Raw genomic sequence first — 57,671 nt, 5'->3', positions numbered from 1 at the left:
ATCGTTTAGCTGACATCGATCAAGCATTAAGTGTGGTCTATGACTTTGAAATCAAACAAGGCGAAACACGATTGGATACCTTCGACGAAAAAGTGACACTGACTTTTTCTGTTGATAGCGACAAAGTAAATGATAAAGATCAGGTGCAACTGTTCTATTGGAATCCAGAACTAGAAGAATGGGAAGCAATCGGCGGAGAATGGCAAGATGGAAACGTGACAGCACAAACCGATCACTTCAGCACCTATACCGTTTTTGAAAAGGAAGCGATGGAACAACAGCCTGTAACGGACAACGGACAAAAACTACCGGAAACTGCCACTACGATCTATCAGTACTTATTAGCAGGGTTATTACTCTTTTTAAGTGGCGTCTTCTTTCTCTTCATGAGAAGAAGAAAAGCGTAATCGTTGTAAGTGTTCCACTTCAAGGTTCAAGTACCACCACTGATCATGGTCTCACTTTATCTAGAGATTGGTTTGAAAATATCATATTAATTAGAGAAACCAAATCTTAAATGATTTGGTTTCTCTTTTATTAAGGTGAAATAGGTGGGTTGAATAATACGAAGTCCGCATATGCTGTCCTATCTTATATCAGACACCTTTCGTATGCTCTTTTTGTTCAACACCGTTTTCGTGGCTTTTCCAGGTTTTAAAGCGGACGAGGAACCTGTCCCCTTGTCCCCCTATGAAACAGCAGAACCGTCCCCGTGTTTCACTTTCACTTTTGATATCATTCTTCCGTCTACTTCTTCGATTTTGAAGACTAAGCCTTCGTACTCGATGGAGTCTTTGTCGCCAACTGCGGGAATACGTCCGATTTGTCCTAGGATAAATCCATTCAGTGTTTCATACTCGTCGATTGGAAGTGATACGTTAAAATAATCGACAACGTCATCCAAGTCTATACTTCCGTTAACATAGTAGGTGTTGTCATCGATTTTTGTGATATCTGTAATGATTTCATCATCTTCATCAAAGATCTCACCAACAATTTCCTCGAGTAAGTCTTCGAGGGTAACAATCCCCGCTGTTCCGCCAAATTCGTCGATGATGATGGCGATGTGAATTTTGTTTGTCTGAAAGTCTTTAAATAATTGATCCAATGTTTTAAACATCGGTGCGATATAAGGTTTTCTGCAGAAATTCATCACATTAAAATCATCAGGATTATGCGATTCATTTAGATATTGGATAAGGTCTTTGGCATGAAGTATTCCGACCACATTATCAATATTGTCTTCATATACGGGTATTCTTGAAAATTTTTCTTCATCAACCACAGCTACAACTTCTTCTAAGGTTGATTCGGTAGAAAGGGCAATAATCTCGGTTCGATGTGTCATCACTTCGCTTACCTTGACTGCCCAGCGCTTAATCGTACCTTGGATGATTTTATTCTCATCTTCTTCAAAAACGCCTTCTTTTGTCCCTACATCTGCCAACATCGCTAATTCTTCTCTACTTGTAGTTGTTTGCTCATCATCAGAGTTTTTCGATATTATTTTCGTAATGAATTCCGATACGATCACCAATGGATACGTCAAATAAATTAAGTATTGAATTATCTGCCCCGATATTAAAGCCATACTTTTCCAATATCTTGCACCAAGTGTTTTCGGGATGATTTCTGAAACGACAAGGATAAGGATCGTTAGAACAGCAGAGACTACCCCAAAATAGGCCTCGCCAAAAACTTTTGTTGCTTGTGCCCCGACACCGGAAGCACCAACTGTATGGGCGATGGTATTAAGTGTTAGAATCGCGGACAGGGGTCGATCGACATTTTCTTTCATATTAAGGAAAAGCTTGGCACGTTTATTGCCATCCTCTGCTTTCACATTCAAAAACGAAGGGGTTGTGGAAAGAAAGACCGCTTCGAGAATCGAACATAGAAAGGATATACCTAGTGCCAAGAACAAGTAAAAAAACAGAAGTATCATAAGATGGTTTAACCTCTTTCGAATTAGTAGTGATCTACTAGAATTTTTAATCGCAATACTAAATAAGTATATCAGAGTAAAATACTTATTACAGAATTGCTTCTTAATCTTTACATCAACTTATAGTGTAAAGTACCCTGCCATGTTAAAATAAAACTTTTTCAGATCGGGCGAGCAAAACGACAGATAGGCATTATTGTCGATGTTGCTCTGAAATTTTAGTAGAATAAGATATAACAAATTTGAAAGCGTTTTACATAAAATGAGCAAGGAGGAGCAATGATGCTTACAAGAAAAATTGGCAGAATGAAATACGAGGGATCTGTTGTTATGTTTGGGGCAGCAAGTTTAGGTAACGTCACACAGGAGGAAGCGAATCAGTCGATTAGACATGCTTTGGCAAATGGTGTGAATCACTTTGATGTTGCTGCAGATTATGGAGACGCAGAAGTTCGGCTTGGTCCGATTATTAGTGAAATTAGAAATGATATCTTTTTAGCAACGAAAACCGGCCAGCGTAGAAAAGATAAAGCAAAAGCAGAAATTTACCGCTCATTGGAACGTATGCAGGTGGATTCAGTTGATTTGTTGCAACTACATGCGGTTGGAACGATCGAAGAATTAGATAAATGTACGGCAAAAGGTGGCGTGCTTGAAGCAGCAATTGAAGCGAAAGAGGAAGGCGTGATAGGTGAAATTGGGATTACTGGGCATGGTCATCAAGCACCAGCGACTCATTTAGAGGCATTACGAAGGTACCCTTTCGCAACGGTTTTGTTACCACTTAATTATTATATGTATTCGATACCGGAATATCGTGCTGATTTTGACGCTTTAATGGAAGAAGCGAAAAAACAAGAAGTGGCTGTAAGAGTGATTAAAGCAATTGCAAAAAAACCATGGGATGAAGATCAACAACGAGATTATGCCACATGGTATGAACCGTTTGATCAGCAGAAAGTGATTGATGCTTGTGTACATTTTGTGCTATCTTTTCCTGGACTTTCAGGATTTGCGAGTGCAGGTGATATCCATCTGTTTCCGAAAATTGTTGATGCAGTCGAACGTTTTGGTACTATGAATGATGAGGAAGCGGAACGAGTACTTCAATCCATAAGTGGATATACAACGATCTTTGGCGCGAAAACGTCGATTGATTAATCGAATCTATAAAATTTAAGTGAGCGAACAACATGAAGGGATTTATTACAAATGGGCGTTTTTCTTCTTTTATTAAGCACATTAATGTGGAGCTTTGTCGGAATTCTTGTCAAAACGGCATCCTTTTCATTAGATAGTTACACGATTACCTTTTTGCGCTTTGGTTTAGGTGTATTATTTTTGATTTTGTTTTTAGTCGTTAATAAACGCAAGGTTCACATTTCGTGGAGATCGAAATGGATTTGGTTCGGGGCACTCGGTAAGGTGATCAATTACTTATTCGAGAATTATGGTGTCTCGGTTGGGTATGCCTATGAACAAATTTTAGTAACACCTTTTATGACGATTTTTATGTTATTATTCTCTATTTTTTATTTCAAGGAACGAGCAACAGCGCGTTCTTGGGCGGCGATTGCCTTATGTTTATCTGGTGTTTTAGTCATCACATGGAATGGGTTATCTTTTGATGAATTGTTAGAATTCGATTTAATGCTGACGCTTATCTTTGCAATTTCTGCCTTCGGTGCAAGCTTCCACTTTGCCAGCCAGAAAGTATTAGGCAAAAACATGTCATCAATTGATATGAATGTCTCGATTTTCTTATGGTGTAGTTTTTTAGCCATTATTCCTGTCCCTACGCAGTTAGAATGGTCTGGTGATTTCAGTATGATGACTGTTATTGCCTTACTTATGCTAGGCTTGATCACCGGTATTAGCTTTATTATCTATGCAAATGCCTTGAAACATGTCTCGTTCTTATTAGCGGCAATCTTAACGAACACCAGTGTGTTATTTTCGTTATTATGGGCATGGCTATTTTTTGGAGAACCAATCACTACCTATGTGATTGCAGGAGCATGTTTATTTCTGATGGGGATGAGTTTGTTGAGCTTGCCACGAGCCAAGCCGTGAAACATGTGAAACATGAAACATGGGGACGGTTCTCCTGTTTCATTGGACTCTAGGGAAAAACATAAAATACAGTGATTGGAGAAATGGAAGAGTTCATAGCTTAGCTAAATAGCATAATGTATTCAATTAAATAGGAGGTTATTAAGATGTACGAGCACTTAGTTGTTTTTAAGTTTAACGAGGAATTATCACAGAAAAAAGAACAAGAACTTATCAATCAGTTGAAATCCTTAAAGGATGTTGTACCTGGTATTATTGATTTAACTACAGGGCGTAATGTGACGGAAGAAGTAGATCGTGCAAATGGCTATTCTATAGGTTTAAGAGTTACTTTTGAATCAAAAGAAGCCCTGCAGGCATATGGTCCTCATCCTGCACATCAAAAGTTTGTTCAACAATTAGATGGTATTATTGAAGATGTGATTGTCGTTGATTATATGATCTGATCTCTAGCAAATATAAAAGAAGCAGGGGGACGGTAGCTGTTAAAAATGAAACAGCAGAACCGTCCCCATGTTTCACCCATGTTTCACTCCGTTAGCAACAGCTGCTTGTGTTTGGTGATTCCTTAGGTGTTGAGTCGCATCCGCATCCGTCGTCACCGGCTGCTTTTGCGTTTGCGTCATCGACACAGCATGCGTCTGTGTCAGATGGTGCGGGACCTCCACAACAACCTTCTGCATCGTTTGTCTGTAATGTTTTTTCCAATTCTTTACTCATATTGATTCCCTCCATTCGTCTTTGTAGGATGTTACACCCTAGAAGACGATGGATTTTAAAAAGGACGCAAGATGAAGCTAATGACATTCACATGATTTCTCTGACCCACAATTATCCTTACTATGATCAACTTTTTGATAATCGATAATATTGCCGTAACAGTCAGCTTCAATGTGACAACAAGCTGTGAGTAACTCTTTTAATTTCTGCCGACCACGTTGGACTCTCGATTTCGCTCCGGAAAAGGACATATTAAGCTGTGTGCTTAATTGTTTTTGGGTCATCCCTTCTAATTCGGTTAATTTAATGGCTTCTCTGTAGATGTCAGGTAATTGCTCGATCATCGACTTGAAACAGGAGGTTAATTCATGGGATAAGTCTTGCTCTTCCTCTTTATCGTATATTTGTAAATTTTCAGGGAGTTCAACGGTAGGCTTTTGCTTTCGATAGTAGTCAATAATCGTATGGCGGGTAATTTGGTAAATCCATGGGCGTACTTTTTGTGAATCCTTCAGTCCTGAAATATGTGCGTCTATTTTAATAAAGACATTTTGTACAATGTCATCAACGTCAGCTGGGTTGTTCACGCGTTTAGCGATAAAACCTTTTAATGGGTTGTAAAATTCCTCCCAAATATGCTCAATATTCATAAGAAGATTCCTCCATAACAGTTTTGTTATATATGACGTATCTCTTCAGATAAGGACGCAACTGGATTATCTATTGCGTCTTTTTTATTATAACACCGTCCTCTAAGACGAACACAGAATAAACGCTAGGAGGAAAATAATATGTCACGTTCATTTCCAATTGCCATTATAGGTGGTGGTCCAGTCGGCATGGCGGCTGCCGCACACTTAGTTAAGAGGAATAAAAGTTTCATTTTAATTGAAAAAGGAAAGGAGGTTGGACCCAGTCTTCTGCAATGGAAGCATGTACGTCTTTTTTCACCATGGGAATATACCATTGACCGAGTTGCGGAGGAGTTGCTTGTGTCACATGGCTGGACGTCACCGCCTAAGGAAGAACTGCCCACGGGAGGAGAAATGGTTAGGGATTACTTACAACCACTTGCGCAATTGCCAGAAATAAAGCCTCATATCATCACGGGTGGTCGTGTGGTTGCTCTGCAACGTTATGGTATTGATAAGATGAAAACAAAAGGAAGAGAAACCTTTCCATTCGAAGTGATTTATGAAAAAGATGGGGAGACTCATCAGGTATTTGCTTCAGGTGTCATAGATGCAACGGGCACATGGGAGACACCTAATCCTGCAGGTGCAAGTGGAAATATCGCGATAGGTGAAAATAATAACAAAGCGCATATCTATTATGGAATTCCAGAAGCGACAGGTGTACATCGGTCACGATATGCCGGGAAAGTCGTAGCTGTCGTCGGAAGTGGCCATTCTGCTATTAATTCATTACTAGAGCTGGATCGTTTAAAAGAGGAAGTACCGGAAACGAAAATTTTATGGGTGTTGCGTAAAAAAACAGCTAACGAAGCGTACGGTGGAGGAGAAGATGACGCGCTTCCCGCCCGAGGTGCCCTGGGTACTAAGGCGCGATTACTGGTTAAAGAAGGTCGCGTAGAAGTCCATTCCCCTTTTCGTATCGATAGAGTTAAATCAGAAGGTGACAAGCTTCAGATAAAAGGACTGACCGGCCATCAAACAGCCCAGATTGAAGGCGTAGATGAAATTATTGTTAATACCGGGGCTAGACCTGATTTCTCTTATCATCGCGAACTACGTTATCAGGCGGATCATGCTCTGGAGAGTGTACCAGCTCTGGCGGAACTGATTGATCCGAATGTCCACAGTTGTGGGACTGTTAGAGCTCACGGTGAAGCGGAGCTGAGACAGCCTGAAAAGAATTTTTATATCGTGGGGTCTAAGAGCTATGGGCGCGCACCTACCTTTTTGATGGCAACAGGATATGAGCAGGTCAGAAGTATTGCAGCGGCTTTTGCAGGTGATTGGGAAGCTTCCCTTAAAGTAGAGTTACAACTGCCAGAAACAGGAGTGTGTGGTGTCCCTGAGAGCTAGAAATGAGGAGCATCCCGTGTCAAAGACACACATTAAGCTGATTGCTTTCATAACTGCAGTGAGTTTATTGGGGGATTCCATGCTCTATGTAGTCCTCCCGATCTTCCCGGAGCTATTTGGATTGAATTCGCTTTGGGAGGTTGGTGTTTTGCTTGCAGTCAATCGATTTGTACGGATTCCCATTCATCCTTTTGTCAAAATGTTCTATCAGTATTTTACCATTCGGCAAGGCTTGTTCATTGGATTGATCTTATCGATCATTACCACACTTTCATATGGTATTTTGGAGACTTTCCTTTGGCTATTAATCTCAAGAATTGTTTGGGGAATTGCCTGGTCCTTTCTCAAGCAAGGTGGACAGTTATCTGTTGTTTATGCGGTTGGAGCATCCAATCAGCAATTAGCCTCAGGTCAATTGACTGGCATCTATAATGGTATATCAAGAACTGGCAGTTTGGCAGGTATGCTGCTCGGCGGGATTGGAGCAAGCTTGTTTGGACCTGAAACACTATTTTTTGTTTTTGCTTGCCTGGCAACCGTATTGATACCTTTTTTAGTACGTGACATGCGTAACCAACAAGATATAGCTTCTGAAAAGCCAGACAACCAAAAAGCTCCTGTTGACCAGAAGACCATAAGAAATCGTACCTTTTTATTTTTACTCACCATGGGGTTGTTATTATCTATGATATATCAAGGAGTGTTAACCTCAACATTAGGCTATTGGATCGTTTTTCAAGAAGATTTAACCACTATCTTCTTAGGTGGTTTGGGTGCAGCTGCGTGGACTGGGATATTGCAAGGTTTCAGATGGGGATTAGAACCGGTGATAGCACCCTGGATTGGGCGTAAGGCAGATAAAATAGGGTCTAAGTTGATCCTTCTAATACCAACGCTTGTAGTGGCGTCTGGTTTGTTTTTAATACTCCCTGCATTTATTCCGACGGTAGCTTGGCTGTTTGCTGTCATTATTCTATTAGTCACAGCTACTATCGTATCAACTTTGTTGGACGCTTTCGTTACAGATTACACCGTACATTTCAAAAAAAATGCAATCATCTCTCATTATTTAACAGCGTCAGATCTTGGAGCAGCATTAGGACCAGCTTTGGGCTTTCTATTGATTGAAATGGCTGGCGAATATTCTGTCGTAATTGGCGGGGCTGTGATTCTCATGTTTACGGCAGTACTGGCCAGCTGGGAACACTGGCATACGCTTAAAAACAAATGAAATGGAGCGTTATAAAGGATCAATTTTTTGATCCTTTTTTTGTTGCAAACGAAATAAAAGTAGAGTATAGTAAACATAATTGTTTTGTTGTATTTGCAACAAAATTCAGGGGAGGCCGTTATGAGTGAAATACTGCGCGAGATTGGAATGATAGCGAGGGCATTAGATTCGATCAGTAATATAGAGTTTAAAGAATATGAGCTTGCGAAGGGGCAATATTTGTACCTCGTGCGAATTTGCGAAAACCCTGGCATCATACAGGAAAAAGTAGCTGAAATGATAAAAGTAGACCGAACAACAGCAGCTCGATCAATAAAAAAGCTCGAAATCAATGGCTTTATTGAAAAGAAAGAAGATCAGCATAACAAAAAAATAAAGAAGCTTTTTCCCACAGAAAAAGGGGAAAAGGTCTATCCTTTTATAAAGAGAGAAAATGATTATTCCAATACTGTTGCATTAGAAGGATTATCCGAACAAGAAATAGAAACCGTATCAAATCTCCTTCAAAGAGTAAGAAAAAATATAGAAAAAGACTGGGAATATGTAAAAAAAGGGAACAAGAGAAATTATTGATGGTAAGGAGCGACTGGTAGAAATGACGATAAAAATAAGAAAGTGCACTCTTGAAGAGGCTATCCCACTTCAGAAAATTAGCTGTGATGTATTTAGTGAAACATTTAAGCATCAGAATTCACCTGAAAACATGGAAGCTTATTTAGATAGTGCGTTCAACTTAAAACAGTTAGAAAAAGAACTGTCCACGATTTTTTCTAATTCTTTTTTGTTTCGTATGATAATGAAATCGCTGGATATTTAAAGGTCAATACCGATGGTGCTCAGTCGGAAGATATGGGGGAAGAAGCCCTTGAAATTGAAAGAATTTATATCAGAAACAACTACCAAAAACACGGACTTGGCTCATTGCTGCTAAATAAAGCTATAGAAATTGCAATGGAATGTAATAAGAAGAAAATCTGGCTGGGGGTATGGGAAAAAAATAAGAATGCCATTGCTTTTTATAAGAAAAAGGGATTTGTCCAAACTGGAAAACACTCTTTTCATTTGGGGGATGAGGAACAAACGGATTTTATCATGACCAAAGCACTTATATAATTTTTAAAAAGAGGTGGACGATGATGTATATACCTAGACATTTTAGAATGGATGATAAGGAACTTATCTATGATTTTATTGACAAATACGGATTTGCAACTTTGTTCTCTCAGCATCAAGGGGAGCCCAATGCTACGCATCTTCCTGTGATGTTAAATAAATCAGAAAATGCTTTATACGGTCATTTTGCACGACCTAACGAACATTGGAAGGATGCTCTTAACCAACAAGTCCTGGTGGTATTTCAAGGTCCACATTGTTATATATCACCTACCTGGTACGAAACAGACAAAGCAGTACCTACCTGGAATTATGCGTCTATCCACGTATATGGAACGCTTGAGATTGTTGAAGATCGAAAGGTAATATTCGATTCTTTAAATGAACTGGTAAATAAATATGAACGCTCTGATTCTCCATACAATTTAGATGATATTCCATCTGGTTTTATCGATGGAATGATGAAAGGAATTGTAGCCTTTAGAATAGAAATTTCAAAAATTGAAGCAAAAGCGAAATTAAGCCAAAACCATACTGTTCAAAGACAAGAGTTAATTATTAAGAACCTGGAAACCTCTCCAATTCAGGATAATCTACAAGTGGCATCTCTGATGAGAAAGAATTTACAAGACTAATGGAATTACTAGCGAAACGACCTTGTTATAAATGATATCAGTTTACCTTTTTCTTAAAAATAGAAATTAAAAAAAGCAATGGAATGTAACCGAAGATAAAGGTTAGCCCGCTGTAACTAACCATTTTTTCCAACAGATAAGAATATTTTATTTCAAATAATAGACTGTTAAAAAGATAAAATACCGCAAGAAAACCAATCAATACGTATGTTGGTTTTACTTTAGGAATCGTCGATTTAATGGATCTGATAGCCGACCAGAGATAGATACAAAGCACAGGCATAACCACTAATAACCAGGTGAAAATAAAAATAAACTCAAAGCGCTCTAAAAAAGGTAGCTTAATTATTTTTATCATAGTCAGAGTGGGCCATGGTAAATGTTCTAGCTTACCTTGTGAAAAAAACAAGAAAGTGACAATCGTAATTGACACATATAGAAACGTGGAGTAAATTATTGCCAAGTGTCCCCACTTAGTTGCCTTTTTCCTATCTTTAATAAAAGGAAAATAAATAAGAGCCGTCTCGAAACCAAAAAAAAGTGGTGCGGCTTCTTTCATAGAGATATAAAAGTCGTTCATTCCAAATTGCATCAAAGGTAAAAGATAGGTCGTCTCAGCAAAATTAACTAAATAAACCAATGTTAACAACAAGAAGCTTGGTATTATTACACCCCAAAAAGCAATTGCCGTAATACTACGAAATCCTCCAGAAACAATATAAAAAACAAGAACAATTAAAAGCAGGGAGAACTCCCAGCTACGGATACCATCAAAGACCCATAACTGGAGAATGTCGATATAGGTATGAAAAACGTAGAGACTAAGCATCGCAAAATAGATCGCAATGACAACATTTAAAAAGCCACCGAAAAACTTCCCAAACACATCCGTATGGAAGGAAAGGAGGTCTCCTGCACTTGATTTTTTTAAGATAGCTAACAGCATTAAAAAAATAACATGCATGATGATTCCTATTGCAAAGATAGAAAGCCATGCATTATGGCCGGCTCCCTTAATGATATCCGATTGAAATGATAAAACCATGACCCCTGTCTGTGTGGAATGTATCAAAAAAAATAGTAAGTAAGGCGATACCATTTTATTAACTTTTACGTTGGAGTTCATAGTAATCCATCCTAATGAGTTAGCCTTCAAGGCCAGAATGTATGATCTTTAAATTGACATCGACACTTATGGGTAAGGAGGCATAATCCTTATAGAACGTTTCTTCCTCCCACGACCTGTCCTGTGATCGTACGATATTCCCAATTCCAACAGGATCCACTTCATTTTCTTGAAGGATAGCAAATAAGTCCGCCAGCCCTTTTTCTAAATCTTTTTCAACTATTTTCTCCATTTCTGAGGTATCCTTCGTTTTTTCAAGATCAAATCGATCAGGAATTTGAGTGAGGGTTACGCTTAATTGTAAATGAAGCTTTAATTGTTTCTCTTTCTGATTCCAATCCCAATTGCTTTTAGTTTTGAAGGACCGAAAAGTAATGATTTCTTTTTGCTCATCTTCACGATGTTGTATTCTATAGGTTGCCTGTGAGCTTTCACTTTTCACATATGAAAATAAAGTGGTTTGATCCGGATTTAGATGAAGTTTTAATTGATCCTCTTTAAACACTCCAATCCCATCCACCTTTACCCGGTTTTGATCATCTAAAGTTAACATCGGAACGTAAGCATCTGTTCCTTCCCCGTAAAAGTGATTTAAAAAATAGTGTAGATTTGTATAAGGCAGATACTGTCTTTCCATATTGTGTTGCAACCTTTCCGCAAGAGTCAGCGATTTTTCCTGTTTGAAGGCATTCAACGTTTCCTTGGCAGAATGTGTAGATGCGGCAATTTGAAGCTGTGTCCCGATTTGAGGGTTAATAATAAATCGGTCTATCATATGTTGAATACCTGATTCCGCATAGTTTTTACCAAAGAGCACCACCCTGATTTTAGCAAGTTCAATAGGGGTACTTGTGTGTGTTGACATCCTAGGAGCAAATAATCCCCCTGTGGGTACTTGCTCTTCTATCGATTTAATTTGGCCTCCTTCTTTACTCGAAGTATAGTCAGGGATTAACGCCGTTCCTATAAGTTCACCGTTTTCTGCTTGATCGAAGCCAAAGACATGGACAATACCAAGTTTGTCGATGATTCTTGTTCTGGAACATCCAAAAAGAACAACCATACAAACCAGTAGTAAGCACAAAACTTGTTGCTTCTTCCACTTTTTCATCTTTTACTCAGTCCTTCTCTATAGAAGAATTATTCATGATTCAACCCATCCTTTGGGTCTTTATCAGAAACAGGAGAAAATTTCTTTAAACTTAAAGGTCGTAAATACCAAGGGCGTTTATCGTGTTTTGATGTGTTAAGCGTGACAAAGGATTTCATAACACCACCTTTTCGATAGGGATAAAGCGGAAGTAATAGTGGGACCCCTAATGATTTAAGGCGGGTGAGATGAGCAATCAAAAAAAGCACACCTACATATATACCGAAGCCTCCCCATATAGCTGCAAGCAGGATAAAAGGGTACCGCAACAGTCGTACCGCATTCGACATTTTATATATCGGTGTTGTAAAGGATGACAGTGCTGCAAGTGCTACAATAATTAATAAAATACTACTGGTGAGCGCTGCTTCCACTGTTGCCTGGCCAATCACGATTCCACCAACAATCCCAAGGGTTTGTCCAATTTTTGCTGGTAGTCTGGCCCCAGCTTCTCTCAATAAGTCAATCGTAATTTCCAAAAATAAAACTTCTATTACAGGTGGAAACGGAACATTTGCCCTTGAAATGATAATAGGTCCTAATAAATCCTTTGGTATCACTTCAAAGTGAAAGGTTAAGATCGCAACATAAAAGGAAGTAGCAAATATGGAAAATATCATTCCAAAGATGCGAATTAATTTAAAGAAAGACGCCACGATGGATGGCAGATAAAAATCCTCGGGGTTTGAGAAAAATTCCATCAGGTTTACCGGTCCAATAACAGCATAAGAGGATTTATCACTAATGATAACTACTTGTCCGTTAACAAGTGACCCCACTGCCCTATCGACTCGTTCTGTTGATATAAATAAAGGAAAAGGTGTTGACGTATCATCCGATATCAGTTGCTCTAATTGTGTATTGTCAAATGAGACATCGATATCAAGCTTTTCCAACCTCTGCTTTGCAGTGTTTACGTACTCAGGATTAGTAACGCCATCTAAATAGGCAATGGTTACTTTTGTTCTTGCCCTTGTGTCAATAACAAGCTCCTCAAAAATCAGATCAGAGGTATTTAGGTGATTTCTGATTAAATGAAGATTTGTAGTAAGATCCTCAATAAAACCTACTTTTGGACCAATCACACTAAACTCATTTTGTGTATCGTTTGTTTCCCGTTGTCCCAATCGAGGGTAATTAATATCCAGGAGTGCGAATTCATTATTTTTTTCTCTAAAATAAATGACAACTGCCCCATCGTGTAACCCCTTATCCACGACAGCAAGGTCATTTGTGATGTTAATTCCTTCAATAGGAATAACTTTTTTTAATTCCGAAAGTTGTATAATCGCAGTAGTTTCTTTCTTAAGATAGGGTAAAATAGACTCTTTAAGGATGCTTGCATCGATCAGTGTTTTATAAAAACTTATTTGTAATGAATTATCTTCAAATGGCGAAATTGTGGTGAAATCACTGGACTTCTTGGCCTTTTCAAGTATGTCACTTATCGATTTTTCTACCGTTTCATAATTTTTGGTTTGTCTTTGTCTCTTTTTTCTAAACATGGCAACACCTGACCCTTTATGTCACGTATTAAAATTCATATGATAGTTAGTATTCACAACAGAAATAGAATTACACCAAAATTTTGTTAACTATCCATATAATTTTTAAGGTTTAAAATATTAGTATAAGCAAACCATAAGCCTAAAAAGGAGTTGGGCGAATGACAAATATAGGTGAATCGCTTGCAAATATAGTGAAGACAGTTACGGATGATGAACCTAAAAACCCCTTGCATGTAGGAGAAGTAATGAATTTGTGGACATATTTAACACTTCTGGAGGAAGCAAACCGTTTTGTCGAAATCGGTTTAAATACAACATCAGATGACGAATTACGAGAAGCGATAAAGCATAGCTGGCATGATTGTGACAAACAAGCCAAAAAAATCAAAAAGCTATTTAGAGAGGAAGGCATTAGTTTACCGCCAACCACTGAACCAAAAACAAACTCCGACACTAAAGATATTCCCTTAGGTGTTAAATTGACGGATGATGAAATTGCGAATGGTGTAGTGTTGAAATTAACTTCAGCCATTTCAATTTGTGGAGTGGGTCTCAGTCAATCTCTGCGAACGGACATTGGAGCTATGTGGTATGACTTTTTAGCAGTGCGAGTCAAGTTTAGTACCTACTATATGCCACTCATGCGAAAAAGAGGTTGGATTAAAGTTCCTCCCTATTATGTACCTAGTGGACTTCCGAACCAATAGCAATTTCTTAAACTGGCTCAGCAAAGAAGAGTCAGTTTTTTTATATTAAACAGAATATATGTTCGTGTTATGTGTTATACTAATTAAAAGAGTAAGGGAAAGAGGTGTGAAATGAAGACAGAACTAAAAGAAACCAATGCAAAAAAGATTTTAACAGAAGCAAAAGGATATTTAGATGTCGGGTTTACTCATTCGCTAAATCCGTACAGCGGCTGCGGCTTTTCATGTTTGTACTGCTATGTGAGAGAAATGCCGATCCAACGCTTTAAGGATATCCCTTGGGGTGAGTGGGTCGATATTAAAACAAATGCAGCGGACAATTATATAAATGAAATTCAAAAGTTGCGGAAAAAATCAAAAACAGTAAATATTTTTATGTCTTCTGCCACAGATCCATATCAGCCGATTGAACGGAAAGCTGAGATTACACGAGGTCTATTAGAAGCAATGATTGAATATCCTCCCGATTTTCTCCAAATTCAAACAAGAGGCCCGTTGATCAAAAGGGATTTGGATCTACTCATTCAATTAAATAAAAAATGCAAACTTCTGATATCGATGACCATCGAAACAGATAGAGAAGATATAAAAAGGATTTTTGCTCCCTATGCACCAGGAATTAAATTGCGTTTAAAAGTGATGAACGAACTTCATGATTCGGGATTGGAAACGCAAGCGTCCATATCTCCCGTGTTGCCATTTACCCCCGAATTTCCAAAAGTCTTAAGAGGCAAAGTTGATCATATTTGGATTGATACGCTTAGCATCGGGGATGGATCGATGGGGAAGCGGTCTGAGCAATTAGGTATGCCTAAGTTATTCCAAGAAAATGGCTTAGAAAAGTGGTATGAGAAAGATTTGCATATCAAGGTGAGAAAGTATTTTAAAAAGTATTTCCCTAACGAAAGGATAAGAGTTTCTAAAGAAGAGGCCTTCCCCCGATAAAATATGTTAGGGGAAAGCCTTATTTTCGTATAATCTTCTCCATTGCTTTACCTTTTGCTAATTCATCGATAAGCTTATCCAAATAGCGGATTTCCTGCATGGTTGGTTCTTCAATATCTTCGACTCTGACGCCACAGATTACCCCTTTGATCAATTCCCGGGAAGGATTTAATTGGGGAGCTTCTGCAAAGAACGTCTCAAAATCTGTCTCTTTTTCGAGCTCTGCTTCGAACGCTTCCTGGCTATATCCAGTTAACCAGCGGATAATTTCATCTACTTCAGCTTTTGTTCGTCCTTTTTTCTCTGCTTTTGTAACATAATGAGGATAGACTTTTGCTACACTCATTGTATAAATTTTATGTTTGGGCATGAGAGGTCCTCCTCTAAAGAAATATAGTCCTATTATACATGAAAATCTATTTTATTTTTAAAATTACAGCCGATAGGGTATAGATGAAAAGGGGAGGAAGATGGAAATGAGAGTATATACAATGGGACATTACAATTACTCAAGAGAGGTGTTTTTATCCATATTAAGGTCTAAGGAAATCGATTGTGTAGTAGATGTTCGCTCCATGCCAGGAAGTAACAGGAACCCTCAATTCAATAAAGATCAAATGAAAGAATGGTTAGAGAAGGCGACTATCAAGTATGCACACTTTCCTAAGCTTGGTGGCAGAAGAAGCAGGTCAGGTGAAGTTGGAGAAGTGTTAAATGCTGGTTGGGAAAATCAATCCTTCCATAATTACGCAGATTACACGTTAACAAAAGATTTTCAAGAGGGCATTAGAGATTTGAAGTCACTTACAGGTAGTCACCGTGTAGTATTAATGTGTTCGGAGCGACATCCATCAAGATGTCATCGACTGATCATTAGTAATTACCTGCAAGCAAACGGTTATCCTGTTACCCATATTATCCCCGATGCAAAAGCAAATGTGGATGACGTGGAACACGAAATAGGGAGATGGGGAGCTCCACCTGTAATAGAAGAAGATGGAACGGTTGTGTATCCAGATTAAAAATCTACCCCAATCCCTTTTAGCACTTTAGTAGATCGTTTCTTTGGTGGATGATACGTTCATTTTACAAATCGTTTAAATATAACAATAAACAAAAAGATAACAATGGAACAGACCAATATTGCTGCTGCCAACATTCCTAAACCGATGCCATACCAAGCATTAACCGTCGCAGCTACAACTAAACTTGCTAAAAAGGTTAACACAGCAATCGAAAAGCTTATGGATGGCAAATACGTTTTTTTAGGATAATAATTCAGACAGAACACACTCAGTAATCCCATCAAAACAATATACAGAGCTGCAATAGAGATGGCGTTGACGGACATATCAATCGATTTGATAACACGTTTATCTCCTGTTGGATTCGGTGTGTCTAATTTAATTGTTTCAATGTTCTGAGAAGATAATTCCATCGTCATTAATTCGTACTTGGCAGGGTCCTTCGCCCAATTGGTGTAGGATAAGAAAGCAATTTTATTTTCATTAGAAAAAAATACAGGAGAAGAGACCGATTTTTTCAATTCTGTTAATCTCTCGATCGTTTGATCCTAAACATTTAGCAAAAACAGTTCGTATTCAAATCTTGTGTTCTCAGACTCATTAGCTACCTCCGTAAACGCCAACAGGTTTCCGTCTGGAGATAAATTTGGGTTATAAAAGGATTGATTTTCACTTAGATTTCCAGAGATTAGTCCAGGCTTGCTATGTATAGTTTCTTCGTTTAAAGAGTAAGAATAAATTCGTTCCTCTTTTCCATCAAACTCACTATAATATATGTCTTGACCATCTGCTGATAGGAATAGATGGTTCATAGAAAAGTGATCAGCATCTGTTAATTTTTCTACTGTGTCCCCATCCAGGTCAGTGATAAACAAGTCATACCCTTCCCTTGATTTTTCACCTTTCTTAAATTCTTCAGACTCCATAGCAATAAAATAAATGCTTTTTCCATCATGTGAAAAGATAGCGTCTCTAACATGCATATCGTTATTCGAGAGTGTTTTTTCTCCGCTGCCATCCTGATTCATAACGTGAAGGAATTGAATACTTTCTTTATTTTCACTCAGATAAACAATTCTTGATCCATCTGGGGAATAAGATGGATTTCGATCTCGTACATTCGTGTTGTTCGTAATTTTTTTAACATTACTCCCATTCACATTTGCTGTATAAATCGATTCTTCGCCCTCAACAAAGTAGGAAAAAGCTATCTCTGAATCATTTGGAGCTATAGTAATCTCTGAACCCAGTCCAGTGAAATACTGGTATTGATCATGATCCGATAACATAGCATAAGAGATGGCGCTGCCCAACATTATAAATACCAGTACGATTGCAACTATAAAAATAGATTTCCTCCGCTTCAAAACCGATCCCTCCTTTCTGAAAAGCGTTTCTTACGGACAAAAAATCAGATAAGTAAAATTTTTGTCCGTAACAATAGATCTTATGGACACTTTTCCAGTATTCCTCATTTTTTGTCCATAAGAAGGGATCTAACGGACAAAATTTTCAATTTTAGTAGATTCTGTCCATAAGAATGAATCTTACGGACAAAAAAGGTAGAATCATTCACTTTCTGTCCGTAAGAATAAACACCATAATCTTCCTTTTCAAGTATATCAGACTTACTTCATAAGATACCTATTAATCAAAAATATAACAAAATAAAAAATGATGAAATTCCCAAATATACCAAAGGATACACTTGCACCAGTAATTTCTTGTGACCATAAATTTATTATTAGGAACTTTTCTCCCTCTTCTATATATATGGTTATATATTCAAAAGGAAATCCGTAAGTATAGGCATATTTTTCTGTATGTATATGAGTAGGAGATACATCTGGAATGAATAAAGACGTGACAATAACAAGACCAATAGCAAACAGAGAAGTGGTTAATTGAATTGCGCCCTGACCCCATTTATTCCTTCTATATAGTATAAAAATGATAATGAATCCAAAAATCATGGTTGTCCACAGATAGTTTTCGGCGTTGACACCGACCATCGACAATACAAAATATATTGGGATTAATAAAAGCATTGGAACAATGAAAAATAATGAAGCAAATCTTAGTGTCTCAATCAGCACGGACATTGCCCCTGGTCGTTGCAGTTTGTTCAATATCATGCACCCCTTAAAAATTCTTTGATACGTTTTTCCTTGCTATATAAGACGATACACAATGTAAAAAGGTTCGCTGTTTTTCAAAGTTCACGAAACTTTTTACGGAGGCTACCACTGTGATAAAAATTAAAATCAATATATAGTGATTTAAATATTTCAATGAAATTGTAGAAGCTTCTGAAATGATGTTTATTCGAACACCAAGCTCGATTGGAAGACATGTTGCAAATTGCCATCCTCCCAAAAGCTTAAAAAAAGTCATGAAAGTGATCTGTGACTTAAAGTCGAAAAAACGATGAGTATTTAAGTATTTTAGAGTATGTACAAGACATTCAACCTTTTTTAGATTTGCCTTGCGGTATAAAAAAAGAAGTAAGCTCCTATAACGAATAAACGAACGGTTGAAAGCAGCAGATTAGAGGGGACTTACACATTTTCACCATGAGGCTAAACACCTCACTGGCGGAAGTCTCGCATTCCTCTTATACCTTGTGAAAACGATGAGTTATATTTCTATATAAATGTCTGATCAAACTAATACCAACAAAACTCCAAGCTGCGATAGCGATAAATACCATAAGTTTTGGTATGACCATTAATGCTGGGAAGTTTAGTGCTAGAGACAGTTGATATGTGCTTGTTGTGTACATGGCGAGTGGAAAAACCATCCCCCATAATTGTGGATCATAAGAAAGCGGATAACGGTGATAAAGATGTCTCCATATCATCAAAATGAATAATAGTGGTATCCACCAACTTCCTGCTATCCAAAAGAATATAGTAAACCCTTTAAGAAAAGGTGTGATTTCTGTTAACAACGACCAATTTTCAGCATGAAGAATTAGTGTAGAACCAGCTAATGTTGTAATGGCAACAGCTCCCATGTTAATCCAATAAGGAGGTGTCAATGCCGCAAATTCTAATCTTAAGAACGTAAACCTGATCATATAAGTCATTAAGAAGTTCTTTTGCTTGTTGATGATCCCAAATTTGTGCAAAACTTGTTGCGTTTAGCAATGTAAATAGTGTCGACAAGGCATCATTCACTTCATGTTCTGTTCGAAACGCTTTTGTTTTTTCTACAACCGTTTCAAATTGTCCTGTTTTAAAATGTTCGGCAACGCTTCGCAAATCTTCCTCATTACTTTCGTTCATATGTTCTTGAATGCTTTCTTCTATATTAAAAATATCTATTTTTGACATGAAACAACCCTCAATTCTTTTTTATATATTGTCTAATCGAATAGTATCTTTATCACTGATAAATATCTCCTTTTTTGTCATTGTATCATATAGATTTTCAGTAAATATTGATCAAAGTCACAGCTGAAATAAAATAAATGTTATGAACCATACGTGGAGTTCCACGTATGGATTTCAAACGGTAATGACCGTGTATAAGGCTGATAACATGTAATTCAATATATAAATAGATCAAAAGAGGAGAATAGGGGCATCCATTCCTTCCTTTTTCTTCAAAGTATAAATTATTGGATATTATATTAATTTTCTTGTATTTTTAAGTTTGATATCGTGTGAGATAATCCTTTTTGTAAGCGATAACAAATGGGAGGTTATTAGATGAGAAAGCTTGTACTTTTAGGATTTGTACTTATATTGATTGGATTCTTAGCAGCATGCTCAGGAGATAGTGAGGAGGGATCCTCATCAGACGGTGACTCAGCTAGTGAAGATGCCGTTGAATTAACATTTTGGAAGTCTGAGGATATTGGGCGGGCCGATTACGAAGCATTTATGGATGTCGTAGAGAAATTTGATGAAGAGCATCCAGACATTGATCTGCAAGTGGATACAACACCAAATGCCGATTATCGAACACGCTTAAATACACAGGCAGCGGGTGGGCAATTGCCAGATGTTTTTCAGGTTTGGCCTGGCGCTGAGTTAGAACCACTTGTTGAAGGTGAAGCAGTACAGCCAATCGATGATCTTATCGGGTATTGGACAGAAGAAACAGGATTATTGGATGAAGAAGATTTCGAAGATTTTTCAGTTGATGGGAGTCCTTATGCAGTACCAGCCAATACGAATCCAACCCATATGATTTTTTATGATAAAGATATGCTGGCAGATGCCGGATACGAAGAATTCCCAACGACATATGATGAGTTTCTCGGACTAGTAGATGCGTTGAATGCTAATGATATTACTCCAATGGCACTGGGTAACTCAGATGCATGGGTGCTGCAATCTGTTTATATTTCTACGATTGCAGACCGCTTTACTGGAAACGATTTCTTAGAAGGCGTTGCTAATGGCGAACGAGCATTTACAGATGACGATTTTGTTCAATCATTGGAAGTCATTGATGAATTAGTGAAAAAAGAAGCTTTTAATGATGACTTGAACACGATTGACAGTTCTCAAATGATTGACTATTTCCTTCAGGGAAGAGCTGCAATGGTAATGGACGGTAATTGGGGTATTTCTGCTATCTTAGAAAATATGCCAGAGGACAAAAATGTTGGAGTGGCGATGTTGCCATTAAATGATAAGAAGACGATAGCATCTGTTGCCGGAACTGGTGTTGCGATTAATAGTGATTTAGAAGGTGAAAAACTGGAGGCCGCACACACATTTCTGAAATATGTCTATAATGAAGAGCTATGGGAAGAGCTGATTAAAGTCGGTCGACCGATTATTGCCAATGTCGATGTGCCAGAAGATGCAGATCTTCATCCGTTACAGGAGGATATGCTTGAATTAATTGCAGAGTCTGAGCCAGCTCCGGTCTATGATGCCACATTGATACCGGCAGTAAATGATCAATTGGAAAATGAGCTCCAATCGATCACGGTCGGTGGCTCGACTCCAGAAGAAGCCGCCGAAAACATTCAACGTGTACAGGAAAGTGAACAGCAATAGAGGAAGCTAACTAACAGACTAGTAGAGTGTCTTACGGGATGCTCTACTTTTTGCGCCTATGAAAATGGTATACTTTAGTCATAACTAACGATCACAAAATGGGAGCTTTTCATTATGCCACTAATACACTATATTAAAAACAGCCTAAAATGGAAATCGGTCATTATCTTTTTACTGCTTGTCACCATTCCAAGCGGTATCATTGGATCGATCGTTCTCTATCAATCTAATAAAATATTGAAAGAGCAGATTATCACAACAACGCATCAAAACTTAGGTAACATGGAGTCCCAGCTCACCAATGTGATTGAAGAGATTGAGGACATTTCCAGGTATATGATTTACAGTCAGGAATTTCGTGATTTTATGACCTCACCTGCAGTGTCTGGAGCAGATTATAACCATTTAAATCAGGTGCGTAGTAATTTAAGTGGTTTTTTTGTCTTTCATCAGTCGGAGAAAGACTACTTTCATTCTGTACAAATCGAAGGAGAAAACAAGCAAGTCCTAACCGTGGGAGAAACGGTTGAGGGTAATGAAACTAAATGGATTAAACAAGCAAAACAGTTAGAAGGGGAAATGCTCTGGAGCACGCCCTATCAAATGCATAACCAACGTACCGGTCAAGATGAAGAAGTGGTTAGTCTGTTTCGTGTGATTAATAATTTATATAACATTAAGGAACCGGTTGGACATGTACGCATTCGCCTTGACTTGCAAGCATTGTACCAGCAAGTGACAGACGGTTTTACCACAAGGCAACATCAAGCTTTTCTAGTTCATAATGAGGAAGAAACAATTACGTCATCTGATTTTGGACCGAATTTTAGTTATCAGGCATTTATTCAAAATATTCATACCGAAGGAGAAAGCTTTCAACTGGAATCAAAGGGCGATGTTTATTATGGTGTTTCGAGGTACATTGAACCGATTGATATGCATTTAGTGTCGGTGGTCAGTGAAACCTATATTCTTTCAGAAATGAAGGATATCCGATCAACCTTTGGCTATATGATTTTAATCGCTGTGCTGATGGGGTTAATGACGTTTGCAGGTTTTGTTGTCTTTGTTGTCCGTCCGATTTTGGAGTTAACCAGAGAAACAAAAAGGCTTGAGCATGGCGATTTTTCCGCGCAGGTGAAGGTTCGTTCAAAAGATGAGGTCGGTCAGCTTGGCTATCGTTTTAATTCGATGGTCGAGCAGATTCAGCGATTAATTGATAACAAATATAAACTCGAAATTCAAAATAAACATTCAGAATTGAAAGCGTTACAAAGCCAAATTAATCCCCATTTTCTTTACAATACATTAGATATGCTGCGCTGGACAGCCAGATTAGAAAATGCACCAGATACAAGTAAAAGTATTGAGGATCTATCTACACTTTTCCGAATTACCCTTAGTCAGGGAAAAGTATGGATCCCATTAGAGGATGAATTAAAATATGTGAAAAGTTATATGGAACTGCAGAAGAAGCGCTTAGGCGACAGTTTTCATTATGCTATTTTTATCGAAGCTGGATTAGCAAAAAGTATTGTTCTTAAATTAATGCTGGAACCACTTGTGGAAAACAGTTTCAAGCATGGCTTTCCTCAATCACAGGAAAATAAAAATATTACCATTCGCTGTTACCGCAAAGAAAACATCTTAGTGATGGACTGTTTGGATAACGGAGTTGGTATTGATCGAGAGAAAGTAGAACAATTACTTCATACGAAAGAAGAACACGACAGTTATGCGTTAAAAAATGTGCACGACCGCATTACTAATGCGTTCGGTAAGCCGTATGGTATTGAAATAGTTGATGCCGAAATTGGGGCCTGTGTCCGTATGAAGGTACCTTGGATCAAGGACAAACAAATACTCAATCAGCTGATAGAAGGAGTTGACAGGTGAAATGACATTAAAAATGTTAATTGTAGATGATGAGCCGCTAATATGCCAGGGTTTAATGAATACGATTCCTTGGAATGAGATGGAGATCGATGTAGTTGGGTCGGCCATCAATGGCAAGAAGGCATTGGAAATCATGGAGACAGAACCAGTCGACATTGTCATTACCGATGTCTATATGCCTGAAATGGATGGAATTCAGTTATCAAAAGCAATAATTGAGCATTTTCCTGATGTGACGATTATTATGATTAGTGGTTATGAAGAATTCGAATACGCCCGTCAAGCACTTCGGATCGGTGTAGAAGATTATTTATTGAAACCAGTCGATATCGATGAATTATGGGCATTGGTTGGAAAAGTAAAACAGCAAATCGAAGAGACGAGACGTCAGCAACAGTCGAAGAATGAGACAATTCTGTCTAATTATTTATCACAGCAATTGTTTCATTTACCAGATTCCTATCATTTATCTGAAAAAATCAAGCATCAACACTATGCGTTTCGCTTATTGTTAATTGAAAAAAGAAACTATTATAAAACAAATCAGTCGGCACTGTCCTATGACAAGTTAAAACAAATGATGGATCAAATGAATGTCTCCTCTATTGGTGTAGAAATGCATGAGAATCAGTTAGTACTTTTTCTATATGATCAAGAAGGTATTTTCACAGAGAAGATCGATCAGCTGACAGCAATGATACAGAAATATTTTAATGGTGACGTGTCGTTAGCAATTTCCAGCTGCTATCATGATATGCATCAATTAGCGACACTTTATCAGAAGCTTAATACTCGTTTAAGTTATTATCGAGGCACATCGAAGCAGGTGGTAACAGATGATGAGAATCTTCCATCTGTCAACAATTACAATTACAACAGACAACAGGCAGCTGATCTAGCAGAGGCTGTTTTTCAACAAAATAACTCTGCTGTACGGAATATAGTAGCTAATTTATTTCATCGTTTTGAAGATAAGTCACTAACCCTTCAACAAATAAAAAGGCAATGTCTTTTTCTGATTGCATCGGTTAAAGAAAGGGCACAAGAATCAATGTTTGAACAGATCGATTTTCGATTAAGTGAAGATACGGATTTACTTATATATAACAGTGTTTGTGCCCTTCAGGATTTATTAGAAGCCGATCTGAATAGCATGTTGGAATATGTAGAGCGGTCTAATGACAGTCACTGGATTATTCAACAGGCCAAGCAATATATCGAGAAAAACTACCAGCAGGATATTAAAGCATTAGAAGTGGCTGAAGCACATTATATTACACCTAATTATTTTAGTATGCTGTTTAAACAGGAGACAGGTCAGAATTATTCTGAATATCTTAATACGATCCGAATCAATAAGGCAAAAGAGTTGCTTAGTGACACCTCGAATAAAGTCTTTGAAATAGCAGAGTATGTAGGCTACAGAGAGTATAAATATTTTGTTCAGGTATTTAAAAATTATGTTGGGATTACACCTACACAATTTCGCAAACTCCATTCCATAGAAAAATAGATATAATGTTAATTTTATAGGATTTCAGAAAAATGAAAGCCCTTTTATAATAGTGGAAAGTTAACTGTTGGAGGGAGTGGTCACATGCATTTACTTAAAAAGCCATGGATTATCGCAGTAGGTGTTATACCTGCATTAGTGATTTATCTGATTTTCAGCATTGTTCCGATCTTTATTTCCTTTTATTATTCGACGATGTCCTGGGATGGTTTTTCAGATATGCAGTTTGTTGGACTGGCAAATTTTCAGGAAGTATTGCAAGATAAAGTGTTTTGGTTATCGGTCAGAAACAATATTTTAGTCGTTTTAGCGTCAGTATTTGGTCAAATACCGATTGCCTTAGCCTTAGCGTTATTATTGAATCGGAAAATAAAAGGTGCTAAATTTTTCCGAACGATTGGTTTTATGCCGGTTGTTATCTCAACCGTTGTTATTTCGATCACATGGCGGATGATTTACAATTCCGAATATGGGATGATTAATAACTTTTTAGAAGCAATCGGATTAGGTGCTCTGCAGCAAAACTGGCTCGGGGATCCGACGTGGGCAATGGTTGCAGTATGTATTACGATTATTTGGCAATTTGTTGGGCTTTACTTTATTATTTTTCTATCTGCTTTGCAAACAGTGCCAAGTGAAATATTAGAAGCTGCGGATTTGGACGGGGCTTCTGAATGGCAGAAGACAATTCATATCGTTTTACCATCGATTTGGAATATCATCTTAATATCGGTCGTTTTATGTATTAGTGGTAGCTTAAAAACTTTCGATTTAATTTTCGTTATGACTTCAGGCGGGCCTGCTAGCTCAACAGAGGTTATGGCGACGTATATGTATGATAAAACATTTGAGGGACTTCGTTATGGATATGGTAGTGCAATATCTGTTTTAATCTTTGTCTTTAGTATCGCCCTTATCCTAATAACAACGAAATTGCTCCGCAGAAAAGAGGTGTAGGTAATGAGTGAATCAACGGTTTATTATGATAAGATTTCAAAACAGGCACGTTCGAAAAAGCGAGTGAAACGCAGCACGATTTATTTGATTTTATTTTTATTTACCATCGTCAATGCTTACCCAATCTTTTGGATGATTATGAACTCATTTAAAACAGGTCAGGAATTTTCTTTTGATCCGTTTGGTTTGCCTAACGACTGGGTGTTTTCCAACTATGTCGAGGCATGGGTGACCGCCAATATTGGCTCCTATTTCTTTAATAGTTTATTCGTCGGCATTGTTGCCTTACTGATTTGTATCATGGTAGGAGCATTTGCCTCGTACTTTTTAGCTCGTTTTCAATTTAGAGGCAGAAACATTTTATACGGATTTTTTGTGATCGGTTTACTAGTGCCGATTCATGCGACATTGGTACCGATGTTCATCTTAATGCAAAAGCTCGGCTTTCTTAATACGCATTTGGCATTGATTTTTCCATATGTGGCATTTAATTTGCCAATTACCATTTTCTTATTAACAAGCTTTATGAGTTCCTTTCCAAAAGAGATCGAGGAATCGGCGATTATGGATGGCTGTGGTCCGTTTCGGATTTTCTGGTCGATTATTTTACCGATGAGTCGTCCCGCATTAGCGACAGCGATTATCTTAAATTTTATTAATAACTGGAATGAATTCTCGTTTGCTTTAGTATTGATTAATGATGACGCTTTAAGCACATTGCCGTTAGGACTGGCAAACTTTGCTGGTGAGTATACGACTAATTATACGGCACAGATGGCCGGGTTAACGCTTGTATTAATTCCAACGATTCTCTTTTATTTAGTTATGGAGAAACAAATTGTAAATGGCATGACTCAAGGTGCTGTTAAAGGTTAAGAGGAGGAACATCGATGACAAAGACACTACTATTTTATGATGAGCAATTTCCATATGAGGGTACAAGACCTGACAAAGAATGGCTCGAACAGCTTGATGATACGATTGAGGTGGTAGGTGCCAATCAGTTGGAAGAGGCTTTAACCGATCCTACTTATAACAGCTATGTCCATTTGCATGGTCCATATTTTCCAAAAAAAGTATGGTCGAAGCTGTTGGCATTCTTCCAAAAGGGCAAAGGCTTGCTTCATATCGGAGGTGCGCCTTTTCGCAACCCGGTTCATCTTACGGAACAAGGTGAGTGGCAGATAGAACGAGCACAAACAGCTTACCATCGACTGCTCCAGATTCATGAGATTCTACCCGTAGATCCAGCCCCAGTTGTGAAACTACAGGCAGATAGGAGAGTTCCGATTTTTGATGGGAAAGAGTCGTTATTTGCTGTGGAATCGACACACAACCTGATTTTACATGTAACAAAACATAAAGATCGTCCAGAGGAAAATGGTTCAAGCGGTCCAATGGATGCCCATATCTATCCACTCTTAAAAGGAATATCCAAGGACGAACGGGAAGTCGCTGCACCAGCTGTATTACTGGAGAACACAAAAGGTGATTTTGCTGGTGGCAGGTGGATCATGATCAATCAAACGATAGCTCAACCTTTTTGGCAAGATGGTGGAATCGAGGCTCTAATTGAATGGTCTGCTTTTGCTAGTAAAGGTGTAACCGAAATCTGGGTCAAGCCTAATTATGCCATGTATCAGCCGGGTGACCGTGCGACGATTACCATTCAGATTGAAGAAATGCGTAAGCAGTCAGCAAACTGGCAATTTGAGTTAGTCGTTACCAAGGAAACAGAGGTTGTCTGGACTGGGCGAGAAACCATTACAGCGACAGATGACCTGCAATTTCTGCAGGTGCCAATTGATCTCGCAATTGAAAAAGGTCAGTATATAATCGAATGTATTGCTACTTCAGAATCAGGAGAAAAGCGAATATTCACTCAAGGATTCTGGGGGAATGATCCTCACCTTTTACAAGAGGGAACTGTGATGGAAGCGGGAAGAGATTATTTTAAAAAGGATGGCAGACCTTTTCCAATCGTAGGCCAAACCTATATGACGTCAGATGTGGCACGTAAATTTATTTTTATGCCAAACGTAGCGGTATGGGATCAGGATATGGCAACGATGAAAGAGGCAGGCATTAATTTGATTCGAACCGGTCTTTGGACAGGCTGGCGTCATCAAATGTTCATCGACGGACATCCGTCTGAAGATGTTTTGCGTGCGATTGATGCCTTTTTGCTTACGGCCAAAAAATACGACATCGAAGTTACCTTTAACTTTTTTGCCTTTACACCGATTGCCTATGAAGGGGAAAATCCATATCTGGATCCACGCAGTGTAAAAGCACAGAAACGCTTCATTCGAGCGCTTGTAGCAAGACATGCTAACACAACAAATGTACAATGGGATTTAATTAACGAACCGTCGATGTTTGATCCGAATCGTATTTTCCAAGGGCCGCGTTCTGCTCACGATCGCTTTGAACATAAGGCCTTTGTAACATGGCTTGAAGAAAGGCATGATTCGATCTCTGCTTTGCAAGAACGCTGGGATATGACGACAGAAGAATTACCGGACTTTGCGTCTGTAACATTACCGGAACAGGAAGAGATTAATTTTGATATAGAAGATATGAAGCAACCGAAAAAAGGTTTGCGCTGGCTCGACTATACACTATTTACGATGGACATGCATAACAAATGGGCAAAGGAATTGAGTGATACGATCAAGTCACTGAATCCGAAACAGCTTGTTACTGTTGGTCAGGATGAAGCGATGTACAGTCAGCGTCCAACACCATTTTTCTATCAGGAAGCGGTTGATTATACGACCGTGCATTCCTGGTGGTTGATGGATCAGTTAGTCTGGGATGGTATTTTCACCAAAACACCGAATAAGCCAAATTTGATCCAGGAAACAGGCATGATGTATGTCGAAACCGCCGACAGTAAAGCCAAACGTTCCGAAAAGGAATTACGCAATATTTTAGAGCGGAAATATACGTACTCCTTTTCAACAGGTGGAGCGGGTGCCGTCCAGTGGTTATGGAATACCAACTTTTACATGGATAATACCAATGAATCCAATATTGGCGTTTTACGTGCAGATGGTACCCAAAAGCCGGAAGCAGACGTCTCCTATGATTTTGGACGATTTATCGGAGCGATTCGTGATCTGTTTAACGAACGACAGTTAGAGGATGTCGCAGTTATTTTTCCATATTCGAATGATTTTTCGAATCGAAAATTCGCCTTTGATGCGACCACTGCTTTAACAAGGGTGCTAGCGTATCAAATGAATGTCTCTTTTCGCGCAATGGGAGAGTACCATTTAGAAGCTTTGGAGGAACAGCCGGTTCAGTTAGTGATCGTACCTAGCGCTCATAATTTCAGTAAGGAAGCGAGAGAAAAAATATTCAATTATGTTAAAGTGTCAGGTGCTACCTTATTATGGACGGGACCGATTGGACTGAATGAATATTGGGAGCATTCACAGCCATTAACAGACGAACTAGGAGACTATCATTTATCGAATGTAGTTCGAGAAGAAGTGCTGACTATTGGTGGTGACGACTACCCGGTTTCATTCGGTGATCGTCGAATTGGAGAAATAAATAAAGAAGTAGTCTCAGAGCAAAAGGATAGCAGTTTAATCGAAGTAAAATTGGGCGAAGGAACATTACTATGGTCTCCCCTCCCAGTAGAATTAAATGAACGTACAGATGTATTAACTGCTTTATATCGGAAAGCTTTAAAGCATGCCGCTGTTGAAGACGATTTGCGATGGATCGAAGGTGGTAACCTGCCAGGCATTTATGGTAGAAAGCTAACCTTCCGTGATGGATATCTGTATACCTTTGTTTCGGAATATGCAAGAGACACAACGATCAAAATACAAGACACTGCAACGGAGCAGGTTTATCAATTTACGCTGGAAAAAGAACGGTCTGTATTATTTGCAACAGATAAACAAGGTAGAGTTACAGCGACTTATCGAGATCAGGATGTTACGGTGTGACCTTCTTATTTCTTACGGACAAAAAATCGAAGAACATGCAATTTTTGTCCGTAAGAATCGATCTCATAGACAAAATTGCTGTAAATGGAGGTAAAGTGTCCATTAGATTCATTCTTACAGACACTTTTTTTAATTATCGTGATTATTGTCCGTAAGAATGTTCTTCCGCAGCGTCCACAGTTGTGCTTCTTGTTAAAGAAAAGACAGCACATAATAAAGAAATAATAACAAGTGCACCACCATACCAAGCAATATAGGAAACAGATCCGGTTTGACTTAATACAATGCCACCAAACCCTGAGCCAAAAGAAATACCGATTTGTAAGGCAGAATTATTAAAACTTTGCTGAATGTCAGATGTAGCAGGATCGGTTTCAATCAAATAGCTCTGTTGCGGAGGAGCTAAACTCCAACTCAATGCTGCCCAAACCATCATAATCGGTACAAATATAATCAGTGAAAAAGTAGTTACTGGTAATAAGAATAGCACAATGGCAAATAACACAATTACCGTAAGAATACTTTTATGCGTGCCGATCGAATCAGATAGGGCTCCCCCGAATGCTCCACCACTTACTGCTGCAATCCCAAATAATAAATAACTAATGCTAATCCATGCGGAATTCAGCTGAAGCTCTGTTTCTAAAAAGGGTGTGAAGTATGCATAAAGTGTATAATGTCCTGCCAGCATAAACATCGTTGCAAGATGGGCACTGCCTAATTTAAGACTACCTACTGCTTTTAATTGTTTGGTAAGTGGAATTGCATTTCCTCCGGGAACTCGCTCTAAATAGATCGAAATAAGAATAAAGGAACCAATGGATAAAACAGCTATCCCTAGAAAAATCACGCGCCAGCCAAATGCATCGGAGATTAAAATGCCCAGTGGCACACCCAAAACAAGTGACGAACTAATACCCATATAAATGAGACCGAGTGCCTTTGCTCTATGTCCCGGTGACACGATTTTGGCAGCGATCGTTAAGGACAGGACCACAATTAGTGCGGTACTCATGGCCGTCAAGACCCTTGCGATCATCATAAAGGTAAAATTCGGACTGAAGTAAGTCAGGATATTCCCGATAAAGAAAATAAATAAGGAAATGAGATATAACTTTTTTCGCTCGATTCTGCTAGTGAGCACTAATAACACAGGGCCAGAGATGGCATACACAAATGCAAAAACTGTAATGAGTTGTCCAGCAGAGCTTAATGAAATATTTAAATCATTGGCGATCGTTGGTAGTATTCCTCCGACAATTAGTTCTACGAGTCCAACGGCAACCGTTGATAAAGCTAGTATAAAAATTTTAAAATTCATCGTTTGTTTTACGTCCTTTCTAAATTAAAAATAAAAAAATCCTGATTACAAAAAATGAGAAGTTCATTTTCTGTAATCAGGATTTTAAGGTTCCTGGTAGAGACCCCCAAGCCATATTCTGAGGTTATACAGGTCGATATAATTTTTTTAGTTAACACTTTGAATAGTGTACTAGCAATAAGTGATTCTGGCAAGCGTTAAATTTTGGAGGGACTTGGGGCATCTAGCAAACGTAAGGAAAGAACTATCCTAAATTTTCTTCCGTTAATCTTATTTTATAATTTTTGAATCATTTCCACCCTGTTACCAAAAGGATCTCTAAATTCAAAACGATCAAACCCCGGAATTGGAGCTCCTTCAATTGTTTGAATACCCATTTGTTCCAAAACACTTTTCCAATAAGAAATATTGTCTACTAAATAAGCTAAATGAGCCTTTGTTGTTCGTCTGTCAAAACCATCTTCAGTACCTACGTGAACGTCTCGATCGCCAACTTTTAACCAAAATCCTCCTCGCCCTTTCAATGATTCTGGTTTTTCTACTTCTTCCAACCCTAATACGTTGCAATAAAACTGCTTACCTTCTTCTTCTGCACCCTTTGGAATAGTAATTTGCGCATGATGCAATCCAAGAATCATATGAACCTCTCCCTATTTATAGTTTTAATGTGACACTATAAAAACAAAATTACCCAATAGCTAATGGCAAGAGAAGTGGACAAGCCGTAGCGATTTGAAAGCAAATGTTAACCGCTTCAGCTATGTCGCACTTTCTTGTTATTGCGTAACAATACATAACGCATGGTCAGTTTTTAACTTAAAAACAATATTTTGTCTTAATTATTAAAACCATGGACGGTTACTTCTACCCGGCGGTTTTTTTGTCTGCCTTCTGGATTATCTGAGCCGTCACTATTTGTATTTTCAGCAATCGGTTCCGAAGCACCTTTTCCTTCAGCTGTCATACGATTCTTCTCAACACCTTTGTCTGCTAGTGCATCTAGGACAGCATTTGCACGGTTTTCTGACAGTTCAAGGTTATAGCTATCCTGCCCTTTGTTGTCTGTATGTCCAACGATTGTTACATCATCATCGGTTGTATCAATCACTTGTGCGAGCTGATCAATTGCTTCATCTGCTTCAGGTCGTAATTCATCTGAATCAAAATCAAACAAAATATCTTCTGGTAATGTTAATTTTGCACCATCTTCCGTACCTACAGCATTAAACTCAGTTAATGTTTCCATCACTTCTTTTTCGAAACTTGAATCCATATCTATGCTGCTTTTTAAAAAAATAGATCCAATAGGTATCTCCGTTATTGTAAATTCTGATTGGATATTTAGTTCTTTTATAACGAATTCCGAATTAGGTATATTTTGTTCATTCTCAGAATCGCTTTCGACATTTTCGGTCTGGTCTTCATTTGCTGAATTGTTTTCATCGCTTGATGCATTAGGATCTTTTGATGATTCCGGATTATCTTCTCCTGCATTCATACAAGCAGTTAATAATACCACACATAAAATAAGAGGAAAAAAATGAGTCATCTTTTTAAAATTGGAATGCAATGAGGATACTCCTCTCCAAAAAATAAATTAATTACTACCATTCGATCTCAATATCTTCAAAGGAAAATTTTAAACTCATATCCGGATTAAATATTAAGGTTAATGATGTGGCATCTTCCTGAATTCTTCCCGCAAAACTAACAGTTCCAGTTACTTTTTCTTGATCCTCAAGCTCTATTCTGTCTGAGTCTTCATCCGCAATATATCGATAGTCAAAACCCGTGTCGTCCTCTAATGTGATACCACCTAAATTTTGACCTTTGGCTCTTCCGGCACTTGCTAGATATTGAGAATATCCAGTGAAATTTTCGGCATTAAAATCTACGGTAATATGATCTTCTTTAAAGTTGATTTGCTCAAGCGTAAAAGTAACACCTTCTTCGTGTTGAATTTGTTCATCTATCACAATAGTTTCGGGCAGTTCATTGTTATTTGAAGAAGCACTGTCATTAGAGGAATCTGATTGCTCATTCTCGTCATTTGTTTGATCATTTGAGCTTTCATCGTCATTAGCAGTGTCAGTTCCATCATCATTCTGTGTGTCATCAGAATTTGACTCGTTTGCTGAGTCCTCGGAATTGTTCACTTCATCTTCATTCGATTGATTTGATTCCACTTCGTTATTTTCGGCATCATTATTACTACTTTGGTTGCTGCATGCAACAGCAATAAATACGGTGAAAATAAGTGTTAAAAATAATAGAATACTATTTTTTCTCATAAAAAAAATCCTCCTCGAATTTTGGATAACGCCATACTTTTTATACAATAATTTTCCACTTTTGTCAAAAGTATATGTAGATCCAAAGGTAGCAGTTATTGCATTATAATAACAGAGGAGGTCGTAATCATTACGACCTCCTCTGTTATAATATATAGTGCTAGATTTAAGGCTTGTTTGCAAAGTAATAGGCAGGTACCCCTTTTACTCCAGGCTTCACCGAAAATAGACTTCCTGACAATGGAAGGTTCTCTAATTCCTGGTCCGTCATCCCTATTCGTGCGGTTGTGATGTATAATGTATCAAGGTCCTTTCCACCAAATGTACAGGATGTAATGTTTTTCGCAGCCAGTTTGATGGTAAGTAACACTTTTCCTGTTGAAGGATCCCACCTAGTAACTTGACCAGATCCCCAGCCTGCTATCCACAACATACCCTCGGAATCGATCGTCATTCCATCAGGAGATCCATACTCCTCAGGGAATGGAAATGCAACACGCTGGTTGGTGATAACACCGGTTTCCTTTTGATAATGGAAGACGTAGATATTACCTGTGGGAGTGTCGATAAAATACATCCTACTTTTTTCAAGGTCCCACGCAATTCCATTTGATATTCGTAACCCAGACAATTTTTCTTCAATATGATGATCTGCAAACAAACAGTACAATGCCCCTCGTGGTTGAGTGTCATTTTTCTGCATCGTACCTGCCCAAAAACGACCTGCAGGATCAACCTTCCCATCATTAAAACGATTATCCAAGTTGCCTTTCTCAGGATCGCTTATCTCCACTAATTCATTTGTTGTAATATCAAAATAATAAAAACCGTGTTCAGCGGCTAAGACTAATCTTCCATCCTCTGCAACAACAACTGCACCAACCATTTGACCAATCGAAAAAGTCTTGTTCCGTTTTGTTACAGGATCAAATTGATGAATGACGTTTCCTGCTATATCTGTCCAATATAGGATATTATTTCTTGTATCCCAACATGGCCCTTCGCCAAGTGAAGCTTTGATCTTGTATACCAACTCTGCCTCCATCCTATTACTCCTTTCATAATAGATTATATGGGTAATTATACCATTGCTACTAGTAAAAGTGTTTATTTTTTAATAGTTATAGGTAAGATACACTTCTCCTAATACTTCGTTTCTTTTATAGGCATTCGCATCCAGTTCTTTTTCAATAAAGGATGCAAGTTCGTCTTCATGAAGATCATACAGCACTTCTATTTCTCTAGCAAAAAGCATTTTTTCTTTCTTTAAGATGCTTTCAAGTGATGGTAGAGTGCTAGCCTGAAGCTCCGTGTTAGCTAGAATCTTTTCCAATGCTTGTACGAAGTCTTCCAGAGAACGATTACCAACTAGTTTAATTCCCTGGTTCTCTTCATTAATCATCACGATGGTAGGAAAGCCTCTTGCCCCTAATTGTTTGGTAAGGTCAAAATTTTCCGATAATAATGTCTGGCCAATCGTTTGATTTGCTTCATCTACCATTGCTTTACCATCCAGATCCATTTTAGATGCTATCTCTATTAAGACCTCATCCTTGCCAATGTTTTGATTGAAAATAAATAGCGCTTCTCGGGCACGTCTTAAGAAACTGGAGGCAACCTCGGCTCCATGATGTTTCTGGATGATTGTAAACACACGTGAAGCAGGATAGGATGATTCGACATGGTCATTTTTCATAAGACTACCATCGATTGGCATCCGGTAATGTTCTCCAACCTCTCGCCAATGTTTCACTACGTCTGCTGGCTGGTAGATGCCATTAGCGGGATCAATTGGACCATCATGCCATTTTTCCAATAAGCCACCTATAACCGTATGAAAGCGGAAATAGTCACCGTATTGTTCGGTGAAGCGTCGAAGTACTGGCTCTAATGCCCAACAGTGGGAGCAAATCGGGTCTGTCACATAATATAAGTCAATCTTTTTTTGAGGGCGCTGGAAATTCATCATTTCCATGCCTGCTCCATCCGTTTCCCCACAAATCCCTGTATTTATATCACACATCATATTTTTATTGTTTGACATTCAAATTTCCTCCTTAAACACGATTTTGGAATATATATTTGGTTTGCTATACAATCAATAGTACAAGTACACAACACATTTTAATACCAATAAAACCGTTTGAATGTTGTATATCCAACATAAATAAAAAAGTGTTGTAAAACTAGGAGGAACATCCCATGTCTCAGACAGATTTTGATCCAAGAATAGTAAGAACGAGGCAGCTGATTACCGATGCGTTTATAGAGCTATCGAGTCAAAAGGAGTTTAAGCAAATTACCATTAAGGATATTACAACAAATGCGAATATAAATCGTGCCACCTTCTATTACCATTTTAAGGATATATATGACTTGTTAGAAACGGTACTAGCTGACGTTTTAATGATTAACTTAAAACAGGAAGCCTATCAGAAAGAGGAGCTGGATGAAGAGGAAATGGTGCAATTGTTCATCGCTATTACTAATTTTCAGCGTTCCTTATCTCAGCGTTGTCATCGTGGCTATGAAGAGACCATTGCCCGTATCATTAAGGACCAGCTGTCTGTTATCTTTATCAAAAAACTAACGATTCAATATCCGAATGAACCAGAGTCAACGATCCACTCGATGGCAACGATGTTAAGCTGGGGATTATATGGAGCATCAGTAGAATGGAGAAACGGTAATCAAACACTTTCTCCAGAGGAGTATATTCGCAAAAGTGTTTCCTATCTGTTGTACGGTTTTGGGATAGATAAATAAAAAAGAATCGTGTGAATCCTCGTAAAGAAGTACGGGATTTTTTTATGGATAGAATATTATTTAATCCTGTCAACATTCCCCTTGCCAAAAGGACGTTTAGATTAGATTGAATATCTGGTGTAAACGCTATAATCTAAAAATAAGCAATAATTTTTAATGTACTCCATTTTAAAGAGGGAAGGGGAAATGAAGATGGCACAAGCAGGATTTCGTGCAAAAATTCAGCGTTTTGGTAGTTACCTCAGTGGAATGATTATGCCAAACATTGCTGCTTTTATCGCTTGGGGACTTATTACCGCATTATTTATTCCGACAGGTTGGATTCCTAATGAAAGTTTAGCTGAGCTTGTAGGGCCAATGATCAATTACTTATTACCATTAATAATTGGTTTTACAGGAGGTAAAATGATCCACGATATTCGTGGTGGTGTTGTAGGTGCAACAGCGACAATGGGTGTAATTGTCGGAGCAGACATCCCAATGTTTTTAGGTGCGATGCTTATGGGGCCACTCGGTGGTTACCTTACTAAAGTTATGGATAAGGCGTTTCAACATCGTATTCGATCAGGCTTTGAGATGCTTTATAACAACTTTTCGGCAGGTATTCTAGGTGCGATTTTATCAGGAATTGCTTTGAAAATTATCGGACCAATCGTTTCCGGGTTAAGTGACGTTTTAGCAGCTGGTGTAGAAGTTATGGTCAATGCAGGCTTACTGCCATTAGCAAATATTATCATTGAACCAGCGAAGGTATTATTTTTGAATAATGCAATTAATCATGGAATTCTAAGTCCGCTAGGCGTAGAGCAAGCTTCTGAAACAGGGAAATCAATATTATTCTTACTGGAGACAAATCCTGGACCAGGTTTGGGTATTTTGTTAGCCTTCGTCGTCTTCGGTAAAGGTATGGCAAGAAGTTCAGCATCTGGTGCAACGGTGATTCACTTTTTGGGAGGTATTCATGAGATTTACTTCCCGTATATATTAATGAAACCTGCTCTGTTATTAGCAGCAATTGGTGGGGGCGTTAGTGGTGTTTTCACCTTCAGTATATTTAATGCAGGTTTATCCGCAACTCCGTCACCAGGCAGTATTTTTGCTCTTATGGCAATGACAGCTAAAGGAGATCATCTAGCTGTGTTGCTTGGTGTACTGGTTGCAACAGTTGTTTCCTTCCTGATTGCCTCTGTTATATTGAAGGCAAGCAAAGCAGAGAGTGAAGACATTTCACAAGCTGCAAGTCAAATGGAAGAAATGAAAGGAAAGAAAAGCTCCGTGTCTGAATCCCTAAGAGGAAGCAATGAAATAGCTGGAGAAGTCAATAAAGTTATTTTTGCTTGTGATGCAGGAATGGGCTCAAGTGCGATGGGTGCTTCTTTACTCAAGGATAAGTTTAAGAAAGCAGGTATTGAAGGGATCGAAGTCACGAACAAGGCGATTAATAATTTACCAAGTGAAGTTGATATTATCATTACTCATAAAGATTTAACAGATCGTGCAAAAGCAAAAGTTCCAAACGCACAACACATTTCGGTAGATAATTTCTTGAACAGCCCGAAATATGAAGAATTAGTCGAACAATTGAAAAATAATTAATGTAAGAAGGTTCCTTTGTAATAACGAAGGAACCTTTTTACATGTCTAACAACATCTTTTAAAAGGACATTTTATTCGCATAAGCAGGACAATGCGACATAACTCTAGTTTCTAATTATGAGATTTGAGAACTGCATAACAACCGCTTCGGCTTGTCGGCTTCCCTTTCCGCGCGTTTTTCTTCTCAGTTAACTTTTTAAGCAAAAGGCGCTTAAAAAGTGGTTCTTCGGATAAAAACATCCCGCAGGAGTAAAAGCCGACGCCTGCGCTCTTTTATACTCTGCAACTCAAGCAAGAATAATAATGTTGGCGTATTCACTATTCCCCATCAATTTATTATTAGATTACTTATCAATGTTATCAATATAAGCTTATTTATTGTCTAAGTGTAACAATCCAAAATATTAGCATTACAGTTATTTAATAATGTCAACATCTCCCTTGCCTAAATCCGAACAAGATTAGATTGAATAACTACTAGTTAGCCCTGTAAAATAAAGATATAAGAAAAACCTATTTAATTGTATCAACAACCAACATGAAATGGGGTGTAAGACTTGTATATGTCCGGGAGAGAGCGTAAATTGATCGAACTGTTATTATCGCTACATGATGCTATTACGATTCGACAATTAGCGAATGAACTTGATGTGAGTGAACGGACGGTACATCGTGACTTGAAAAATGCAGAAGAGATCTTCAGGCAACATGATCTTTCGATTCATAAAAAAGCAGGTGTTGGCATCTCGATTGTCGGAGAACTAGAAAATAAACAGCAGTTAAAACTGGCAATTCTTCAACTGGAACATACCGATTACACCCCAGAAGAACGACAAGCAATGATTTTAACAACGTTACTCGAAGCAAATGAACCACTCAAGCTATATGCATTAGCAAACGAGTTGCATGTCACTATTGCAACAGTTAGTAATGATTTAGATATATTACAGCCGTTATTGGAAAAGTACGAGTTGCAATTAGTTCGAAAACGAGGCTATGGGGTCAAAATGGAAGGTGACGAAACCAATAAACGCTCTGCGATTAGCTATTTGATTTCAAAGCATGTTGACGAGTCAGAAGTGATCACACTGTTACGCAAAAATATTGAAAAACAATCACAAGACCAAACCGATACAATCTCCAACCGATTACTTGGTTTAGTAGACCGGACAAAATTAACAATAATCGAACAAACCATTGATCAAATGCGGCAAAAACTTCCCTATGAATTAGCAGATAGTGCTTATGTTGGCCTCGTTGTCCATCTCGCGTTAGCATTAGAACGACTGCAAAAGGGAGAGACGATCCAATTTGACGAAGCTTATCTTCGTGAATTAGAGGATTCAGCAGAATATACAATTGCAAAAGAGATACTGAATGAACTGGAAAAAATATTCAACATTCCTATACCTAATGATGAAACAGGTTATATTACGATGCATTTACTTGGTGCCAAATTACGTTATGACCATGACTATTTATTGGAAGAATCGTCATTAGATATCGCATTTAAGGCAAAAGAGTTAATCGAATTTGTTAGTAAGCACACTGATCAATCATTCATGGCAGAAGGTCATATTTTAAATGATTTAGTCGCCCATCTAAAGCCAGCTATTTATCGATTACAACAAGGGATGAATATTAAAAATCCGTTAGTAGACGAAATAGAAAAGGATTATCCGCAATTATTTAACTTGATCGAAACAGGTGTGAGGCATGTCTTTCCAGCTTTAACGTTTCCAAAAGAAGAAACAGCCTATCTTGTCTTACACTTTGCATCGGCATTGTTAAAAGTAGAAGACAACGTATCACTAAAAGCATTGGTTGTCTGCTCCAGTGGTATCGGCACCTCGAAAATGTTGGCGACTAAAATCAGTCAACATTTCACAGAGGTTGATTCTGTAGAGAATCATTCCTTATTTGCTTTGGATAAAATCAATCCATCTGATTATGATCTCATCGTCTCCACCGTTCCGATTAAGCACATTCGGAAGGAATATATTTTAGCCTCACCGATGTTAACCAAAACCGATATCCATCATATTAATCGTAAAATACGACAGTTGAAACTGAGTCTAAACATCACAACAGAAATGAAAAAAACAAAACCGGCCACATCGAAACAAGATGTACAAAAACGATTATATCTCATGCAACAATACTCGAATCAAGTCGTACCTATCCTTAATGGTTTTTATCTGCAACCTGTATCAGGAGTGGAGCATGTAGAAACTGTATTACAAACAATATGTGATCAGTTAAAAGAACGACAAGTAGTAAACAATAGCAAAAAGGTAGTAGCCAAGTTGCTCAAACGAATGGAAATGGGAGGGTTAGGGATTCCTGATTCCTCGCTAGCACTAATACACACGCGAAGTGACGAGGTAATAAAGCCTTCCTTTTCGATCCATCCACTTCACCCATCCATCCAAGTTGATGGAATGGATGGTAACCCTGTCGTTATGGAGAACCTTTTATTAATGATCTCTCCTGAAAATATAGAGGAAGTTGGCTTAGAAGTGTTGAGTTTTATCAGTGGTTTATTAATTAAAGATGGAGAAAGTAAAAACCTTTTCCAATCGCAAGATCAAGAAGCAATCAGTACGTATTTAGCACAGCAGTTACACGAGTTTATAACAGAAAAAATAGATTCAGAATAAAGGAGTGCATGAACATGGCAAAAGAGATTTTAACTACAAACAACATTATATTAGGTGCAACATTAAGTAATAAGGAAGAAGCCATCCGTTTTACTGGAAATATCTTAAAAGATAATGGCTATGTGGAAGCAGGTTATGTTGACAAAATGATTGAACGCGAACAAGTAACCTCCACCTATATTGGTAACAATGTAGCGATCCCGCATGGTACGGAAGATGCAAAAAAAGCGGTACTGGAAACAGGATTATCTGTCGTAATCGTTCCAGACGGAGTGGATTTTGATGGGAATACCGTCAATATTTTAATAGGTATTGCAGGTAAAGGTGATGAACATTTAGAAATATTATCCAAAATAGCTCTAGTATGTGCAGGAGAAGACAATATTCAGCAATTGATCAAAGCAAGCACAAAAGAAGATATACTTGATCTATTAGGAGGCGTAAATTAATGAAAGCTGTTCACTTTGGAGCAGGTAATATTGGCCGGGGATTTATTGGGTTATTGCTTCATGATGCAGGATATCACACTACTTTTGTTGATGTGAATAAGGAAATAATCGATGCGATCAATCAACACAAGCAATACCGTGTGCTATTGGCGGATCAAGATCAACAGGAGCAGATCGTGACTAATATTTCGGGGATTAATAGTAGTGATCAACTTGAAGATGTGTCTGATGCCATTGCTACTGCAGATATCATTACGACTGCGGTAGGTCCAAATGTCTTACCTATTATTGCTGGAAACATTGCTAACGGCTTACTTCAGCGATTTCGCCAATCAGATGATCCAGTCAATATCATTGCCTGTGAAAATATGATCGGTGGAAGTAGGTTATTAAAAGAAAAAGTGTTGGAACATATACCAGCGGAACAAAAATCAACCGTTCTATCATTAGCAGGATTTCCGGATGCTGCTGTAGACCGTATTGTACCAAATCAATCAAATGAGAAAATGCTCACCGTCTCTGTTGAACCATACTATGAATGGGTAGTGGAAATGCCGAGTATGAAAGGGGAAGTGCCCAATATTAAAGGTATCACTTATGTCGAAGAGTTAACCCCTTATATTGAACGAAAACTTTTTACTGTTAACACAGGTCACGCAGCTGCCGCTTATTTGGGGCAAAAATATTATCACCAAACCATCGAAGAAGCGATCCAAGATCAAAATCTTCGTCAAGTAGTGGAGGGTGCCTTAAAAGAAACAGGTGATGTACTGATCGAAAAATATCAATTTGATCGCGACACACATGAGCAATACCGCGAAAAAATTATAGGTAGATTTACGAACCCTTATTTGTCTGATCAAGTAATCAGGGTAGGTCGCGGACCGCTACGAAAACTTAGCGCCAATGATCGCTTAATTCGACCTGCAACGCTTTATATGGAGTTATTCAATCGAGCACCTGAGAACTTAACAAAGGTGATTGCAGCTGCTATGCAGTATCAAGATAATGGTGATCCCGAAGCGGTAGAATTACAACAAAAAATTAAAGCAAACGGATATTCCGAAACTTTAGAGGAGATAAGCGGGCTTCCAAAAGTCCACCTCTTACATCAACGTATTATTGAAAATATACAAAGGTAATTATCTGTACTAAAAACAGGGAGCTCTGATATTTTTCAGAGCTCCCTGTTTAGTGTCTGGCTTTAGAGGATCGACTTTCACTCAGCTACGCAACAATTTTTACGTTAGGAATAGATTCTTTTTAATTTACCATATTAAGAAGGATTAGTAGAAAAGGAGTGAAATTTAATGAAGCGATTTCAAGATAAGGTAGTCATCATTACTGGTGGGGGCTCAGGTCTTGGCGCCGCCTCAGCTCTTCAAATGGCGAAAGAAGGTGCAACACTAGTACTAGTGGACATTAATGAAGAGGGATTAGAGGAAAGTAAGCAGGCAATTATGGATGTCGCACCTGAGGCAACGGTGGAGCTAGTAGAAGCTAACGTAGCAAAAGAGGCCGATGTAAAAAATTATATTGAGCATACTGTAGATAAATTCGGAAAAATTGATGCTTTCTTCAATAATGCCGGCATTGAAGGGAAACAAAATTTAACCGAAGATTATGGTGTGGATGAATTTGAGAAAGTCATTAATATCAATTTAAATGGTGTCTTTTATGGCATGAAGCATGTGCTTGCTATTATGAAGAAACAAGGGTATGGCTCGATTGTGAACACCGCTTCCGTCGGAGGAATTCGTGGTGTTGGAAATCAATCAGGTTATTCAGCAAGTAAACATGGAGTTGTTGGACTAACACGTAACTCAGGTGTTGAGTATGGAGAGTTTGGTGTAAGTATTAAAGCAATTGCACCAGGCGCGATTATGACACCAATGGTCGAAGGTTCTCTCAAGCAGGTCGGTGGTGAAAACTGGGAAGAAGCAGGTAAAGAATTTGTCAGTGCTAATCCGATGAAACGATTTGGTAAACCGGAAGAAGTCGGTTATTTAGTTGCCTTCTTATTATCTGATCAAGCTAATTTCATTAATGGTGCAGTTATTCCGATAGATGGTGGCCAATCGTATAAATATTAAGGATTAAAAGAAGCAAGCTGTTGTTGTTGATAACAGCTTGCTTCTTTTATGTTTAAAATTATTTAAATTGTTTCATCAATTGCTGAGCAAGTGTTGGTGACAATCTATTTAACCAATAAAGTATTTTAGTTTTATGCACATAGACTTCCTTCTTTTGATTGGTGATAGCATGGATGGTTTTCTTCGCAACCATTTCCGGTGATATCTTTTTTCGACCTCTCCCAGCAGTCATAGGTGTATCTACTGCAGGTGGAAGAATTTCGATGACACGTAATGTTTGTGGGTCATATTGAATGCGTAGGGCCTTCGAGAAAATGTGTAGACCTCCCTTGGTACCACAATAAACAGCAGATTTAAATTTCGGGGTTAAAGCTAAACCAGATGACATATTCACTAAAACCGCTTGCGTCTGTTTGGTTAATACAGGGAGCAACCCTCTTGTTAACAAAAGTGGCGCAAGAAAATTCGTATTCACCTCTGATTGAATTAATTCACTCGTAGATGTCGCTTCAGCAAACAGTATATTATGTTGTATACCAGCATTATTAATAAGCACTTGTAAATCAGGGTGATGTTGACTAATCTTTTCAGATAGGCGGATTACTTCTTGAGGATTGGATAGATCACATGCGTAGACACTGTTGATCTGCTGATCCTGACTTAATAGTTGAAGCTTTTCTTCGCTTCTGCCAACAACGATAACCTTTGCTTTTTCTCGAATAAGTTCTTCCACTAACTTTAAGCCAATTCCAGAAGTGCCTCCAGTAATCAGTACTTTTACACCATGAAGATTCATTGTATCTTCTCCTTTTTCAGAAAATATAGTTTACACTAGCATAAATCTAATTTTTTCCATTATCATTAACATAGGTTAATCTCTAGGGAGGTTGTGAAATGAATCATCAAGCTATTTTCAAAAGTTTTAGTCAATTGACGGATATACCAGAATTGGAGTGGCACTATTTAAAGTCTAAAATTAAATGGCATTCAGTGAGAAAAGGGGATTTACTCGTACAGGCTGGTGAGGTGAGTGATCGAATTTATTTTTGCCACTCTGGCGTCTTTCGCATGTTTTATTTAAAAGAAGATGGGGATGAATTTAATAAAAGTTTTGTTCAGGAAGGACAGTTTTTCACTTCCTATAGCTCTGTCATAAGTTCGATTCCTTCGTATTTTGCAATTCAAGCGTTGGAGAATGCAGTGGTGGCTTCCTTTACCTATAAGGTTTTGTTACAACTGTACGAACGTCACCATTGTTGGGAAGTGGTGGGTAGGAAATTAATTGAGCAGCTCTATATCAAAAAAGAAACAAGGGAACGTCAGCTTTTGCTTCATTCTGCAGAAGAGCGCTATCATCTTTTTTTAGAAGAGTTTCCAGGCTTAGAGGATCGTATTACACAATATCACATTGCTTCCTATTTAGGAATCAGTCCTGTTTCATTAAGTCGAATACGAGGTCAGCTATCGTGTAAAAGTTTAATATAATCGGTATAGCATAAATTAATTGCTTTCTTGCCATTGATTGCTGGTGTTTTTATTAACAATTTACTTTGTAAAAGTCTCCTTAGGAACAATAGTGACACATTTGATTAATTTATATGTTAATCAAAAACAATATAATATAAAATGGTTTGTTAATTTATTTATTTTTCATCTTGTGAATTGTATTTTTTTATAGTAACATTATTTTTGAAAGCGATTTATAAACGGTGAATCTACTTATTTCAAAAGGAGGGTAGTGTCTAAATAACTAATTCGAATGTCATAGTAATAGTTAATGAAATGGTAAAATAAATAAATTTTTTAGTGTGAAATCCTCTGTTTTCATTAACGTTATACGTATTTAAAGTAAAGTATTATTGTTCGAAACTGTCACATCATAAATGATTTAAAAATGATTACGCTTTCATTTTAATTGGAGAGAGGGGAAAAGAAATAGTGAAACAACTAATTCAAATAGGTTTTGTTGCATTACTTGTATTACTTTTTTTCATACCAAGTACCGTTTTGGGTGATGAACAAACGGATTCTGAACCGATAGATTTTGAACGGGTATCTGTCCATGACCCATCCATTATTAAGGCAAAAAACGGTTCCTACTACGTGTTTGGCTCACATATTGCTGCAGCTAAGTCAAGCGATTTAAGTAATTGGACGTCATTAGTGGAAAGTGAATACCAAACACCTGAGAATAATCCAATATACGGTAATCTATCAGAAAATCTTGCGGAGTCGTTTGAATGGGCTGGGGAGGATGATGCAGATAGTTCTGGAGGCTTTGCTGTATGGGCGCCGGACATCTTCTGGAATAAAGATTTTGTCTGGGATGATGGAACAATGGGTGCGTATATGATGTATTACAGTGTTTCTTCGACTTATAATCGTTCTGCCATAGGTATTGCGGTTTCGAAAGATGTGGAAGGACCATATGAATACACTGATACCATTATGTACTCTGGTTTTACAGATCATGAAGCTTACGACAACAACAGTGATGTTAATAAGCATTGGGAAAATACCAATATATCTGATCTAATTGATGAAGGTGTATTTGATGAATTGAATCCCGACTGGTTTACAGATCGCGGTACGTTCAATAACGCTTATTATACAAACGCAATCGATGCCAATATTCTTTATGATAAAAATGGGGATCTATATATGACATATGGTTCCTGGTCTGGTGGTACATTTATCTTAGAATTAGATAAAGAAACAGGTACACCAATCTATCCTGGAGAAGACGGCGAAACTTCAGATGGCAGAATGATTGATCGTTACTTTGGTACAAAGATCGCCGGTGGATATGGACGATCCGGTGAGGGAACATATGCTGTATATGATGAAGAAACAGGATATTATTATTTATATATAACATATGGTGGACTAGCCTCTGATGGTGGTTATCAAATGAGACAGTTTAGATCAGAGAACATCGCAGGTCCTTATGTGGATGCAGCAGGAAGAGAAGCTGTTTTCCCGGAAGATTTTTATATTGAAGGGGATTATCCAGCTAACTTCCCTGGTAATGACGATCACAAGGAAATCGGTAATAAAATGATGGGTAATTTCTTATTTAAAAGAGATGCGGGAGAAGAAGGTACTGGAAACGGTACTGGTTATATGTCGCCCGGGCACAACTCTTATTTAATTGATGATGATGGAAAAGAGTTTATTGTGACACACGTGCGTTTTCCTGAAGGTGGAATTCATGAAGTTCGCGTACACCAAACATTTAAAAACAGTGACAATTGGCCAGTGCCAACCCCATATCACTATGCAGGGGAAACTATCGAAGCTGTGTCAGAAGAGGATGTAACTGGTAATTACAAATACATTAACCATGGGAAAGAAATTACAGCTGAATTAACAGAATCGACTTGGATAGCACTAAATGAAGATCATACGGTTAGTGGTGCAGTAACAGGTACATGGGAATTATATGATGACTACCGAGTTGAATTAACGGCGGATGAAGAAACGTATGATGGTGTTTTTATTCGTCAATATGATCCAACCTCACAAAAATGGGTGATGACTTTCAGTGCAATGTCTAATGATGGAGTTGTGATCTGGGGTAGTGCAGGTGATACAAAAGATAATCAAGAAGTAGTAGATGCGGTTAAAAATGATCTGAAATCAAGTATTCCATCAAGTGTGATTACAGACATCAATCTACCTACTACAGCAGCACAGGGGACAGAGATTACATGGGATTCATCTGCCCCAGATATTATTTCAAATGAAGGTGTGGTTGTAAGGCCATCATTTGGTTCAGATGATGCAACTGTTGATCTAACAGCAACGATTACTTTAGGTGATATTACCGAAACAGAAACAATTACCGTTACTGTTCCAGCTCAATCTGAAGGTGGATTATCTGCTTTTTATGATTTTAGTGACGGGTTTAAAGATCGTTCTGGAAATAAAGCAGAAGCAACTGTAACCGGTAATCGAATTGATAATACTGGCGGTGAAATTACGCTTACTGATGGCGTTGTGGGTCAGGCAGCGAAGTTTGATGGTAACTCCGGGCTATTACTAGATGAAGGTTTGATAGCAAGTAATACGTACTCTGTTTCGTTATGGTTAAAACCTGAGGAACTGACAAATCATACAACTTCATTCTTCGGTGGGAAAAGCAGTTCTAGCTGGATTAGTATTTTACCTTATTCAGCTTGGGCCAATACAATGGTATGGTCAGACAATGGTGGCACATATACTGATCTCGGAACGGATACAACGATTCCTGTAGATGAATGGTCACATGTTGCATTAACAGTAGATGATGGTGAGGCAGTATTCTATATTAACGGTGAAGCGAAAGCCTCAAGTGAAGACTACCCAGAGATATTTACAACGCTAGATGGTACATTTGCATTAGGTGTAAACTATTGGGATACTCCTTACAAAGGGTTAATGGATGAGGTGCGAATTTATGATGGGGTTGCTCTTCCTGAAGAAAACGTTCAATCCCTTTACAACAATCCAGAAGAAATAACAGCACATTATAGCTTTGAAGAAAATCTAGAGGATGAATCAGGAAATAGTGAGCCGGGAACCCCTACTGGTAACCGAATTGATAATACAGACGGTACGATCACATACGCGGAAGGAATTGATGGACAAGCCGCTGAATTTGATGGTGAATCAGGTATTCGTTTACCAGACGGTTTAATCTCAAGCAATAAATATTCAGTGTCTTTATGGTTAAATCCTTCAGAAATCAATGAATTTACTACATCTTTCTTTGGCGCGAGAACTACAGGTAGCTGGTCAAGTCTTGTACCTAATGGACACGGTGTTACAAAAATATGGGCTGGTGAAGACTGGTACGATGCGTCGATAGGCGAAATTATACCGACTAACGAGTGGACGCATTTAGCATATACGGTTAATGAAGGCGAAATTACTGTTTATGTTAATGGAGAAGCAGCATTTACTGGAGAAGGTTTCCCGAATATTTTTACAACAACAGATGCGAAATTTGCATTAGGTGTCAATTATTGGGATGCTCCATATAAAGGTTTAATGGATGATTTGAGGATTTACGGAAATAAAGTGCTCTCTTCTACTGAAGTTAGTGATTATTTTACTAGTATCACCTCCCCTGAAACTGATCCAGGAGACGGAGATGGATCCGGAGACGAAGGCGAACCAGGAAACGGAGACGATTCTGGAGACAAAGACAAAGACAAAGACAAAGATAAAGACAAAGACAAAGACAAAGACAAAGATAAAGATAAAGACAAAAACAACAAAGATAAAAATAAAACTAAGAAAAAACTTAAAATAAACAACTTAAATAAACTTCAATTAGAAGATAATATTTACAAAATTAAAGATACCGCCAAAAAAGTGACACTCACAAAACAAGTGATTGATCAACTGGATGAAAATGCTTCTATCGAGCTGGACGGTGAAAATGTAACTGTTAATATTCCCGTTTCCATTTTAAAAGATAAAGAGGATATTGAATTCGAGTTTGGCGATGTAAGTGAAGACGTGACGTCTAAAAATAGGGATGCTTTAAGTAGCCTGTATGATTTCAAACTATTATCTGAAGGAAAGGAAATTAGCTTCGATTCGCCAATTACAGTAACCTTTACTATTGACCCAGATAAAGTTGAAAACTGGGATAATATAAAGGTCGTTTATATTGATGATAATGGTGATAAAAAAGAAGTGATCGTTCCGAATAGTATCGTTAGAACGACAGGTGAAGTTGTTGCTGAATTATCACACTTTAGTATATATGGTGTATTTGAGTTGGCAGACGAAGAAATAGCACAAATGGAAGATGCAGAAAATACTCTGCCAGATACTGCTACCAATCAATATAATTGGTTAATCTTAGGGTTAGTATTAATGGCTGTTGGAGGTAGTATTTTCTTAATTGTAAGAAACAGTAAGAATACAGTTAGATAAAGTTAGACTTCAATCAGTGGGAGTTTTGAACTCCCACTGATTGTTAGATTACACCGTGATAATATGTAAACCCTTTGCTATGATGTAGCAGAGGGTTTATTTTTCGTATAAGAAAAAATATTTTGAAAGTGATCGAAAACTGTTTAACTAGTGTATGAAATGGCAATTGTATAACTATAACATAAAAACTAGGTTTAAAGCATTATGAATACTGCTGGTTCTTTAATTATTAGCCACTAAACAAATACATATTTTTTGTGAAATGGAATAAAAATTACAAGTGTGTGTTGATAGCGACTATTCTTGAGTAGTTCCTGAAATAGAGGAACACATTGTAACTCTACATCATTTCAATAAAAGACTAGTGGTTTGCTAGTTAAAACATATAGGGAGTGAGGCATAGAATGAATTTATTACAGACACAAGGCATTATCAAAGAAATGTTGCAAAAATTACAAAAGGATGAGACTTTCATTTCTGAACTGAAAGGGGAACAAAGGGAAAAAGCGTTTGAATCGGCACAAGAAATACTCACGACTACCGATAAGATAATTAAGAGTTATATTCGAGTAGTCAAAGATGATGGCAGAATTATCAGGATTCCTGCCTATCGAATTCAGCATAATAATATTGCCGGTTTTTATAAAGGTGGCATCCGTTATAATGAATCGGTAAGTGAGGAAGAAGTAGAGAATTTAGCCGTTTTGATGACGCTGAAAAATGCATTACATGAACTTCCATATGGTGGTGCGAAAGGTGGCGTTGTAATTAATCCTAACGATTATTCAGATCGGGAACTAAATTTTGTTTCTAAGAAATACGTACAGCGATTTGCACCTGATTTAGGCCCAACACATGATATACCAGCGCCAGATATGGGAACGAATGAAAAAATAATGGATTGGATGGTAGGAGAATACAAAACGATTCATCCAGGGAAGAACTATTTGGGGGCCTTTACAGGAAAAAGTATCGATAATGGTGGTGCGAAAGGACGAAGAGAAGCAACAGGTAAAGGTACCTTTTTTAGTTATTTCTGGCTCGTTCATGAGTGGGCAAAAAAGCAAAATAAGCTAATTTTTAATGATGAAAATGAAATGCATAAAATGCAGTACCAGAAACTTCAATCTTTTTATAACAAGCATACGCAAAATAAAGAAATATCGATAGCGATTCAAGGATTTGGTAATGTAGGGTCTGTTGCAGCTCTAGAAGCATATACTAGTGAGAAATTAAAACACCGTGTAATAGCTGTAAGTGATCATAACGTGACGCTTTACAATAAGGATGGTATTAATATTCCAGAATTGGTACTTTTTCAGTCAGAGAACGGAAACTTGCCTCAGACCCCGGCAGAACTAGAAAATATTGGAGTCGAGGCAGATATTAGAGATAGAGAAGATGTCTTAACCTTGGATGTGGAAGTATTGATTCTAGCTGCAACTCAGAGACAGATTACCGAACAGAATATGCAGGATGTAAAAGCTGATATCCTAGTAGAAGGGGCCAATTCACCGATCACTGCTATGGCAGATGATTATCTTAATGGACAAGGAAAAATTGTCATCCCTGATATTCTTGTGAATGCTGGTGGTGTAATGGTCTCTTATTTGGAATGGAAACAGGATAGAATTACGCAACTATATACAAATGAAGAAACGTTACACGAGATGTATGAACAAATGTCTCAAAGCTGTGAAAAGGTCTTTAATGAATATTTTGAACGAAAGCTAGACAGCATGCGCCAAACTTGCTTTCGTTACGCGACTAAAAAATTATTTACGCTTCTTTATAAGCATGGGAAATTATTTTAAGGCTTGATATATAACATTGTTAAGGATAAATATAAAAACCGAACTATTACGATAGTTCGGTTTTTGGCAAAATGGATTTCTTCACTGGATATTCTCTTGTCTTGACGGGATAACTTTCTTTCTTCACGGGATACTTACTTCGCTTAACAGGATAAACAGACTTATCCCGTCAAGCGAGAAAGATATCCCGTGAAGGGGACTGCTTATCCCGTCTACAGACTTACATATCCCGTGAAGAAAAATTACCGGTGACCTTACATGCTTTTACCCTGCCGGAGGATTAGATTCTATTCTTTTTCACGTTTTCCACTCCACTTACCATCATCTCTTGACCTGCTGCAATGGCGCCATTTCGTAGTGAAGTAGCAATTCTGCTTAAGAGGATGGTGGGGGAATGATGAACACCTCTCACCGCATGATTCATTTCGTCACTGATTCGAGTGGCACCGGTTACTAATGCGGAGGAAATGATAGGCTGGGATTCGGTTCTGATTTTTCTAGCGAATCTCTTAATCTCCTCTTTTGTCATGTCTTTCACCTCCTTTCGCGTTCGATTCCCATCCTACCCGTTAATTTTATTGTGATCGTTCTTACTTTTTTGTGTTGCCAATTGTTGAAGCTCATTACCAACGGCACGAACGGTTTTTCTGAGCAAAATAGAAGTAGGACTATCCGTGTTTGGGATATGCTCAACTGCTGGCTTTCCTTCCAATATTCCGAGCTTTAGTTCAAGTAAATGAAGGAATTCAGGATCACCGGATGCGTGCTTCAGTTCTCTCCAACATGTACCTGCTTCTTGGTTTTGTCCAATACGATAATATACCTCGCCAAGTTCATAACGAAGTCGCAAGTAATCATACTTGCCAAGCAACCCTTCTTTTTTTTGTTCCTGATTAATGAGAAACGTGTAATCTTCAATGGCTGTTTTAGCTCGGTGGAAATGTTTCTCAGGTAACATATAGGCTGTTTTCCCTCTTAGTAAACGAATCATGCTATTATCAGGTTCAGCATTTACCGCTCCGTCCAGAAGCTTTAGTCCTGCCTTGGACCATTTTAATTTATCGAGAGGATTTGTCTTATCTCGGGCGATTAGTATCATCGTATTTCCGTGATAGGCATCTACTAAGGGTGCATTTGAACCGGTAGAACGTCCCCGTTCCAGCAATTGGTCCAATTCAACAGCAGCTTTTTCATCTCCTTTGACGGCTTTCTTGTGAAGTGGAAGGACCTTTTCTAGTAATCTATTACTTGCCAATTTATATTCACCCCCTCCTATATCCTAGTTTTTCATAGCGTTTTTCCGGGCTGTTCTTAGGTCATTAGTAATTTCCTTTACCTCCTCATCAGACAGATAACTGGCATCCCTTTTATAACGGTCCAGAAGGAAGGAGAGATCTTCAATGGCTGTTTGTGAGCAATGAAAATAGGATTCGGGTAGTTTCAAACATACTTTGGCACGTAATAATCGAATTTCCTTATTTTTAGAATTGTTAGAAACAGCTCGATTCAGTGCATCTAATCCTTCTTGTGCATGATCCGCTTTTTCTATTGGTTCTGCCGCATCACGTGCTAATAGGGTCAATGTACTTCCATAATAGGCTTCCAAAAGTGGATTGTTTGCATCTCTTTTGCGAAGTTCTGCGAAAATGTCATATGCTTCTTTCACTGCCTTTTTATCCCCGTTGACACCTTTCATCATACTTTTCTTACCTTCATCAAAACGATTTGTATCGGTACGTCTTTTTTTCAAAAAATCAACCTCCTAGCGAATTAAGATGTCTAGATAGATTTCTCAAGTTAATTAGATCTCTAACGCTATATGCTAGTTACGATATGTATAGTTGATAGAAACAGTTTGGATACAATCATCATTTTCTCAAAAATATATGTTTGTCCGAGTCAATACGGAATGGATTGGCATTTGATAGAAAGTAAAGGAAGGGAGAGAAAAACAGATTGATAGGGATTTATCCTATTTATTTTCAATTGAAAGTTAAATATAAACAGAATGGAGGAGTATGATGAAGGTTCAAACACATAAAATGACCGTTTCCATTGATGATCAATCTTCCCATTTAGAAGCATTTAAAGAATTTTACAAGCAATTAGATGAGCAAGGAAAAACAATTGAAGTACTTCCTCGTAATGAGAAGGAAGAGTATCAGTTGCAAGCAGTGAACGCAACTCTTGCTCATGTCTGGAAGCAAAATCAATACTACCGCCAAAGGTTAGAAGCGGCTGGATTTGAAGAACCTAGAATCGATCATCTTGAACAACTGTCTAAAGTGCCAATGCTTGAAAAAAACGTTATTAGAGGGGATAAAGAGAAACTGTTATGCGTGGATCCAAAAGAAATAGGTCAGGTTCACCTCACTAGTGGGACGTCTGGTAAGCCTATTTATACTGCGTATACTTTAGCAGATCAATATGTTTATGATTTATTGCCGAAGTATTTAGAACTGTTTAAAGAATCAGAAAATGATGTTGCGGCGATCGCACTTCCTTATGAGTTTGCTTTACCTGGTCTAGGATTTCAGCGTTTATTTCAATTTGCATTTGGCACAGCGGTTTTATCGCTTGGTAAGGGTGGTTATATGGCTCCGGTCGATAAATCGTTGGAGCTAATGAAGGAATATCAAGCGACCGTGCTTACAACAACCCCATCTTATGCAGCACTATTAGCAGAAGAAAGTGAGAAGTTCGGTATAAAAATTGGTGAAGATATTCAACTGAAAAAAATCTGGTTAACCGGGGAAGGATGTTCTCCTGCCTTCCGAGAACGCTTGGAAAAGTGGTGGGACTGTGAAGTCTCCTTTTTCTATGGTTCAACCGAGTGCGGTGTTATCGGAGTAGAGTGCAGTAAGCATAAAGGCTATCACGTCATGGAAGGCCATGTGAAATTGGAAATCATTGATCCGGACTCAGGGCAAGTTCTACCATCAGGTAAAACAGGAGAAATTGTGGTAACGACACTGCTTCGTGAAGGGATGCCGATGGTTCGTTATCGAACTGGAGATCTTGGTAATTTGAAAGAATCAAATTGTGAGTGTGGCACGACTATGGACGTTTTACAACTAAGAGGCAGAATGGAGCATATGCTTCGTTTGGGTGAACACGATTATTCTCCGTTTTTGATTGAGCATTTTCTTATGGAGATTCCGGAAGTTGGACTTTGGTATCATCTAAAGTTAAATCAAGGTGTCTTAACCATTGAAGCTGAGAAGTTTCGTACCACATTAAGTGATGAACAGTTAGCAACAAAAATCAAGCAGCATATGTTGGACCGGATTGGTGTGGAATGCAACGTTGTTATCCGGGATGATATTCCTCGTACATTCGGTAAAGCGCAGAGGGTATTCACTTAAATATCTAAAAAACGACAAGAAGGGAGGATCGTTATGACTGATATTAAAAAAGACAGCGAAAAAAAGTTCAAAGAGACGTATCAGCGAATGCTTAACTCGCCACTTTATCAAAAAAAATTAGCGGATCAACCGCCAGAAGATGTCACGTTAGAACAAATCGCTACACTTCCATTAACAACGAAACAAGATTTACGTGATGCCGGTATTTTTGGTCATCTTGCTGTCGATAAGGAGAAAATAGCCCAATACCATGAATCGACCGGAACGACTGGCGAGCCATCTGCCTCCTGGTTTACGCAACAGGATTTGATCGTTGGCGGAAGACAATTAAAAGAATGTGGCGTGCAATTGACACCAGAGGATCTGGTGCTTATTCGCTTTCCTTATGCAATGGCATTACCTGCTTTTTTAATGCAACAGGCAGCTTGGCAGACAGAAGCGGGAGTTGTTCCAGCGAGTGGGCGTACAGTAGTTATGCCATATCCTAGAGTGTTACATCTAACAAAAAAACTTTCAGTAACGGTTTTAGCAGGGCTTCCACGGGAGATGGAACTGTTGGCAGAAGCGGCTCGACTAAGTGGTTTGGAGGCGAGCAAGGATTTTCCATCATTAAGGGCGATATGTGTGGCAGGTGAATTAATGAGTGATCAGCGCAGGAAACATATAGAAGCTCTTTGGGGAGTTCCTGTTTTCAATATGTACGGATCAACAGAAACCGCCAATATTGCCACCATGTGTGAATTCGGCACCATGCATATTGTCGAACAGGATTTTTTTGTAGAAGTACTAAATGAAGAGGGATCTCGTGCTGTAGCTAATGGAGAAAGAGGGTTTGCTGCGATTACGACACTTTCCCACCAAGGTTCCCCATTGCTTCGTTATTTTAATGAGGACATTATCTCTGTAGAACCTAGCGCTTGTGACTGTGGCCGGACGGGTGCAAAGCTAATTCATTACGGCAGAAGTAAGGATCGAATTGTATTTGATAATACGGCCCTGGATGCCTTTGATATTCAAGAAGCAGTCTATTCGTTATCCCCTGCTCCAGACGCTTGGGAATTGATCGAGCAAGAAGACGGACTCCACCTTTTCATCGATTCTCATGATGCTGAAAAATGGTCAGAGGAAAAGATCTCATCATTATTAACATCACTACTTCATGTTCCTGTCACTGTGGAAATCACTTCATTACTTGATCGCGCGAAGCTTGTGAAAAATGTCCCATCTCTAAAGCCTGTATATATTAAAAAGCGAAAGGACGGTTGATGATGAGCAATCAACAAGGGAAACCACGGCTTCTCGTAAGTCGTGACCATAAAAATGACGATACGGTTATTAAAGTGAAGCAAGCTGTTTTTGGTGGTTCGACACCTATTCTGATCGCTGGTCCCTGTTCTGTTGAATCAAGAGATCAGCTTTTAACAGTTGCTTCCGCTTTAAAGAAAAAGGGTGTAACGGTTTTACGTGGCGGAGCTTTCAAACCGAGAACATCTCCTTATGACTTCCAAGGACTAGGTGAAGACGGATTAAAAATAATGAAACAGGTCGCAGATGAAACCGATATGGTCACGATTAGTGAAATTATGAGTCCAGATAAAATCGATATCGCATCAAAATATATCGATATATTTCAAATAGGCGCAAGAAACATGCAGAACTTTGAGCTATTGAAAGCCGTTGGTCAAAGTAAGAAGCCTGTATTATTAAAACGTGGTGCCTCTGCTACATTGGAGGAGTTTAAGCTCGCGGCAGAATATATTTTGGATCAAGGAAATGATCAGGTTATGTTAATCGAACGTGGTATTCGTACTTTTGAAAAAGCCACCCGCAATACGCTTGATATTTCCGCAGTCCCCATTTTAAAAAAGGAGACCCACCTTCCAGTATTTGCAGATGTCAGTCACTCGACTGGAAGAAAAGATATTTTATTACCTTGTGCGAAAGCAGCTCTTGCTGCTGGTGCAGATGGGGTGATGGTGGAAGTTCACCCAAATCCTCCGGTAGCTCTTTCAGACGCAAAGCAGCAAATCGACATCAACGAATTCAATAGCTTTTGGCAGGGACTCATGGATTCTAATTTATTCCTTTAAGCCTAACTGGTCTGATGAAGGGAGGTGAAGGGATGAGAGACTCCCATGTAGAACGAGTGCTGCAACGTTTATTATTCGACCTTTTATTAGTTACCGATGGTCGAACTACGGATATACTCGAAACGTTATTAAATGAAAAAGTTAGAGTAGAGGTGATCCGACAAGAACAAATAGCTAATGAAGATGTGAATCTGCTGGGTCAATCGTCAGGAGGACCCTATTATATTCGGGAATCCATTTTAGTTGGTGAAGAAAGTCGGTTAGTTGTGTCACATAACATAGCCCTCGTCTACTCAAAGCATGTACCAAAAGCTTTATATGAAAGCCTCGCGCATCAGCAAGAAGGCATTGGCAAAGCGATCAACTCCCTCAGTGTTCGTACTTTTCGCAAGGTGTTGGACTCGGGATTCATCAACGAAACAGACACGACAGACTTATTCCAGCGTCCCGTTACCATCCAATTTGCTAATCCAGACCAACGACTTCCTTATAAAAGATACTATATTTATTTCGGACGTTCTCCAGGAATTCAGATGCTTGAATATTATCACCCCAATTTGATCAGCCATCGTCTGGAGCAAGAGCTTAAGAAAGAGTAAGTAACTCTTGAAACGCTGGCCTGGACAGTGACTACACACTGGCAGGCTTTCTTATTTATCTCCAGACTTGTTCATTTTTTCAAACATATCGATACCAAAAACAATCATTTCTACACCAGCATGCTTTACTCCTTTTTGTACAGCAGCAAGGAATTTCTCTGTGAGGCGATCTGCTGCAGGATCACGTTCTTCTACCGCTTCGACAATATCATCTTTTGCCAGATCTGCTCCTTCTTTAACCGAGGTCATATAATAAAAGGTAAAGCGTCTAAAACTTTGCTTGAATTTCGTAAAAAAAGGATTGGTGTTGTCCATCTCATCGTCTTCAACAGGAATAGCAGCTGACTTTCTCTTCTTCCTCCCCGTCTCGCTGGCTGGAACGAACAAAGCAGCAATAACCCCTGCTACTACCACAAAAGTAATAACACCGCACAGACTCATGCCGAGAATGTATAGTATCTTATCTCTAAAGTCTAGTTTTTTAATATTCATTCAACGTTCACCCCATCTCTACATGGTTCAGTATATGAATAAATATCCCGGGTCATATAGGTGAAGGACTATTATTTAATGAATTCCACTCACGTCCAAGAAAGGACGCCTCAGTATCATAAATATATGGAGAGTAATTAAAATTTATATTATAAGGGAGGTCTCTAACCAGTGGAGCAGAAACGAAGGAAAAGAAAAAGATTCCGATCTTCAACAGAAGAAGAGGTGTCTCCATCCGTTTCAGAACAGGCCAATGACTTGGAATGGAAGGAGTTTATCCAACAAGAGTTAGAGAAACTAAAAACTCAGGAAAAAGAGGATGAAAAGATAGAATCTGAAGGTACAACGTCTACTGAAACGGAATTTACGCTCGGTTCCCTGGTAGAAAAGATACCTTTAGAAGATTTAATTGATACCGCAGTTCGTAAATTTGTTAAGAAAAAAAAACCGGTAAAGAAGACCATACCGGAAAAGAGAGTAAGACCGAGGAACGCTCGGAGAAATGTTTACAGATATCGGGATTAATGACGGTAGTGTGATAACTATCGTCATCTTTTGTATAATGTAAATAGCTTATTTAACAGGTGTCACCAATTAAGTAACATAAAGACACCGTATCAAATATAAAAACA

53 protein-coding genes, 2 pseudogenes and 1 riboswitch (1 of these 56 only partly in view) are annotated in these 57,671 nt (G+C 38.3%); of the genes and pseudogenes, 33 read left to right on the top strand and 22 right to left on the bottom strand.

What is annotated here, in order from left to right; all coding sequences use genetic code 11:
* A protein-coding gene (locus BUC25_RS04985) for a phosphatase PAP2 family protein (protein WP_084543385.1) crosses the window boundary here: on the top strand, positions 1 to 407 show its final stretch. The gene continues 2,536 nt to the left of window position 1, outside the view; only the last 407 of its 2,943 coding nucleotides appear in the window; the start codon falls outside the window, past its left edge; it ends in the stop codon at positions 405 to 407.
* Between the two features lie 281 nt (positions 408 to 688).
* On the opposite strand, the gene BUC25_RS04980 is transcribed toward BUC25_RS04985, so the two are convergent.
* Positions 689 to 1,945: a hemolysin family protein gene (locus tag BUC25_RS04980; protein WP_073200204.1), complete on the bottom strand. Its 1,257-nt coding sequence runs from the start codon at positions 1,943 to 1,945 to the stop codon at positions 689 to 691.
* A 282-nt stretch (positions 1,946 to 2,227) separates the two neighbouring features.
* On the opposite strand from BUC25_RS04980, the gene BUC25_RS04975 reads away from it, so the two are divergent.
* The 3 genes from BUC25_RS04975 to BUC25_RS04965 all read left to right on the top strand — a co-directional run bounded on the left by BUC25_RS04975 (position 2,228) and on the right by BUC25_RS04965 (position 4,464).
* A complete protein-coding gene (locus BUC25_RS04975) occupies positions 2,228 to 3,106 on the top strand; it encodes an aldo/keto reductase (protein ID WP_073200203.1) in 879 nt (292 codons plus the stop codon).
* A gap of 51 nt (positions 3,107 to 3,157) precedes the next feature.
* Positions 3,158 to 4,018, top strand: a complete 861-nt coding sequence (locus BUC25_RS04970) for a DMT family transporter (protein WP_073200200.1) — start codon at positions 3,158 to 3,160, stop codon at positions 4,016 to 4,018.
* A gap of 146 nt (positions 4,019 to 4,164) precedes the next feature.
* Entirely contained in the window at positions 4,165 to 4,464 is a 300-nt protein-coding gene (locus BUC25_RS04965) for a Dabb family protein (RefSeq protein WP_170862637.1), read from the top strand.
* 351 nt (positions 4,465 to 4,815) lie between these two features.
* Here BUC25_RS04965 and sigZ read toward each other — a convergent pair whose 3' ends face one another.
* Positions 4,816 to 5,388: an RNA polymerase sigma factor SigZ gene (gene sigZ, locus BUC25_RS04955; RefSeq protein ID WP_073200195.1), complete on the bottom strand. Its 573-nt coding sequence runs from the start codon at positions 5,386 to 5,388 to the stop codon at positions 4,816 to 4,818.
* Between the two features lie 141 nt (positions 5,389 to 5,529).
* Here sigZ and BUC25_RS04950 point away from each other — a divergent pair, with 141 nt between their 5' ends.
* The 5 genes and pseudogenes from BUC25_RS04950 to BUC25_RS04930 all read left to right on the top strand — a co-directional run bounded on the left by BUC25_RS04950 (position 5,530) and on the right by BUC25_RS04930 (position 9,765).
* The gene (locus BUC25_RS04950; protein ID WP_073200193.1) at positions 5,530 to 6,786 is read left to right on the top strand and encodes an NAD(P)-binding domain-containing protein; all 1,257 of its coding nucleotides are present in this window, start codon (positions 5,530 to 5,532) and stop codon (positions 6,784 to 6,786) included.
* On the top strand, positions 6,767 to 8,017 hold the full coding sequence (locus BUC25_RS04945) for an MFS transporter (protein ID WP_342039385.1): 1,251 nt from the start codon (positions 6,767 to 6,769) through the stop codon (positions 8,015 to 8,017). The genes BUC25_RS04950 and BUC25_RS04945 overlap by 20 nt, the downstream gene beginning before the upstream one ends.
* A gap of 120 nt (positions 8,018 to 8,137) precedes the next feature.
* Positions 8,138 to 8,590: a MarR family winged helix-turn-helix transcriptional regulator gene (locus tag BUC25_RS04940; RefSeq protein ID WP_073200189.1), complete on the top strand. Its 453-nt coding sequence runs from the start codon at positions 8,138 to 8,140 to the stop codon at positions 8,588 to 8,590.
* 22 nt (positions 8,591 to 8,612) lie between these two features.
* Positions 8,613 to 9,130 (top strand): annotated as a pseudogene (paiA, locus tag BUC25_RS04935) (spermidine/spermine N(1)-acetyltransferase).
* A 23-nt stretch (positions 9,131 to 9,153) separates the two neighbouring features.
* A complete protein-coding gene (locus BUC25_RS04930) occupies positions 9,154 to 9,765 on the top strand; it encodes an FMN-binding negative transcriptional regulator (protein ID WP_073200187.1) in 612 nt (203 codons plus the stop codon).
* Between the two features lie 37 nt (positions 9,766 to 9,802).
* On the opposite strand, the gene BUC25_RS04925 is transcribed toward BUC25_RS04930, so the two are convergent.
* From BUC25_RS04925 to BUC25_RS04915, 3 genes are read right to left on the bottom strand one after another with little or no spacing between them, the layout of a single operon-like run.
* A complete protein-coding gene (locus BUC25_RS04925; protein ID WP_073200185.1) occupies positions 9,803 to 10,891 on the bottom strand; it encodes a GerAB/ArcD/ProY family transporter in 1,089 nt (362 codons plus the stop codon).
* A gap of 19 nt (positions 10,892 to 10,910) precedes the next feature.
* Positions 10,911 to 12,002, bottom strand: coding sequence for a Ger(x)C family spore germination protein (locus BUC25_RS04920; RefSeq protein ID WP_073200183.1), 1,092 nt, complete (start codon positions 12,000 to 12,002; stop codon positions 10,911 to 10,913).
* 29 nt (positions 12,003 to 12,031) lie between these two features.
* A complete protein-coding gene (locus BUC25_RS04915) occupies positions 12,032 to 13,546 on the bottom strand; it encodes a spore germination protein (protein WP_073200181.1) in 1,515 nt (504 codons plus the stop codon).
* A 161-nt stretch (positions 13,547 to 13,707) separates the two neighbouring features.
* Between BUC25_RS04915 and BUC25_RS04910 the strand changes: the two genes are divergently transcribed.
* Complete coding sequence (locus BUC25_RS04910) at positions 13,708 to 14,256, top strand: DUF3231 family protein (RefSeq protein ID WP_073200179.1); 549 nt, start codon at positions 13,708 to 13,710, stop codon at positions 14,254 to 14,256.
* A gap of 111 nt (positions 14,257 to 14,367) precedes the next feature.
* The gene (locus tag BUC25_RS04905) at positions 14,368 to 15,201 is read left to right on the top strand and encodes an SPL family radical SAM protein (protein WP_073200177.1); all 834 of its coding nucleotides are present in this window, start codon (positions 14,368 to 14,370) and stop codon (positions 15,199 to 15,201) included.
* Positions 15,202 to 15,220: 19 nt separating this feature from the next.
* On the opposite strand, the gene BUC25_RS04900 is transcribed toward BUC25_RS04905, so the two are convergent.
* A complete protein-coding gene (locus BUC25_RS04900; protein WP_073200175.1) occupies positions 15,221 to 15,571 on the bottom strand; it encodes a DUF2200 domain-containing protein in 351 nt (116 codons plus the stop codon).
* 106 nt (positions 15,572 to 15,677) lie between these two features.
* On the opposite strand from BUC25_RS04900, the gene BUC25_RS04895 reads away from it, so the two are divergent.
* Positions 15,678 to 16,223 carry a DUF488 domain-containing protein gene (locus BUC25_RS04895; RefSeq protein WP_073200172.1) on the top strand — a complete coding sequence of 182 codons (546 nt, stop codon included), beginning with the start codon at positions 15,678 to 15,680 and terminating at the stop codon, positions 16,221 to 16,223.
* A gap of 59 nt (positions 16,224 to 16,282) precedes the next feature.
* Here the strand turns inward: BUC25_RS04895 and BUC25_RS04890 are convergent, their stop codons facing one another.
* The 3 genes from BUC25_RS04890 to BUC25_RS04880 form a co-directional block, all read right to left on the bottom strand.
* Positions 16,283 to 16,747, bottom strand: a complete 465-nt coding sequence (locus BUC25_RS04890) for a hypothetical protein (RefSeq protein WP_073200171.1) — start codon at positions 16,745 to 16,747, stop codon at positions 16,283 to 16,285.
* A 27-nt stretch (positions 16,748 to 16,774) separates the two neighbouring features.
* A complete protein-coding gene (locus BUC25_RS04885; RefSeq protein ID WP_073200169.1) occupies positions 16,775 to 17,593 on the bottom strand; it encodes a TolB family protein in 819 nt (272 codons plus the stop codon).
* 261 nt (positions 17,594 to 17,854) lie between these two features.
* A complete protein-coding gene (locus tag BUC25_RS04880) occupies positions 17,855 to 18,355 on the bottom strand; it encodes a hypothetical protein (RefSeq protein WP_073200167.1) in 501 nt (166 codons plus the stop codon).
* Between the two features lie 185 nt (positions 18,356 to 18,540).
* Between BUC25_RS04880 and BUC25_RS19540 the strand changes: the two genes are divergently transcribed.
* Entirely contained in the window at positions 18,541 to 18,657 is a 117-nt protein-coding gene (locus tag BUC25_RS19540) for a PAS domain-containing protein (protein WP_342039384.1), read from the top strand.
* Between the two features lie 183 nt (positions 18,658 to 18,840).
* Here the strand turns inward: BUC25_RS19540 and BUC25_RS04870 are convergent, their stop codons facing one another.
* Entirely contained in the window at positions 18,841 to 19,266 is a 426-nt protein-coding gene (locus BUC25_RS04870; RefSeq protein WP_244535124.1) for a tellurite resistance/C4-dicarboxylate transporter family protein, read from the bottom strand.
* Complete coding sequence (locus tag BUC25_RS04865) at positions 19,244 to 19,561, bottom strand: hypothetical protein (RefSeq protein ID WP_073200165.1); 318 nt, start codon at positions 19,559 to 19,561, stop codon at positions 19,244 to 19,246. The genes BUC25_RS04870 and BUC25_RS04865 overlap by 23 nt, the downstream gene beginning before the upstream one ends.
* A 378-nt stretch (positions 19,562 to 19,939) precedes the next feature.
* Between BUC25_RS04865 and BUC25_RS04860 the strand changes: the two genes are divergently transcribed.
* From BUC25_RS04860 to BUC25_RS04835, 6 genes are all read left to right on the top strand, one after another.
* A complete protein-coding gene (locus BUC25_RS04860; RefSeq protein WP_073200163.1) occupies positions 19,940 to 21,244 on the top strand; it encodes an extracellular solute-binding protein in 1,305 nt (434 codons plus the stop codon).
* Between the two features lie 114 nt (positions 21,245 to 21,358).
* On the top strand, positions 21,359 to 23,140 hold the full coding sequence (locus BUC25_RS04855) for a cache domain-containing sensor histidine kinase (RefSeq protein WP_073200162.1): 1,782 nt from the start codon (positions 21,359 to 21,361) through the stop codon (positions 23,138 to 23,140).
* A gap of 1 nt (position 23,141) precedes the next feature.
* On the top strand, positions 23,142 to 24,653 hold the full coding sequence (locus BUC25_RS04850; RefSeq protein WP_073200160.1) for a response regulator transcription factor: 1,512 nt from the start codon (positions 23,142 to 23,144) through the stop codon (positions 24,651 to 24,653).
* A gap of 84 nt (positions 24,654 to 24,737) precedes the next feature.
* Positions 24,738 to 25,610, top strand: a complete 873-nt coding sequence (locus tag BUC25_RS04845; RefSeq protein ID WP_073200158.1) for a carbohydrate ABC transporter permease — start codon at positions 24,738 to 24,740, stop codon at positions 25,608 to 25,610.
* 3 nt (positions 25,611 to 25,613) lie between these two features.
* Positions 25,614 to 26,486 carry a carbohydrate ABC transporter permease gene (locus BUC25_RS04840; protein WP_073200156.1) on the top strand — a complete coding sequence of 291 codons (873 nt, stop codon included), beginning with the start codon at positions 25,614 to 25,616 and terminating at the stop codon, positions 26,484 to 26,486.
* 14 nt (positions 26,487 to 26,500) lie between these two features.
* Positions 26,501 to 29,575 carry a beta-galactosidase gene (locus BUC25_RS04835; protein WP_073200154.1) on the top strand — a complete coding sequence of 1,025 codons (3,075 nt, stop codon included), beginning with the start codon at positions 26,501 to 26,503 and terminating at the stop codon, positions 29,573 to 29,575.
* A 142-nt stretch (positions 29,576 to 29,717) separates the two neighbouring features.
* Here the strand turns inward: BUC25_RS04835 and BUC25_RS04830 are convergent, their stop codons facing one another.
* The 6 genes from BUC25_RS04830 to BUC25_RS04805 all read right to left on the bottom strand — a co-directional run bounded on the left by BUC25_RS04830 (position 29,718) and on the right by BUC25_RS04805 (position 35,231).
* Positions 29,718 to 30,896 carry an MFS transporter gene (locus tag BUC25_RS04830; protein WP_073200152.1) on the bottom strand — a complete coding sequence of 393 codons (1,179 nt, stop codon included), beginning with the start codon at positions 30,894 to 30,896 and terminating at the stop codon, positions 29,718 to 29,720.
* Positions 30,897 to 30,949: 53 nt separating this feature from the next.
* Positions 30,950 to 31,048: riboswitch (purine riboswitch) on the bottom strand.
* A gap of 123 nt (positions 31,049 to 31,171) precedes the next feature.
* Positions 31,172 to 31,534: a VOC family protein gene (locus tag BUC25_RS04825; RefSeq protein WP_073200150.1), complete on the bottom strand. Its 363-nt coding sequence runs from the start codon at positions 31,532 to 31,534 to the stop codon at positions 31,172 to 31,174.
* A gap of 197 nt (positions 31,535 to 31,731) precedes the next feature.
* Entirely contained in the window at positions 31,732 to 32,466 is a 735-nt protein-coding gene (locus BUC25_RS04820; protein ID WP_073200148.1) for an OmpA family protein, read from the bottom strand.
* A gap of 34 nt (positions 32,467 to 32,500) precedes the next feature.
* Positions 32,501 to 33,187, bottom strand: a complete 687-nt coding sequence (locus BUC25_RS04815) for a hypothetical protein (protein WP_073200147.1) — start codon at positions 33,185 to 33,187, stop codon at positions 32,501 to 32,503.
* Between the two features lie 166 nt (positions 33,188 to 33,353).
* Positions 33,354 to 34,232, bottom strand: a complete 879-nt coding sequence (locus BUC25_RS04810) for an SMP-30/gluconolactonase/LRE family protein (protein WP_073200145.1) — start codon at positions 34,230 to 34,232, stop codon at positions 33,354 to 33,356.
* 69 nt (positions 34,233 to 34,301) lie between these two features.
* Positions 34,302 to 35,231: a DsbA family protein gene (locus BUC25_RS04805; protein WP_073200143.1), complete on the bottom strand. Its 930-nt coding sequence runs from the start codon at positions 35,229 to 35,231 to the stop codon at positions 34,302 to 34,304.
* Between the two features lie 158 nt (positions 35,232 to 35,389).
* On the opposite strand from BUC25_RS04805, the gene BUC25_RS04800 reads away from it, so the two are divergent.
* The 6 genes from BUC25_RS04800 to BUC25_RS04775 all read left to right on the top strand — a co-directional run bounded on the left by BUC25_RS04800 (position 35,390) and on the right by BUC25_RS04775 (position 42,751).
* Positions 35,390 to 35,953, top strand: a complete 564-nt coding sequence (locus BUC25_RS04800) for a TetR/AcrR family transcriptional regulator (RefSeq protein WP_073200141.1) — start codon at positions 35,390 to 35,392, stop codon at positions 35,951 to 35,953.
* 186 nt (positions 35,954 to 36,139) lie between these two features.
* Positions 36,140 to 37,549, top strand: coding sequence for a PTS mannitol transporter subunit IIBC (locus BUC25_RS04795; protein WP_425292864.1), 1,410 nt, complete (start codon positions 36,140 to 36,142; stop codon positions 37,547 to 37,549).
* A 584-nt stretch (positions 37,550 to 38,133) separates the two neighbouring features.
* Positions 38,134 to 40,209, top strand: coding sequence for a BglG family transcription antiterminator (locus BUC25_RS04790; RefSeq protein ID WP_170862636.1), 2,076 nt, complete (start codon positions 38,134 to 38,136; stop codon positions 40,207 to 40,209).
* A 14-nt stretch (positions 40,210 to 40,223) separates the two neighbouring features.
* Positions 40,224 to 40,658, top strand: a complete 435-nt coding sequence (locus tag BUC25_RS04785) for a PTS mannitol transporter subunit IIA (RefSeq protein ID WP_073200135.1) — start codon at positions 40,224 to 40,226, stop codon at positions 40,656 to 40,658.
* On the top strand, positions 40,658 to 41,800 hold the full coding sequence (locus BUC25_RS04780) for a mannitol-1-phosphate 5-dehydrogenase (protein WP_073200133.1): 1,143 nt from the start codon (positions 40,658 to 40,660) through the stop codon (positions 41,798 to 41,800). Before BUC25_RS04785 ends, BUC25_RS04780 begins: the two co-directional genes overlap by 1 nt.
* Positions 41,801 to 41,968: 168 nt before the next feature.
* Positions 41,969 to 42,751: a glucose 1-dehydrogenase gene (locus BUC25_RS04775; RefSeq protein ID WP_073200131.1), complete on the top strand. Its 783-nt coding sequence runs from the start codon at positions 41,969 to 41,971 to the stop codon at positions 42,749 to 42,751.
* A gap of 58 nt (positions 42,752 to 42,809) precedes the next feature.
* Here the strand turns inward: BUC25_RS04775 and BUC25_RS04770 are convergent, their stop codons facing one another.
* Positions 42,810 to 43,547 carry an SDR family oxidoreductase gene (locus tag BUC25_RS04770; protein WP_073200129.1) on the bottom strand — a complete coding sequence of 246 codons (738 nt, stop codon included), beginning with the start codon at positions 43,545 to 43,547 and terminating at the stop codon, positions 42,810 to 42,812.
* 98 nt (positions 43,548 to 43,645) lie between these two features.
* Between BUC25_RS04770 and BUC25_RS04765 the strand changes: the two genes are divergently transcribed.
* The 3 genes from BUC25_RS04765 to BUC25_RS04750 all read left to right on the top strand — a co-directional run bounded on the left by BUC25_RS04765 (position 43,646) and on the right by BUC25_RS04750 (position 50,493).
* Positions 43,646 to 44,236: a Crp/Fnr family transcriptional regulator gene (locus BUC25_RS04765; protein WP_073200127.1), complete on the top strand. Its 591-nt coding sequence runs from the start codon at positions 43,646 to 43,648 to the stop codon at positions 44,234 to 44,236.
* Between the two features lie 453 nt (positions 44,237 to 44,689).
* On the top strand, positions 44,690 to 48,679 hold the full coding sequence (locus tag BUC25_RS04760) for a LamG-like jellyroll fold domain-containing protein (protein ID WP_139251763.1): 3,990 nt from the start codon (positions 44,690 to 44,692) through the stop codon (positions 48,677 to 48,679).
* A gap of 404 nt (positions 48,680 to 49,083) precedes the next feature.
* On the top strand, positions 49,084 to 50,493 hold the full coding sequence (locus BUC25_RS04750) for a Glu/Leu/Phe/Val family dehydrogenase (protein ID WP_073200125.1): 1,410 nt from the start codon (positions 49,084 to 49,086) through the stop codon (positions 50,491 to 50,493).
* A 280-nt stretch (positions 50,494 to 50,773) separates the two neighbouring features.
* On the opposite strand, the gene BUC25_RS04745 is transcribed toward BUC25_RS04750, so the two are convergent.
* The 3 genes from BUC25_RS04745 to BUC25_RS04735 are packed head-to-tail and all read right to left on the bottom strand — an operon-like array spanning position 50,774 to position 52,243.
* The gene (locus tag BUC25_RS04745) at positions 50,774 to 51,022 is read right to left on the bottom strand and encodes a hypothetical protein (protein ID WP_073200123.1); all 249 of its coding nucleotides are present in this window, start codon (positions 51,020 to 51,022) and stop codon (positions 50,774 to 50,776) included.
* 33 nt (positions 51,023 to 51,055) lie between these two features.
* Positions 51,056 to 51,748, bottom strand: coding sequence for a tetratricopeptide repeat protein (locus BUC25_RS04740; RefSeq protein ID WP_139251762.1), 693 nt, complete (start codon positions 51,746 to 51,748; stop codon positions 51,056 to 51,058).
* A 24-nt stretch (positions 51,749 to 51,772) separates the two neighbouring features.
* Positions 51,773 to 52,243, bottom strand: a complete 471-nt coding sequence (locus BUC25_RS04735; RefSeq protein ID WP_073200121.1) for a hypothetical protein — start codon at positions 52,241 to 52,243, stop codon at positions 51,773 to 51,775.
* A gap of 271 nt (positions 52,244 to 52,514) precedes the next feature.
* Between BUC25_RS04735 and BUC25_RS04730 the strand changes: the two genes are divergently transcribed.
* The 4 genes and pseudogenes from BUC25_RS04730 (at position 52,515) to BUC25_RS04715 (ending at position 56,547) form a co-directional block, all read left to right on the top strand.
* Positions 52,515 to 53,858: a phenylacetate--CoA ligase family protein gene (locus BUC25_RS04730; protein WP_073200119.1), complete on the top strand. Its 1,344-nt coding sequence runs from the start codon at positions 52,515 to 52,517 to the stop codon at positions 53,856 to 53,858.
* 33 nt (positions 53,859 to 53,891) lie between these two features.
* On the top strand, positions 53,892 to 55,124 hold the full coding sequence (locus tag BUC25_RS04725; protein ID WP_073200117.1) for a phenylacetate--CoA ligase family protein: 1,233 nt from the start codon (positions 53,892 to 53,894) through the stop codon (positions 55,122 to 55,124).
* Positions 55,121 to 55,948 (top strand): annotated as a pseudogene (locus BUC25_RS04720) (bifunctional 3-deoxy-7-phosphoheptulonate synthase/chorismate mutase); the annotation flags it as partial. The gene BUC25_RS04725 and the pseudogene BUC25_RS04720, both read left to right, overlap by 4 nt.
* Positions 55,949 to 55,980: 32 nt before the next feature.
* Positions 55,981 to 56,547, top strand: coding sequence for a chorismate pyruvate-lyase family protein (locus BUC25_RS04715; protein WP_073200114.1), 567 nt, complete (start codon positions 55,981 to 55,983; stop codon positions 56,545 to 56,547).
* A gap of 51 nt (positions 56,548 to 56,598) precedes the next feature.
* Here BUC25_RS04715 and BUC25_RS04710 read toward each other — a convergent pair whose 3' ends face one another.
* Positions 56,599 to 57,039, bottom strand: a complete 441-nt coding sequence (locus BUC25_RS04710; RefSeq protein WP_073200112.1) for a hypothetical protein — start codon at positions 57,037 to 57,039, stop codon at positions 56,599 to 56,601.
* Between the two features lie 171 nt (positions 57,040 to 57,210).
* Here BUC25_RS04710 and BUC25_RS04705 point away from each other — a divergent pair, with 171 nt between their 5' ends.
* Positions 57,211 to 57,564 carry a hypothetical protein gene (locus tag BUC25_RS04705; protein ID WP_073200110.1) on the top strand — a complete coding sequence of 118 codons (354 nt, stop codon included), beginning with the start codon at positions 57,211 to 57,213 and terminating at the stop codon, positions 57,562 to 57,564.
* Positions 57,565 to 57,671 lie beyond the last annotated feature (107 nt).

This window comes from Gracilibacillus kekensis, assembly GCF_900143085.1.
Taxonomy (GTDB): domain Bacteria; phylum Bacillota; class Bacilli; order Bacillales; family Amphibacillaceae; genus Gracilibacillus; species Gracilibacillus kekensis.
This window is presented reverse-complemented; position numbering and strand designations above follow the sequence as displayed.

Coding starts and splice junctions, on each gene's coding strand:
- BUC25_RS04905 (WP_073200177.1), top strand. CDS start 14,368: ATGAAGACAGAACTAAAAGAAACCAATGCAAAAAAGATTTTAACAGAA.
- BUC25_RS04855 (WP_073200162.1), top strand. CDS start 21,359: ATGCCACTAATACACTATATTAAAAACAGCCTAAAATGGAAATCGGTC.
- BUC25_RS04895 (WP_073200172.1), top strand. CDS start 15,678: ATGAGAGTATATACAATGGGACATTACAATTACTCAAGAGAGGTGTTT.
- BUC25_RS04765 (WP_073200127.1), top strand. CDS start 43,646: ATGAATCATCAAGCTATTTTCAAAAGTTTTAGTCAATTGACGGATATA.
- BUC25_RS04980 (WP_073200204.1), bottom strand. CDS start 1,945: ATGATACTTCTGTTTTTTTACTTGTTCTTGGCACTAGGTATATCCTTT.
- BUC25_RS04900 (WP_073200175.1), bottom strand. CDS start 15,571: ATGCCCAAACATAAAATTTATACAATGAGTGTAGCAAAAGTCTATCCT.
- BUC25_RS04770 (WP_073200129.1), bottom strand. CDS start 43,547: ATGAATCTTCATGGTGTAAAAGTACTGATTACTGGAGGCACTTCTGGA.
- BUC25_RS04950 (WP_073200193.1), top strand. CDS start 5,530: ATGTCACGTTCATTTCCAATTGCCATTATAGGTGGTGGTCCAGTCGGC.
- BUC25_RS04920 (WP_073200183.1), bottom strand. CDS start 12,002: ATGAAAAAGTGGAAGAAGCAACAAGTTTTGTGCTTACTACTGGTTTGT.
- BUC25_RS04715 (WP_073200114.1), top strand. CDS start 55,981: ATGAGAGACTCCCATGTAGAACGAGTGCTGCAACGTTTATTATTCGAC.
- BUC25_RS04725 (WP_073200117.1), top strand. CDS start 53,892: ATGACTGATATTAAAAAAGACAGCGAAAAAAAGTTCAAAGAGACGTAT.
- BUC25_RS04975 (WP_073200203.1), top strand. CDS start 2,228: ATGCTTACAAGAAAAATTGGCAGAATGAAATACGAGGGATCTGTTGTT.
- BUC25_RS04915 (WP_073200181.1), bottom strand. CDS start 13,546: ATGTTTAGAAAAAAGAGACAAAGACAAACCAAAAATTATGAAACGGTA.
- BUC25_RS04860 (WP_073200163.1), top strand. CDS start 19,940: ATGAGAAAGCTTGTACTTTTAGGATTTGTACTTATATTGATTGGATTC.
- BUC25_RS04865 (WP_073200165.1), bottom strand. CDS start 19,561: ATGTCAAAAATAGATATTTTTAATATAGAAGAAAGCATTCAAGAACAT.
- BUC25_RS04800 (WP_073200141.1), top strand. CDS start 35,390: ATGTCTCAGACAGATTTTGATCCAAGAATAGTAAGAACGAGGCAGCTG.
- BUC25_RS04835 (WP_073200154.1), top strand. CDS start 26,501: ATGACAAAGACACTACTATTTTATGATGAGCAATTTCCATATGAGGGT.
- BUC25_RS04795 (WP_425292864.1), top strand. CDS start 36,140: ATGAAGATGGCACAAGCAGGATTTCGTGCAAAAATTCAGCGTTTTGGT.
- BUC25_RS04710 (WP_073200112.1), bottom strand. CDS start 57,039: ATGAATATTAAAAAACTAGACTTTAGAGATAAGATACTATACATTCTC.
- BUC25_RS04785 (WP_073200135.1), top strand. CDS start 40,224: ATGGCAAAAGAGATTTTAACTACAAACAACATTATATTAGGTGCAACA.
- BUC25_RS04825 (WP_073200150.1), bottom strand. CDS start 31,534: ATGATTCTTGGATTGCATCATGCGCAAATTACTATTCCAAAGGGTGCA.
- BUC25_RS04940 (WP_073200189.1), top strand. CDS start 8,138: ATGAGTGAAATACTGCGCGAGATTGGAATGATAGCGAGGGCATTAGAT.
- BUC25_RS04730 (WP_073200119.1), top strand. CDS start 52,515: ATGAAGGTTCAAACACATAAAATGACCGTTTCCATTGATGATCAATCT.
- BUC25_RS04930 (WP_073200187.1), top strand. CDS start 9,154: ATGTATATACCTAGACATTTTAGAATGGATGATAAGGAACTTATCTAT.
- BUC25_RS04815 (WP_073200147.1), bottom strand. CDS start 33,187: ATGAGAAAAAATAGTATTCTATTATTTTTAACACTTATTTTCACCGTA.
- BUC25_RS04830 (WP_073200152.1), bottom strand. CDS start 30,896: ATGAATTTTAAAATTTTTATACTAGCTTTATCAACGGTTGCCGTTGGA.
- BUC25_RS19540 (WP_342039384.1), top strand. CDS start 18,541: ATGATGTTTATTCGAACACCAAGCTCGATTGGAAGACATGTTGCAAAT.
- BUC25_RS04845 (WP_073200158.1), top strand. CDS start 24,738: ATGCATTTACTTAAAAAGCCATGGATTATCGCAGTAGGTGTTATACCT.
- BUC25_RS04970 (WP_073200200.1), top strand. CDS start 3,158: ATGGGCGTTTTTCTTCTTTTATTAAGCACATTAATGTGGAGCTTTGTC.
- BUC25_RS04805 (WP_073200143.1), bottom strand. CDS start 35,231: ATGTCAAACAATAAAAATATGATGTGTGATATAAATACAGGGATTTGT.
- BUC25_RS04780 (WP_073200133.1), top strand. CDS start 40,658: ATGAAAGCTGTTCACTTTGGAGCAGGTAATATTGGCCGGGGATTTATT.
- BUC25_RS04745 (WP_073200123.1), bottom strand. CDS start 51,022: ATGACAAAAGAGGAGATTAAGAGATTCGCTAGAAAAATCAGAACCGAA.
- BUC25_RS04775 (WP_073200131.1), top strand. CDS start 41,969: ATGAAGCGATTTCAAGATAAGGTAGTCATCATTACTGGTGGGGGCTCA.
- BUC25_RS04910 (WP_073200179.1), top strand. CDS start 13,708: ATGACAAATATAGGTGAATCGCTTGCAAATATAGTGAAGACAGTTACG.
- BUC25_RS04810 (WP_073200145.1), bottom strand. CDS start 34,232: ATGGAGGCAGAGTTGGTATACAAGATCAAAGCTTCACTTGGCGAAGGG.
- BUC25_RS04750 (WP_073200125.1), top strand. CDS start 49,084: ATGAATTTATTACAGACACAAGGCATTATCAAAGAAATGTTGCAAAAA.
- BUC25_RS04850 (WP_073200160.1), top strand. CDS start 23,142: ATGACATTAAAAATGTTAATTGTAGATGATGAGCCGCTAATATGCCAG.
- sigZ (WP_073200195.1), bottom strand. CDS start 5,388: ATGAATATTGAGCATATTTGGGAGGAATTTTACAACCCATTAAAAGGT.
- BUC25_RS04840 (WP_073200156.1), top strand. CDS start 25,614: ATGAGTGAATCAACGGTTTATTATGATAAGATTTCAAAACAGGCACGT.
- BUC25_RS04965 (WP_170862637.1), top strand. CDS start 4,165: ATGTACGAGCACTTAGTTGTTTTTAAGTTTAACGAGGAATTATCACAG.
- BUC25_RS04925 (WP_073200185.1), bottom strand. CDS start 10,891: ATGAACTCCAACGTAAAAGTTAATAAAATGGTATCGCCTTACTTACTA.